The organism is Streptomyces sp. NBC_00425 (assembly GCF_036030735.1).
Classification (GTDB): Bacteria; Actinomycetota; Actinomycetes; order Streptomycetales; family Streptomycetaceae; genus Streptomyces.
In genome coordinates this window covers 9763530-9805310 of the sequence record NZ_CP107928.1, presented here as the reverse complement: position 1 = coordinate 9805310, position 41781 = coordinate 9763530, and the positions used below count along the sequence as shown (strand labels likewise).

39 protein-coding genes and 4 pseudogenes (1 of these 43 cut by a window edge) are annotated in these 41781 nt (G+C 69.8%); 19 read left to right on the top strand and 24 right to left on the bottom strand.

Annotation, left to right across the window (positions count from 1 at the left end):
* Nucleotides 1-325: 325 nt before the first annotated feature.
* Nucleotides 326-484, bottom strand: coding sequence for a hypothetical protein (locus OHS82_RS43310; protein WP_328432873.1), 159 nt, complete (start codon nucleotides 482-484; stop codon nucleotides 326-328).
* A gap of 946 nt (nucleotides 485-1430) precedes the next feature.
* Here OHS82_RS43310 and OHS82_RS43305 point away from each other — a divergent pair.
* From OHS82_RS43305 to OHS82_RS43290, 4 genes are all read left to right on the top strand, one after another.
* Nucleotides 1431-4100 carry a DEAD/DEAH box helicase gene (locus OHS82_RS43305; protein WP_328432874.1) on the top strand — a complete coding sequence of 890 codons (2670 nt, stop codon included), beginning with the start codon at nucleotides 1431-1433 and terminating at the stop codon, nucleotides 4098-4100.
* Nucleotides 4101-4483: 383 nt separating this feature from the next.
* On the top strand, nucleotides 4484-6583 hold the full coding sequence (tap, locus tag OHS82_RS43300) for a telomere-associated protein Tap (RefSeq protein ID WP_328432875.1): 2100 nt from the start codon (nucleotides 4484-4486) through the stop codon (nucleotides 6581-6583).
* 6 nt (nucleotides 6584-6589) lie between these two features.
* Nucleotides 6590-7147, top strand: coding sequence for a telomere-protecting terminal protein Tpg (gene tpg / locus OHS82_RS43295; RefSeq protein WP_328432876.1), 558 nt, complete (start codon nucleotides 6590-6592; stop codon nucleotides 7145-7147).
* A gap of 217 nt (nucleotides 7148-7364) precedes the next feature.
* The gene (locus OHS82_RS43290) at nucleotides 7365-8342 is read left to right on the top strand and encodes a hypothetical protein (protein ID WP_328432877.1); all 978 of its coding nucleotides are present in this window, start codon (nucleotides 7365-7367) and stop codon (nucleotides 8340-8342) included.
* 70 nt (nucleotides 8343-8412) lie between these two features.
* Here the strand turns inward: OHS82_RS43290 and OHS82_RS43285 are convergent, their stop codons facing one another.
* From OHS82_RS43285 to OHS82_RS43260, 6 genes and pseudogenes are all read right to left on the bottom strand, one after another.
* The gene (locus tag OHS82_RS43285) at nucleotides 8413-9123 is read right to left on the bottom strand and encodes a hypothetical protein (protein ID WP_328432878.1); all 711 of its coding nucleotides are present in this window, start codon (nucleotides 9121-9123) and stop codon (nucleotides 8413-8415) included.
* Nucleotides 9124-9155: 32 nt separating this feature from the next.
* Nucleotides 9156-9242 (bottom strand): annotated as a pseudogene (locus OHS82_RS43280) (IS5/IS1182 family transposase); the annotation flags it as partial.
* 278 nt (nucleotides 9243-9520) lie between these two features.
* Entirely contained in the window at nucleotides 9521-9715 is a 195-nt protein-coding gene (locus tag OHS82_RS43275; protein ID WP_057578371.1) for a hypothetical protein, read from the bottom strand.
* A 485-nt stretch (nucleotides 9716-10200) separates the two neighbouring features.
* On the bottom strand, nucleotides 10201-10731 hold the full coding sequence (locus OHS82_RS43270) for a GNAT family N-acetyltransferase (RefSeq protein WP_328432879.1): 531 nt from the start codon (nucleotides 10729-10731) through the stop codon (nucleotides 10201-10203).
* A gap of 236 nt (nucleotides 10732-10967) precedes the next feature.
* On the bottom strand, nucleotides 10968-11456 hold the full coding sequence (locus tag OHS82_RS43265) for a carboxymuconolactone decarboxylase family protein (protein ID WP_328432880.1): 489 nt from the start codon (nucleotides 11454-11456) through the stop codon (nucleotides 10968-10970).
* A gap of 102 nt (nucleotides 11457-11558) precedes the next feature.
* The gene (locus tag OHS82_RS43260) at nucleotides 11559-11792 is read right to left on the bottom strand and encodes a hypothetical protein (RefSeq protein ID WP_328432881.1); all 234 of its coding nucleotides are present in this window, start codon (nucleotides 11790-11792) and stop codon (nucleotides 11559-11561) included.
* A 172-nt stretch (nucleotides 11793-11964) separates the two neighbouring features.
* Here OHS82_RS43260 and OHS82_RS43255 point away from each other — a divergent pair, with 172 nt between their 5' ends.
* Nucleotides 11965-12441: a hypothetical protein gene (locus OHS82_RS43255; RefSeq protein WP_328432882.1), complete on the top strand. Its 477-nt coding sequence runs from the start codon at nucleotides 11965-11967 to the stop codon at nucleotides 12439-12441.
* Nucleotides 12442-12615: 174 nt separating this feature from the next.
* On the opposite strand, the gene OHS82_RS43250 is transcribed toward OHS82_RS43255, so the two are convergent.
* Nucleotides 12616-13164: an NIPSNAP family protein gene (locus tag OHS82_RS43250; protein ID WP_328432883.1), complete on the bottom strand. Its 549-nt coding sequence runs from the start codon at nucleotides 13162-13164 to the stop codon at nucleotides 12616-12618.
* Between the two features lie 106 nt (nucleotides 13165-13270).
* Between OHS82_RS43250 and OHS82_RS43245 the strand changes: the two are divergent.
* Nucleotides 13271-14220 (top strand): annotated as a pseudogene (locus OHS82_RS43245) (helix-turn-helix transcriptional regulator).
* On the opposite strand, the gene OHS82_RS43240 reads toward OHS82_RS43245, so the two are convergent.
* The 3 genes and pseudogenes from OHS82_RS43240 to OHS82_RS43710 form a co-directional block, all read right to left on the bottom strand.
* On the bottom strand, nucleotides 14208-14576 hold the full coding sequence (locus OHS82_RS43240; protein WP_328432884.1) for a hypothetical protein: 369 nt from the start codon (nucleotides 14574-14576) through the stop codon (nucleotides 14208-14210). The pseudogene OHS82_RS43245 and the gene OHS82_RS43240 overlap by 13 nt on opposite strands.
* Entirely contained in the window at nucleotides 14573-14710 is a 138-nt protein-coding gene (locus OHS82_RS43235) for a hypothetical protein (RefSeq protein ID WP_328432885.1), read from the bottom strand. The genes OHS82_RS43240 and OHS82_RS43235 overlap by 4 nt, the downstream gene beginning before the upstream one ends.
* 31 nt (nucleotides 14711-14741) lie before the next feature.
* Nucleotides 14742-14846 (bottom strand): annotated as a pseudogene (locus tag OHS82_RS43710) (IS5/IS1182 family transposase); the annotation flags it as partial.
* Between the two features lie 340 nt (nucleotides 14847-15186).
* Between OHS82_RS43710 and OHS82_RS43230 the strand changes: the two are divergent.
* The 4 genes and pseudogenes from OHS82_RS43230 to OHS82_RS43215 form a co-directional block, all read left to right on the top strand.
* Nucleotides 15187-16242: a hypothetical protein gene (locus OHS82_RS43230; protein ID WP_328432886.1), complete on the top strand. Its 1056-nt coding sequence runs from the start codon at nucleotides 15187-15189 to the stop codon at nucleotides 16240-16242.
* Nucleotides 16243-17149: 907 nt separating this feature from the next.
* On the top strand, nucleotides 17150-17305 hold the full coding sequence (locus OHS82_RS43225) for a hypothetical protein (RefSeq protein ID WP_157876358.1): 156 nt from the start codon (nucleotides 17150-17152) through the stop codon (nucleotides 17303-17305).
* Complete coding sequence (locus tag OHS82_RS43220) at nucleotides 17302-19212, top strand: ABC transporter substrate-binding protein (RefSeq protein ID WP_328432887.1); 1911 nt, start codon at nucleotides 17302-17304, stop codon at nucleotides 19210-19212. The genes OHS82_RS43225 and OHS82_RS43220 overlap by 4 nt, the downstream gene beginning before the upstream one ends.
* Before the next feature lie 85 nt (nucleotides 19213-19297).
* Nucleotides 19298-19463: pseudogene (locus OHS82_RS43215) on the top strand (transposase); the annotation flags it as partial.
* A gap of 18 nt (nucleotides 19464-19481) precedes the next feature.
* Here the strand turns inward: OHS82_RS43215 and OHS82_RS43210 are convergent.
* The 4 genes from OHS82_RS43210 to OHS82_RS43195 all read right to left on the bottom strand — a co-directional run bounded on the left by OHS82_RS43210 (nucleotide 19482) and on the right by OHS82_RS43195 (nucleotide 23100).
* Complete coding sequence (locus OHS82_RS43210) at nucleotides 19482-20018, bottom strand: DUF6193 family natural product biosynthesis protein (RefSeq protein ID WP_328432888.1); 537 nt, start codon at nucleotides 20016-20018, stop codon at nucleotides 19482-19484.
* A gap of 340 nt (nucleotides 20019-20358) precedes the next feature.
* Complete coding sequence (locus OHS82_RS43205) at nucleotides 20359-20901, bottom strand: GNAT family N-acetyltransferase (RefSeq protein ID WP_328432889.1); 543 nt, start codon at nucleotides 20899-20901, stop codon at nucleotides 20359-20361.
* Nucleotides 20902-21332: 431 nt separating this feature from the next.
* Nucleotides 21333-21671: a thioredoxin family protein gene (locus tag OHS82_RS43200; RefSeq protein WP_328432890.1), complete on the bottom strand. Its 339-nt coding sequence runs from the start codon at nucleotides 21669-21671 to the stop codon at nucleotides 21333-21335.
* Nucleotides 21672-21960: 289 nt separating this feature from the next.
* On the bottom strand, nucleotides 21961-23100 hold the full coding sequence (locus OHS82_RS43195; protein ID WP_057578393.1) for a helix-turn-helix domain-containing protein: 1140 nt from the start codon (nucleotides 23098-23100) through the stop codon (nucleotides 21961-21963).
* 131 nt (nucleotides 23101-23231) lie between these two features.
* Here OHS82_RS43195 and OHS82_RS43190 point away from each other — a divergent pair, with 131 nt between their 5' ends.
* The 3 genes from OHS82_RS43190 to OHS82_RS43180 all read left to right on the top strand — a co-directional run bounded on the left by OHS82_RS43190 (nucleotide 23232) and on the right by OHS82_RS43180 (nucleotide 26444).
* Entirely contained in the window at nucleotides 23232-24242 is a 1011-nt protein-coding gene (locus OHS82_RS43190; protein WP_328435997.1) for a ferredoxin reductase, read from the top strand.
* A 7-nt stretch (nucleotides 24243-24249) separates the two neighbouring features.
* Nucleotides 24250-25377, top strand: coding sequence for a fatty acid desaturase family protein (locus OHS82_RS43185; RefSeq protein ID WP_328432891.1), 1128 nt, complete (start codon nucleotides 24250-24252; stop codon nucleotides 25375-25377).
* A gap of 137 nt (nucleotides 25378-25514) precedes the next feature.
* Entirely contained in the window at nucleotides 25515-26444 is a 930-nt protein-coding gene (locus OHS82_RS43180) for an ADP-ribosylglycohydrolase family protein (RefSeq protein WP_328435998.1), read from the top strand.
* A gap of 511 nt (nucleotides 26445-26955) precedes the next feature.
* On the opposite strand, the gene OHS82_RS43175 is transcribed toward OHS82_RS43180, so the two are convergent.
* Together OHS82_RS43175 and OHS82_RS43170 are read right to left on the bottom strand one after the other, a co-directional pair.
* The gene (locus tag OHS82_RS43175; protein ID WP_057578400.1) at nucleotides 26956-27687 is read right to left on the bottom strand and encodes a DUF7873 family protein; all 732 of its coding nucleotides are present in this window, start codon (nucleotides 27685-27687) and stop codon (nucleotides 26956-26958) included.
* Between the two features lie 307 nt (nucleotides 27688-27994).
* The gene (locus tag OHS82_RS43170; protein ID WP_057578469.1) at nucleotides 27995-28393 is read right to left on the bottom strand and encodes a VOC family protein; all 399 of its coding nucleotides are present in this window, start codon (nucleotides 28391-28393) and stop codon (nucleotides 27995-27997) included.
* Nucleotides 28394-28486: 93 nt separating this feature from the next.
* On the opposite strand from OHS82_RS43170, the gene OHS82_RS43165 reads away from it, so the two are divergent.
* Complete coding sequence (locus OHS82_RS43165; RefSeq protein ID WP_057578402.1) at nucleotides 28487-29476, top strand: helix-turn-helix transcriptional regulator; 990 nt, start codon at nucleotides 28487-28489, stop codon at nucleotides 29474-29476.
* Between the two features lie 571 nt (nucleotides 29477-30047).
* Here the strand turns inward: OHS82_RS43165 and OHS82_RS43160 are convergent.
* A complete protein-coding gene (locus OHS82_RS43160; RefSeq protein WP_328432892.1) occupies nucleotides 30048-30710 on the bottom strand; it encodes a S8 family serine peptidase in 663 nt (220 codons plus the stop codon).
* A gap of 577 nt (nucleotides 30711-31287) precedes the next feature.
* Between OHS82_RS43160 and OHS82_RS43155 the strand changes: the two genes are divergently transcribed.
* From OHS82_RS43155 to OHS82_RS43145, 3 genes are read left to right on the top strand one after another with little or no spacing between them, the layout of a single operon-like run.
* Nucleotides 31288-32298, top strand: a complete 1011-nt coding sequence (locus OHS82_RS43155; RefSeq protein ID WP_328432893.1) for a DUF6192 family protein — start codon at nucleotides 31288-31290, stop codon at nucleotides 32296-32298.
* 3 nt (nucleotides 32299-32301) lie between these two features.
* Nucleotides 32302-32715, top strand: coding sequence for a hypothetical protein (locus OHS82_RS43150; RefSeq protein WP_328432894.1), 414 nt, complete (start codon nucleotides 32302-32304; stop codon nucleotides 32713-32715).
* Nucleotides 32716-32752: 37 nt separating this feature from the next.
* Nucleotides 32753-33616 carry an IS5 family transposase gene (locus OHS82_RS43145; protein WP_328432895.1) on the top strand — a complete coding sequence of 288 codons (864 nt, stop codon included), beginning with the start codon at nucleotides 32753-32755 and terminating at the stop codon, nucleotides 33614-33616.
* On the opposite strand, the gene OHS82_RS43140 is transcribed toward OHS82_RS43145, so the two are convergent.
* Nucleotides 33617-34819: an MFS transporter gene (locus tag OHS82_RS43140; RefSeq protein ID WP_328432896.1), complete on the bottom strand. Its 1203-nt coding sequence runs from the start codon at nucleotides 34817-34819 to the stop codon at nucleotides 33617-33619.
* 38 nt (nucleotides 34820-34857) lie between these two features.
* Between OHS82_RS43140 and OHS82_RS43135 the strand changes: the two genes are divergently transcribed.
* On the top strand, nucleotides 34858-35454 hold the full coding sequence (locus tag OHS82_RS43135; protein ID WP_055634467.1) for a CGNR zinc finger domain-containing protein: 597 nt from the start codon (nucleotides 34858-34860) through the stop codon (nucleotides 35452-35454).
* Between the two features lie 28 nt (nucleotides 35455-35482).
* Here OHS82_RS43135 and OHS82_RS43130 read toward each other — a convergent pair whose 3' ends face one another.
* Nucleotides 35483-36172, bottom strand: coding sequence for a S8 family serine peptidase (locus OHS82_RS43130; RefSeq protein WP_328432897.1), 690 nt, complete (start codon nucleotides 36170-36172; stop codon nucleotides 35483-35485).
* A 396-nt stretch (nucleotides 36173-36568) separates the two neighbouring features.
* Between OHS82_RS43130 and OHS82_RS43125 the strand changes: the two genes are divergently transcribed.
* On the top strand, nucleotides 36569-38038 hold the full coding sequence (locus OHS82_RS43125; protein WP_063894259.1) for an FAD-dependent monooxygenase: 1470 nt from the start codon (nucleotides 36569-36571) through the stop codon (nucleotides 38036-38038).
* A gap of 191 nt (nucleotides 38039-38229) precedes the next feature.
* Here OHS82_RS43125 and OHS82_RS43120 read toward each other — a convergent pair whose 3' ends face one another.
* The 4 genes from OHS82_RS43120 to OHS82_RS43105 form a co-directional block, all read right to left on the bottom strand.
* Nucleotides 38230-39312 (bottom strand): 2-oxoacid:ferredoxin oxidoreductase subunit beta, encoded by a 1083-nt coding sequence (locus OHS82_RS43120; protein ID WP_328432898.1) that lies wholly within the window; start codon nucleotides 39310-39312, stop codon nucleotides 38230-38232.
* Nucleotides 39305-41203: a 2-oxoacid:acceptor oxidoreductase subunit alpha gene (locus OHS82_RS43115; protein ID WP_328432899.1), complete on the bottom strand. Its 1899-nt coding sequence runs from the start codon at nucleotides 41201-41203 to the stop codon at nucleotides 39305-39307. The genes OHS82_RS43120 and OHS82_RS43115 overlap by 8 nt, the downstream gene beginning before the upstream one ends.
* A gap of 108 nt (nucleotides 41204-41311) precedes the next feature.
* Complete coding sequence (locus tag OHS82_RS43110; protein WP_057578409.1) at nucleotides 41312-41563, bottom strand: acyl-CoA carboxylase epsilon subunit; 252 nt, start codon at nucleotides 41561-41563, stop codon at nucleotides 41312-41314.
* A protein-coding gene (locus tag OHS82_RS43105; RefSeq protein ID WP_057578411.1) for an acyl-CoA carboxylase subunit beta crosses the window boundary here: on the bottom strand, nucleotides 41560-41781 show its 3' portion. It continues 1392 nt past the right edge of the window; 222 of the gene's 1614 nt are visible here — the last part of the coding sequence; its start codon lies beyond the right edge, outside the window; its stop codon occupies nucleotides 41560-41562. Before OHS82_RS43105 ends, OHS82_RS43110 begins: the two co-directional genes overlap by 4 nt.

The following is a 41781-nucleotide window of genomic DNA, read 5'->3' as shown; positions in this document are numbered from 1 at the left end:
GTACCACATCGCTGCGCGATGTGCAAGCGAACACCCGCGCTGCGCGCGGGTGTTGCGCTCCGCTCCGCGGGAGCGTTGGCGGGTGGCTGCGCCACCCGCTCACCCTGCTCGCTGCGCGAGCAGGGTGACGGTCCGTCCGCTGCGCTCCCGGACCGGTGGGACTCTGTCCCACTGCCAGGCTTCCGCTTCGCTTCAGCCTGGCCGGCGGGTCCGCTGCGCTCCCCGCCTGACGGTCCTTCCGGCTGCGCCTCCAGGATTGCTGGGCGAAGCTGGCGCGGGCCGGGCTGGCTGTGAGGGGTGGGCCTGTTCGGGGGTCTTGTGGCTCTTAGTGTCGTCTTCTGAAGTAACCGCGCTGGTGCAGCTTGTAGATGATCACTGGGGCCAGGGCGAGCCACACGGCCAGGAACGTCCATTTGACCCATGGAGGCCCGTCCGGCCTGGCGTCCTGGGCCAGTTCTGCGGCGGTCGCACTGAGTCGAGTCATGTCTGTCGAGTGCCCAGCCCACCGGTCGACACGCAGTCCCTGCACGGGAGTTGCGAGGGCGGGGACTGCCCTGCGCTTCGAGGTGTGGTGGGTGTCGTTCGTTCGTGTGGGATCCGCTGTACCGCGTGCATCAGATTGATGCAGCATGTACCGTTGGCGGAAACACGGAACACCCCAAGCCAGCCGTAATCTCCTCGGAATTCTGAGAGGAACGACCGCATATGAAGGCACCCAACGAATCTACAGGACCCGATCCCGTGCTGAGCGGCGGTTCTGTGCGCCGGGTGACGCAGTGCCAGACGGCGGGCGTGAACGTTCGGTTGAAGGTGTTCGCGCTCCTGGGGGCGCAGGGTGTACCCGCGAGTGAGGTCGGACGACCTGGTGGCCGCGTTGGAGGCCGGGGCGGTCGCTGGGGAGCAGTGCCAGGTGGTGGAGCTGGGCGGCATAGCGCCGGCCTCTCGGGGCGTGCTGTCCGCGGACGGGTGGGATGACGGCGGGAGGGCCGTGCTCGAGGCCCTGGTGGGCATCGCGGAGCGGGAGTGGTCCCGGCGCGGTGGCCGGTCGGCCGGGGTCGCTGAACTGGCCGTACATATCGCGGACGTGAGGCGGCGTGAGCGGGCCGACCTGGTGCGGCTGGAGAGGTTCGTCCGGGAGAACGTGCTGCCGCGCAGGCACCCGCACACCATGGCGCGGCGTCGGGTGCTGGAGGCGCTGGGCGAGGCTGGCGGTGTGTGCGGCTCGGAAGCGGAACGCGGACGGAGACGTCGTGCTCTGCACGCTCGATGCCGGGCGCCACGACCTGGACGACAAGCCGCCGTTCAAGGACGGAATGCCGGGCGGCCGGCACAAGGCGGATGCGTCGATCTGGAACGACTCGGGCGCGGCCACCATCCGCATGCGGCCCTCTGAAAGACCACAGGAATTGACCGCTCGGGGAGGCGTGGAAATGTCAGCGATTCAGCTCAAGGAACACCAGGTCGATCAGCGCTCCGCGTTCCGCAGGTGGGTCGGATTCCCTGAAAGGTCATCTGTGCCCCCGCAGGGTGCCCGGGGCACGATCGTGTCGGCGACCGGCTCGGGCAAGACGATCACGGCCGCCGCGTGCGCGCTGGAGTCGTTCGCAGACGGCCGGATCCTCGTCACCGTGCCCACCCTGGACCTGCTCGCGCAGACCGCCCAGGCGTGGCGTCTGGTGGGCCACCGGGCTCCGATGGTCGCGGTGTGCTCGCTGGAGAACGACGCGGTCCTCAAGTCGCTGGGGGTGCGCACCACCACCAACCCGATCCAGCTCGCCCTGTGGGCGGGCTCCGGTCCGGTCGTCGTGTTCGCCACGTACGCCTCTCTCGTGGACCGAGAGGACATCGACGCACCCGAGGGCCAGCGCAAGGTTCGCGGGCCGCTGGAGGCCGCCCTGGCGGGCGGAGACCGGCTGTACGGGCAGCGCATGGCGGGCTTCGACCTCGCGGTCGTGGACGAGGCGCACGGAACTGCCGGTGATCTTGGTCGTCCGTGGGCGGCGATCCACGACAACGCCCGCATCCCCGCCGACTTCCGGCTCTACCTGACCGCCACCCCCCGCATCCTCGCCGCGGCCAGCCCGCAGAAGGGCGCGGTCGGCCAGGAGGCGGAGATCGCGAGCATGGCCGACGACCCGGACGGGACGTACGGGTCGTGGCTCGCCGAGCTCGGGCTGTCGGAGGCGATCGAGCGGGAGATCCTCGCCGGGTTCGAGATCGACGTCCTGGAGATCCGCGACCCCTCCCCCGTCCTCGGGGAAGCGGAGGAGGCGCGGCGGGGCCGACGTCTGGCGCTCCTGCAGACCGCTCTTCTGGAGCACGCGGCGGCGTATAACCTGCGTACGGTCATGACGTTCCACCAGAAGGTGGAGGAGGCCGCCGCGTTCGCACAGAAGCTGCCCGAGACGGCTGCCGAGCTGTACGTCAACGACGCCACGGGTGACGACCTGGCCGCCGCAGGCCGGCTCCCCGCGTCGTCGATCGATGCGGGGTTCTACGAACTCGAGGCCGACCGCCACGTACCCCCGGACCGGGTGTGGTCGGCATGGCTGTGCGGCGACCACCTCGTCAGCGAGCGGCGCGAGGTCCTGCGCCAGTTCGCAGACGGCATCGACGCGGCCGGCCGCCGGGTCCACCGCGCCTTCCTCGCCAGCTGCCGCGTGCTCGGAGAAGGCGTGGACATCACCGGCGAGCGCGGCGTGGAGGCCGTCTGCTTCGCCGACACCCGCGGCTCCCAGGTCGAGATCGTGCAGAACATCGGCCGCTCGCTCAGGTTGAACCGCGACGGCTCCACGAAGGTCGCGCGGATCATCGTGCCCGTGTTCCTGGAGCCCGGCGAGGATCCGACGGACATGGTCGCCTCCGCCTCGTTCCGCCCTCTTGTAGCCGTCCTCCAAGGACTCCGCAGTCATGACGCCCGACTCGTCGAGCAGCTCGCCTCCCGCGCCCTCACCAGCGGCAAGCGCACGGTCCACTTCCGGCGCGATGAAGACGGCCGGATCATCGGGACCGGCGGCGAGAGTGACGGCAAGGACCAGGAGGACGACACACAGGCCGCCGCCGAAGCCACCCTGCTCCACTTCTCCACCCCGCGCGACGCCGCGACCATCGCCGCGTTCCTGCGCACCCGGGTCTACCGGCCCGAGTCCCTGGTCTGGCTCGAGGGCTACCAAGCCCTCATCCGCTGGCGGGCCGAGAACGAGATCACCGGCCTGTACGCCGTCCCCTACGACACCGAAACGACGGTGGGCGTCACGAAGGACTTCCCCCTGGGACGCTGGGTCCACCAACAGAGGAAGGCGCTGCGGGCCGGAGAACTGGAGGAACGGCGCAAGACCCTGCTGGACGCGCCGGAGGCCGGGATGGTCTGGGAGCCCGGCGAAGAAGCCTGGGAGAACAAGCTCGCCGCCCTCCGGTCCTACCGGCGGGCCACCGGGCACCTCGCGCCCCGCCAGGACGCCGTATGGGGCGAGAGCGAAGCCGCGGGCCTAGTGCCCATCGGACAGCACATGGCCAACCTCCGCCGCACAGGCGGCCTGGGCAAGAACCCAGAACGGGCGGCACAGCGCGCGCAGCAACTGACCGCCATCGACCCCGACTGGAACTGTCCCTGGCCACTCGACTGGCAACGCCACCACCGCATCCTCGCCGACCTCGCCGCCGACGAACCCCACGGCATCCTCCCGGCCATCGCACCCGGCGTGCTGATGGACGGCGACGACCTCGGACGATGGCTGCAGCGACAGTCCCGCGAGTGGTTTCAGCTCTCCGAGGAGCAGCAGCGGAGGCTCTCAAGCCTGGGTGTGAAGCCCGCCGAGCAGCTGGCACCGGCCGCCAAGGACGGCGCGAAGAGCGCTGGGGGAAAGACGTCGGCGGCCTTCCAACGGGGTATCCAGGCCCTCGCGCAGTACATCGCGCGCGAAGGCAGAACTGTCGTGGGAAGGACCCACGTTGAAGAGCTGCCGGACGGTTCGGTGGTCAGGCTAGGGGTGTTTCTGAGCAACCAGAAGACCAGGCGGGAGCGTCTGGATGCGGAGCAGCGAGGAGCCTTCGCCGAGCTGGGTTACGCCTGGGCCACGGAACAGCCCCCGCGCAGCTGACAGACATCGATACCGCCCTGTACTGGCTCAACCACCCCACCACCACACCCGGCACATACCAGCATTCAACGAACCTGATCAGCACGCAAGCGAACTGACCACACCTGACCAACACCCACTCCACCTGACAAAGCGACAGCTCAGCACACAGCCAAAACGTCCACTCCTCCATCACCGAGCCAAAACCAGCCGCTCTGAAGCCCCCAGCACCACCGACACCAAACTGAGCAGCGCAGGCCACCCCACCACCCACTGATCAAAAAAACCGCTCCCGGACATCCAGGCGCTGGCCGGCCTCGGACTCTCCTGGGCGCAGGAAGGTTAAGGAGTGGGGTAAGTTTGTGGTTAAGTGATATCGGGTCCTGAGGTGAAGGTGGCAGGGCATGGCTTCTGAGGAAGAGCTGTTCGCGTCCGTCGACGCTCTGTTGAACGAGGAGCCGCACCTGCCGCCTCCCGCGGAGCGGGCCCGGCTGCGTGAGGCTGCCGGTATCACGCAGGCCCGCCTGGCCACCGCGTTGAAGACGACGACCCAGTCGGTGAAGAACTGGGAGAACGGCCGCAGCGAGCCGAAGTCGCCGCGCCTGGACGCCTACCAGCGGCTGCTGAACGGATGGGCAGCGAAGTACCCCGTCCCCGGCGCGGCCCCGACAGCCTCGGCCTCCGCGACGGCGCCCGCGGCGTCTGGTGAACCGGCCACATCCGCGGTGGAGACGGTAGACGCCCCGCAGGCTCCCGCCGCGGCGCCGGCGCGGCCCGCTCCCCGGCCCGCCGCGGCATCGCGGCGCCCGGCCACCAAGAAGGCGGCGCAGCCCGCTGCCGATCCGCGCTTCCCGCACGGGCCGCTCGCCGTGCTGGACGGTGACGGCTCCGCATACGGCGTCGACGGGCTCGTGCTGGACTGCCCCGCGACCACGGTCGTGGAGCTGGTGGAGTGGACGCTGCGCGAGTCCGGCCTCGGCGCGCCCAGGCTCAACCGCTACGGCAAGGACTCCGACCCGCTGATCGTGCTCACCGCCGCGGCCGCCGTCAGGCTCGGCCTCCCCGAGCGCCTGGAAGGCCACGAGCAGCGCCGCTCCCTGCGCCTGCCGGAGGATCACCCGGTGGTCAAGCAGGTGGTGAAGGCGAAATGGCGTCTGACCCAGCGCGGGTTCGGGCCGTGGGCAAGGATCTACCGCAAGGCCCAGGGGCGCGAGCGGCAGTGCGTGCAGCTGGCGGTCCTGTCATGGGATGCGCTCGACGAGCGGTCCTGGCCAGGCGTTGCGGAGATGGAGCCGGCCGACGTCGCCCGCGTCCTCGGCATCTACGCAACCCGCGTCATCACCCCACGCGGCTCCACCGCCGTATCGGGCCTTGAGCTAATGACGGCGCTGCGGCCACCCACACGCCCCACGCAGGACCCCGCCACCGGCAACTGGGTGCCCGGCCACAATCCCGGCAGCCTCGGGATGGAGCCGATGGACCCGGCGCCGCCGGAGGCCACCCCCGAGCACCCCGTCGTCGTGGAATCCGGCTGGACGGGCGGATTCCTCAACGAGGAGGCCTACCAGTGGGTGCGCGACGTCAGCCTGCTCACCGATGAGGAGTGCACGCTGCCGTATGCGGTCGGCCTGGACCTCAACACCGCGTTCCTCGCCGCCGCGGCCCGCCTGGTCGTCGGCCTGTCCGCACCCGACCACTTCCAGACGCCGACGTTCAACCCGAAGATCCCCGGCTCCTGGCTGGTCGACCTGTCCCACGTCGAGGTGGATCCGCGCCTGCCCTCGCCGTTCACCCCGGACGGCGTGCAACCGGCGGGACCTGCCTGGTACCAGACGCACACCGTCGCCTACGCCCAGGAACTTGGCCACAACGTCGCCCCGATCGAGGCGTACCTGCGCCGGGAGACCGGCGCCTACCTGGACCCGTGGCACGACCGGCTCAAAGCGGCCTACGTCGACACCCTCGCCGACCTCGGCGTCACCCGGGAGCTGGACGACCGGGCCTTCCTCGCAGCGATGGAGCGGCACAAGCAGGCCGACCCGGCCCTGGCGGCCGTCCTGGCCGCCATCAAGGCCACGGTGAAGGGCGGGATCGGCAAGCTCCGTGAACGCCCGCAGGGCAAGAAGTACAAGGAGGGCGAGAGGTGGCCGGCCCTGCAGCGGCCGACCTGGCGTCCCGACATCCGCGCCGCCGTCATCTCCAAGGCGCGGGTCAACATGCACCGCAAACTCACCAACATGGTCAAGATGACGGGCCTGTACCCGCTCGCCGTGCTGTCCGACTGCGTCGTCTACCCGAGCCCGGGCGACAGCCCCCTGGACTTCCTGCCGTACGCCGCGTCCGGCAAGCCCCAGCCCGGCGGCTTCCGCCTCGGACCGACACCGGGCCTGGCGAAGCTGGAAGGCGTCCAGTCGATGCTCTGGGCGGTCGACCTGATGGAGAAGGACTACAACCCGGCCCGCCACATCAAGGGCGGCGACGCCGTCCTCGACGAAGGAGAGTAGGGCGCTGTGGGAGAGATCGACGACGCCATCGAACGCGCCGACCGGGAAGCCTTCACCCGCCAGCCGCCCAAGACACTCCAGGCACGCATCAACTTCCTGATGAAGCAGCTCAAGACGACCAAAGCCGTTGCCCAGGAGCTCGGAGTCACCCAGCGGTCAGTGGAGCGCTACCGCACAGGCGAACGCAAGCACCCGCCCAAAGCGATCGCGGACCGGATCGACGCCGCCGTACGAGCCCGCTGGCAGCCCCAGGTGCGCAAACGCCGGCAGCAACAAGCTGCCACCGCGACCGGGATCACCGTAGAAACCAGGGCCCGGTTCGGCTACACCGCCCCCATCGGCACCACCGACGACGGACGCTTCCGCCGCCTCACCGTCCACCTCCCCCCCACCTACGCACAACGCCTCTTCCACGCCCGCAATACAGGCGCCAGCGACCAGGAGATGCGCCAGATCATCGCCGAAGGCTTCAAAGACGTGTACTTCCAGGACGGCGGAAGCCGCGCCATGGGGCTCTCCGACGTCACTCTCAACGACATCGACTACCTCGACCTCGACTACTGACCGCGCCGGCCGGGGCTACGGCCCGAACGCCCCGCTGAGCCGAAGCACGGTAGTTGTCGCATAGGCAGGCTGGTTGACACCAGCTGGTGTGACTGAACGCTCTCGGCACCCGAACCCGGGCGGTTCGGCCCCTTCGTTGGAGGTGGTCGCCTTGGAGGACGGTGCGCCCACCGATCCTGGTTGTCGGTCGGCCTGAACTGGGCGTTAGCCTCGGCAGATGATTACTCTGCGGCCTCTGAAGGTGATCACGCGCCATCGCAACGGGCGGATCCATGCCTTCGTGATGGACTCCGGCGTGTTCGGGGCACTTGAGCCCGCCGCGGTGTTCCAGCCGCGGCCCGGCGACGAGGTTGTGGAGTCGGCGGTCTGGCCCGATCTGGAGCGAGTCGTGTACACGACGCTGAACGGCGTCGTCTGCCTCACGCGCGCTGGTGGCCTGGTGTGGACATCGAACTTCGAGCCCTACTCCGACCAGCGCCATGGTCACCGGCCTGGCTGTGCGCTGTCCCTGGACGGCCGGACCGTATGGGTCTACCGGCCAGACGCGATGGCGGGACGCGGGAGCGGAGACCAGTGGGTCGTACACGACGCCGATAGCGGGGCGGTCCTTGTCCGCCGGGAACTGGAGACAGTCGGGCACGGCGCCGGCCACTACGTGCACCCGGTGGACGGCAGCATCTACCTCGACATCGGTGAGGGTCAGGACGGCTCAGTCATTCTCAGGGCCACGGCTCGGGCCGACGGCGAGGCGGAGTTCGTGACGTACCCGTGGTCGGACCGCTGTCTGATCGACCTGGCGCCGGGCGGGCAGCAGTTCATGACCGTCGACCACGGGCAGGCAGATGTCGCCTTCCACCGCCACTCCAGCGGGGACGTGCTCTTCACTTTGCCCGTCGAAGCCTTCGGATACGACCCGGAGGAGACCTTCGTGGAATGGAGCGGCGGCTACCTGACCCCAGACCTGGCCGTCGTCACATTGGGCGGTGAGGGCCAGGACGAGGAGGAGTGGTTCCGCTACCACCTGATCGACGTGCGCACGGGCACGCTCAGCGGCGAGATCGCCGTCGAGGTGACCAACCCGTACGAACTGGTGCCCCTAGGAGACGGCTCCTGGCTCACCAACGGCTCTGACGGCACCCCCGTCCGCTGGTCGCACTCTCCGCTGACCTCCGCACCGCCACATCCGGAAGGCTGATGGGCGTTCACTAGCCTGGATTTGGGTCTCCACCGTCTTGTCGCAGCGCAGCCAGTAGAGTCCCGCGAGGCTACTGCTGATGGGCGGCTGGTCGCGCGTGAGTGAGTCCGCTCCACCGCTCCAGTTCGTCCGCATGGCTGCCGACCGCTGTTGCCCGGGCGACCTTTTCGGCTTCCTTCGGTGTCGGCTCACCATGGCGGAAGAGCAACGTCAGCGGCCAGGTCGGAGTGCCCGACTGCTCACCGTCGAAGGAGTGCCAGTTCCAGGCCGCATCGAACCGCCAGGCGCGCCCGTTCCGGTCAGCAACCTCATCACCCAGTTCGAGGAAGGCGTACGGACGGAAGAACAGCTCGATGCGTACGGGTTCGCCGCCGGCCGGATCGATCGTGTAGCCCTGGTCCTCGAGGGAAGGGTCATGGGTCTCACCCTGCTGCAGGACCTCGAGGTAGGACGCGGGCCGGGGCAGCATGCCGGTGACCAGGGGCGGATCGAAGCGGTGGACCGTCTGGACGTGCACCACGGTCGCGGGGATACCCACCAGGCAGGTATCGCCCGGCTTCAGTGCGGTCTCCACCGGTTCCGTTCGGAAGATCTCCCACTCACGGGCCGCAGGCGTTGGAAGCGCCCTTCGGCCGTTCCACCTGATGTTCTCAGCCTGCGGGGCCACTTCCAGCCACGGCCACTGCACGGACACGTAGTAACGGGTGACCCCGGTGACGGCGGTCTCAGTGAACGGGCACTCCAGCAACAGCACGTCACCAGGCCTGTAGTCGTGACTCATGGACGCATTGTGCATGCCATCACTGAGGGTTTTCAGCGGTGCCGCTCCAGGGTGAGGACGGCCTTGGTGATTGACGTCATGCGATTTGGGCTGCATCGGGCTCTGCGGAAGATTCGCCAGCGAGGAGGCCGGTCAGACCGAGGTCCTGCCCGGCGTCACCGTCCATGGCATGGACATCGGCACGTGGCTCACTCGGCAACGGAAACCCTTGGGGTATGGCGCAGCAACATGCGCAGTAGGCGGGACTCGCTGCCGGATACACAGCGCGGGCTGCTCGCGGACCTCGGTCTGTTCGAGTGAGGGATGGTCGGTGGCTGGTCGACGCGCTGCGTGGCCTTCAGGTGCTGCTGGGCGGGGTACGTCTGCCTGGTCGCGTGCTCTGCCTCGTCCCGCTCGCTCAGGAGACCGGCTCGGGTACTTCGCCAGGCCTGAGCGGCACGATCTCGACACGGGTGCAGCCCACGGCTTTGAGTTCGGTGCGGCGATGCTTCGCGGACCGTTTGTCGTACCTGCCGGCCGACGCCTGCGGGGTGCCGTCCGGGTCGGTCCACAGGAGACCGTAGTTCTGCATCACGCTCGTCATGGAGATCATCACTTCCCCTCTCTCGACGACCGTAAGCACCCCCGCGATGGACGATCACACGGCCACCGGCCCCTCGGCAGGTTTGTGTTCTTCAGCGTCATGACGCCGTTCATCGCGCTGCTGGCCGTGCTGGTCCCTGCCATGAGGTGAGGCGGGGTGTATCGGGTGGCTGCCTGGATGCCGTGGCGGGACAGGTCGCAGATCATCAGCGAGGACGGGGTGCGCCCCTGCGCCCGGTGCCTCCTTCACACCACCGCGTCGTATACCCGCAGCACACTCACCGTGTCCGGGTCCCCGCGAGCGGGCTCAGCTCGGGCGGCTGGCGGTCGGCGTGTGGCCGATGAGTCGGCGGGTGTAGCGCAGCCAGGAACCCCGCCCGACAGGCCGACGATCGGGGTATGCGGCGTGCACGGCCGCGTCCCCGGCCTTCGTCGTAGAGACGATGTGGCCGGGAACCTGTCCGGGTGGTCTCACGGGCAGCGGCTTGCTCGCCTTTATCGGGTGAGGGGGGACTTGTCGCTCGCAGTCAGGTGACGGGCCAGCACGCGGGTGGTGCTGCCGTCGTCCTCTGCGATGTCTCGGACATGTTCGAAACCGATTCCGTCCAGCAGGGTCAGTGACGCCTTGTTCGGTGCGGCTACGGGGGCGTGGACCGTGGTCAGAGCGAGGGTGTCGAAGCCGTACGCGACGATCGCCTCTGCCACCTCGGTCCCCAGGCCGAGCCCCCATACGGCCGGGGCCAGAGCGTAGATGATCTCGTGGCCTGCGACGACGTCGGTCGACTTGATCTCGGCATGCCCGACCAGGAGTCCGTCCCGGCGGACAGCCCAGACGTCGAACAGGTCCTGGGCATAGACCTTCGTGAAGATCCGCCCGAACAGGGCTCGGTCCGCCTGTTCGGAAGCAGGGCCGTCGCCCATCCACTGCGACACTCTGGTGTCCTGGAGCAGAGCGACGAAGTCCTCTTCGTCCTCAGGGCCGTAGGGCTCGAGCAGCAGCCGCTCAGTGCGCAGCGTCGGGGTCACAGACGGCGACGCTGCTCACACGGCGTCCGGGCGGCAATCCGCTTTCACCTGCGCGGAAATCGCCCTCCCCGTCGGCATGCCGTGCATGGCCCGGCGCCAGAGACCGGGCCGTCGTGCGGAGTCGTTTACACGGTCGGCCATCCGAGCCGAGCCGGGCCACTGGTTGCTCTGTCTGTGGTCGTCGACGACTGTGCGGTCCCGTGTCGCCGGATCGGCCGACCCCCATCTCGGACAGGTCAGTCCCACTGCTCGTCCGCGAGCGAGCTGACCGGCTGCGGCTTGCCGATGACAGCCAGGGCGATGAAGAAGTTGATCTGACCGATCGCGATGGTGAGGGTGGCCAGTGCCTTCTCGTCGTAGTGGTTCGCCACTTCGGCGTACAGCTCGTCGCAGACGCGTTCTGTGCCGTGCGGGGAGGGCTGGAGAGTGGCTTCCGTCAGGGCGAGGGCGGCGCGCTCGGCGTCGGTGAAGTAGGGGGCGTCCTGCCAGGAGGAGACGGCGGTGATGCGCTCCTCGGACTCCCCGGCCTTGCGCAGGAAGCCGGTGTTCAAAATGGTCAGGTAGGTGTTGCCGGCGATCTGCCCGGCGCGCAGGTGGACGAGGCTCATCGTGGTGCGGGGCACCGAGCGGTTGCCGGTGGCCCGGAAGAGGGCGGCGGTGATGTCGTTCAGCTCGGGCACGAACTGGGCCGGGTTGGGCATCCGGGAGATGGAGGTGTTCGTCATGGCTGCTCTCCTTCGCATCGGCCTTGTCGGCGTCTTCACAGCACTGACGGCACGGCGCACGCGGATGTGACGGGGACCGACTCGCGAACGAGTCGGTGCCGGTCAGGCGGCAGGCGGCCGGCTGCTTGCGGAGCTGCCCGGGGGTGACGTCGGTGAGGTTGCGGGCGTCGGCGAGGCGGGACGGTGACCGCGGAGCGGGGCCGGTTGCGCGAGGGCTCGCCGGTGGTCGGGCAGGCGGATGGCCATCCAGTGGGCGGGCTGGCCGGTCAACGGCTCCGGCAGGCCCGCGGTGGCCCGCGCGAACCAGGCGTCGACGGCCGGGGTGCGGTCGTCCACGGCGAGGCAGCGGACGGTAGGGAACTGCTGCGGGAGGCGGGCCGGGAGCCCGGCGGGTCAGCTGGTCGCTCAGGGTCGCGGGGGCGGGGGCGTCGGGGGTGTCCTGCATCCGCCAGGAGGATGTGCAGGGGCCGCGGCGGGCGGGTCGTTTCTCCTCGGCAGAATGAGCCCCATGGCCGTAGACGAGGACGCAGCGTTCACATTGCCGCGAGGCGCCACGGGCTTCGTCCGGCCGAAGGACGGGCCGCTGCCGGAGACCGACCGGCGGACGTTCCGGGCGGCGCTGTATGCGGCCGCCCGGGCGGCCGGAGGTCAGGTGGGCGAGATGGAGGAACAGACGTACCCTCGTACGTTCCACACCGCGTCGGTCATCGGGGGCACCGGCGAGTGCGTCGTCCTGTGTCACGCCCACCACCCCTGGATCGCATTCGTCCAGGAACGCCGGGACTGGTACACCGAGGAGTTCCTCGCACCGCCATCGTGGGCCCACATCTTTACCGACCTGGGGTTCGTCGTGCTTGATCGCGCGCAGCTCACGCTGTCGCTCTCGGACGTCGACACCTCGGTCCTGACCCAGGGCGAGTGGCGCGGAGTTCGCTTCTACGGCATCACCACCTTGGGCGGAGTGCTCTTCAACGCATGGGACTGACGTCCGAGCGGGACTGCGTGCCCGGCGCTGGACGATGAACGTCACGGTGAGTGCCTGTTGTCGATCCTTTCTCTGCAGCTGACAGGACCCTCGGCACGTCCCGTCGTTGCACGCCAGCAGCACTCTCCACGTGTTTGGTCAAGCCTCGGCCAGGCCGACTCGGAAAAGCGCGGGCTAAGGCTTCACGGGCTCCAGCCGCAGCAGCCGGGCCGGCCAGGGCGCCGGGGCGGCCGGGCCGAACCAGACCCGGACGTCCTCGCCGGTGCGGACGGGCAGGCGGGGGAAGTCGTTCTCGGCGTGCTCGGTGCGGTGCAGTGCGTGGCCCGGGCCCAGGTGCCGGGCGGCGTACGCGTCGAAGTGGGCAGCGTCGGCGGGATGGCAGACGGTCGCGAGCACCTCGCTCGTCCCCGGCTCCGGTGTGAATCCCGGGCCGCGCAGCAGCAGGACGTCGTCGCTGTCGAGCATGGCGGCGTTGGCGGTGTCGCGGTGCTCCCGCCAGACCGGGCCGGTGTAGAACGCCTCCAGCGCACGCCGGCGGTGCGCCATGTCGGGGAAGGAGCGCAGCCAGACGAAGCGGTCCGGGTCGTCCAGGTCGCGGAACCGGCCGCCGACGGTGATGCCGACCGCCTGCTGACCGGTCACGAACTCGCGCTCGAACAGCTCGATCAGCGTCTCCCGGGCACCGGAGTGCAGGGTGTACTGCCGGAGTTCGACGATGCTCATGCGGTGGCCTGCCCGGTGCGTGTGAGGTTCATGGTCCAGTTGTCGTCCATGCGCCGCAGGTTAGGGCCGGTCTGCTGACATCTTCTGTCAGCAGATACTGGACGGCATGCGTGCGAGCCGGCTGGTCACCCTGCTTCTGCTGCTCCAGAACCGGGGCCGGATGACGGCCCGGCAGCTGGCCGACGAACTGGAGGTCTCCGTCCGGACGGTGTACCGGGACGTGGAGGCGCTCGGCGCCGTCGGTGTCCCGCTGTACGGCGCGTCCGGCCATTCCGGCGGCTACCGGCTGGTCGGCGGCTACCGGACCCGGCTCACCGGACTGACCGTGGACGAGGCGCAGGCCGCGTTCCTCGTCGCGCTGCCCGGCGCCGCCGCCGAGCTCGGCCTCGGCGAGGCGCTGGCCGCCGCCCGGCTCAAGCTGCGGGCCGCGCTTCCGGCGGAGCTGCGCGAGCACGCCGAGCGGATCCAGGAACGCTTCCTGCTCGACGCTCCCGGCTGGTACGGCGGCGTCGACCGGGTGCCTCACCTGGCGGCGGTCGCCGCCGCGGTGTGGGAGCGGCGGGCGGTGGCGCTGCGCTACCGGTGGTGGCGCTGCGCTACCGGCGGTGGCGGGCGCCGGAGGAGATCGAGCGACGGGTGGAGCCGTACGGGCTCGTCCTCAAGGCAGGCCGCTGGTACGTGGTCGCCGGCGGGCCGTCCGGGATCCGCACCTACCGTGTCGACCAGATCCTCGAAGTCCGGCCGCTGGACGAGGAGTTCGTCACTCCGGACGGGTTCGACCTGGCCGGGTACTGGAACGTCTATGCGGCCGACTTCCGAGCGCGGCTGCACACCGCGGACGCCCTGGTGCGGCTCACTCCGGAGGGCGCCCGCTGCCTCGGCGTGACACCCACGGGTGACGGGTGGACGGAGGCCCGCGTGCCCATCGAGTCGATCGGCCACGCCCATAGAGACTTCCTGCGGCTGGGCGCCGACGTCGAGGTCCTGGCACCGGCCGAACTCCGCAACCGCATCGCCGAGACGGCACGCACCCTGGCCACCCGCTACGAAGGGTGACCCCCGGGCCGAAGGCTCTCCCGGCCCGGGCGCCGGCCACCCGCACACGCGTGCAGGACCCGGTATGCCTCTTCGCCTGAGGAGTGCAGTGTTCCTGACCGCGCCAAAGGCTCTGAGCAGGTCCCATCGCGCGCCAGGTCGGCGGCACTGCTCACGTCGTTGAACACGCGATCGTGAAGCGTGGCTTCGTAGGTTTCACGGCCGGCGGCCACGATGGCTGCGCGGGTGTGGAGGAAGCTGTCGCTGGACAGGTCGTGTCCGTACTCCTTGCGATCCAGCCGGTAGAGCGCCCATGACAGCTGTTCGGCGAACGCGTTGACGGTCGCCGGCGGTTCAGCGGAGAGCTGGCTCGTCAATGTCGCAGCCAGTTGTTCGGCTCCGGGTCGGACGTGGGCGGTGCGCAGTCGTCGATGAGCTGCCAGAAGGCGTTCTCGTTCACGGGCAGAGCATGCCGGGTGCCTGTGACAGCGGTGGAGCGGCGCCTGTCCACCGTTGCTCCGGGGCGCGCTCTGCCTTACTGGACGGTGATGGCAGATGAGAGCCGCTGTGGTGCCGGCGATGGCGAGGAAGTGGTCGGTGTTGCGTTCGTAGCGCCGGTGCAGGCGGCGGCATCCGGCCAGCCAGGACGGCGCCGAGCTCGTCGGGGAGCACGCGGTGGGGCCGGGCCCGGACACGGTCCCGGCTCCGCTGGGCGAAACGTCGGCGGACGGTGGGCCGGGCAGGGCCGAAGACTGGTGGCAGTTGCCGCCGGGTGCAGTCCGACGCCCTTGAGGCGCGCAGGGTTTCCAGGGGCGTACTTCCGCTCAAGACGCGCCCCCTTTATGTGTCATTTTAGCCTTTTTATTTAGATAGTTAAACTTAACCCAAGCGTCACATTTTCATCAAATGGTACGTCTGCGAACCAGCCCCGCCTTCCAGGTAGTTACATTTCGCATTACGTGCTGTGGCCTGGAAGAGGGGGATGTCATGGCGCTCACCGCGATGCACGGGAATTCGCTCCGGGCGGCGACCGCGGTCGCCGTCGGAGGGCGAACGAAACACCTGGTCCGTTTGCGGACGCGGCACGGCAGCCGTCCCTGGCTGGCGATGCTGCTGTCCTTCACGCTCCTCACGGCGTGCGACAGCAACACCAAGGTGTCGTATCAACTGCCCGACCTGCCGCTCAAGTTCAGTGTCGACCTGCACGGCAAGGTCAGTGTCAGCTACTCCAAGGACTTCGTCACTCCCCTGGGCACCTTCAGCGTGACCGAGGCGCTGGAGTCGTCCCCCGACGACTCTCACACACGGGTCTACATCACCCGCCCCGTGGAGGGGGTGGACCAGACCGACGGATATGAGATCAAGGGGCGCGACGAACTCAAGCTGTGCGTCACGAACGCCGAAGCGATGATCACACAGGGGACCGTCCGCATCACGGCTCGCGACTCCTCCAGCGCCGTTGTCACAGAGCCCGAGGCGGTATGCAGTTCGGCCGCAGATACGCCGCGCGCCACGGCCGTGGTCTTCCAGCCCTTCGGGAACGGCTACGGCACATTCACGTTCACGCAGTCCGGCGACGCCGTGGACATCAGCTCGCCCGGCGGGGCCGACCGGTACGCACACCTGTACGGCGCGTGGGTGCCGGGCAGCGGGTGCTACGCCTCGACCGTTTCCTTCGACACCGTCGTCGACGCTCCTCCCACCGCTTCCGACGGCTACGGCTTCGCCGTCGGATTCGGTGACGTCGGCAACGACGACCAGCCGGTGGGCTCCACGCTCCAGGACGAGTGGCAAAACGACGGCAGCTTCTACGCCCGCACGGTCCGACTCCCCAGCGGCGCCTGGATCGGATCCCAGCAGCAGCAAGCGGTCCCGGACATCACCCGGAGGCATCACGTCGTCGCAACCCGGAACGGCGACACGTACGACGTGACCATCGACAGCGCACCCGTCGGAACGTTCCCGGCGCCGGCGAGGTGCCGCGGCCTGCTGCTGCGGGTGTGGGGCGGCGCCGAGCTTCACGTCACCCATCTCGAAGTATGAGCCGCCTCCCGCGTCGTCTCCTTGTCCCTGCCGGCCACCTGACGACCTGTGCGGAGAGACAGCGCACCTCCTGCAGCACCGCGAAGATTCCCGAACACGGCCGCGGCCCATAACGCGACAGGGAATCGAATCGCGAATGAGCCTGCCTGGTCTCCCATCGCAGGGCCTCCGTACGGAAAGCGGGCCTGTGGCGCCACTTCGCCGGTTGTGGACATTCCTCTGCGAGCGGCTGTATTCCGAATAGCGCGGAGCCATGCGAACCGGAGGCGACGGTCCGGGATGGAGAATGACGAGGGGGCTCCAGCCGGTAACGGGAGCCCCCTCTGTGCCCTGTCGATGCGCTGCTGTGCCCAGGAAGGCGGTTCGGCATCTTGGGGGCGCGGCCGGAGCCGCTCATGGCACCAGGTCACCATCACCGCGGCTCTCTCGCAAGATCCTTGAGGCGTTCCGAAGAACCTGGACGGCGAATGCGCAGTTCAGGTGGCTCGTTCGGAAACCGGGCACGCCTCCCCGCTGGAGCAGCACACGGGCTTCGGGGTCGAGCGGGGAGTACAGCGGCGGCTCGGGGCCGGCCGGCAGGTGCTTGGAACGAGTCGCTTGAACGAGCGGAAAAAAGGAAGAAACGATCCACTAATCGAGCGTGCGAGTTCGGTTTATTTCCGATGCCGCCAACTGGGTTGTTTCGGTTCCGCGGAGACAAACAATGAGATCCGGACACGTTGCTCCGCATCCCGGCCGGTAACCGGAAGTGGGGCTCTCATGCCGGCACTTGTGCCGCGCCCAGGAAGGCAGGTATCCCGTCATGTCTGTGCACCTTCGTCGAAGGACACCCCCGCAGCCCGCACCCGCGTCTCAGGTTCTGTGCGGAACGTCTCTCACGCCCGGGCACCGGATCACCGTGTTCACCGTGATCTTGCTGGTGGTCGTCGTCTGCGTCTCGAGCGGGCAGTCCGTGACGACCGCTCTCGGCATGGTCATGGCCGCCGGCGCCGCCGCGGCCCAGATCGGCTCCTGGCTCAGCGAGCAGCGTCTGGGCGCCTCGTCCCCGGGCGGCGCCCAGTGACCGAGCAGACCCAGGACGGAGCGGGCGTGGGAGATGCGGGCGGCCAGGGGCCCGACCCGCTGCGGATCGCGGATCAGCGCGAGTTCCGTCAGGCGCTCAAGGAGTTACGCGAGCACAGGGGCATCACGCTGAAGCAGCTGGAGACGGAGACGGACCGGCCGGGTTCGAAGCGGCTGACGTCTCCGACGGTCAGCACCACGCTGAAAGCGGATGCTCTCCCCGACTGGGATTTCGTGGCCGCCTACGTCACCGCCTGCGGTGTGACGGGCGAGGGGCTCAAGCGGTGGGAGCGGGCCTGGGAAGCCGTCAGGAAGGGAACGGCGCCGGTGGAACCCGACGGCGCCGCGGGCACTCCCCTACCGCCACCGCCGCCGCCTGGTCGGTGGTGGCAGCGGGCCGGCCGGTGGCTGAGGACCCGCCGGGGGCTGGTCGCCGGCGGCTCAGCGGTGACAGCGCTGTCGCTGGCCGCGGCCGTCGGCGGGTGGCAGATCCACGTGCGGCACGTCCAGGCACAGCGCGACCACGACGAGCAGGTGCAGGCGGCCGAGGCATTCGCGCGAAGCCACTGCGGCAGCAGGAACACGGCCCTGATGGTGCATGCCGGGGAATGCACCGGTGTGACGGACGGCCAGGACGGCGCCGGGGTCTTCGGCAGCGGCCTGAAGCCGGTCCTGACCGCTCTCGGTGCGGAGAACCGGCAGACGGTGAAGGACGGCGACTACGTCACGATCGGGTTCCTGGCGCCGCTGACGTCACAGGGCAAGCAGAAGGACCTGACGCTCGACCAGTTCGTCGGGGAGATCGAAGGCGCCTACACCGCCGTCGAACGGGCGAACGAGAGCGACAGCCATCCGAAGATCCGTCTCGTCCTGGCCAACATGGGCAGCGGCGAGGAACGGTGGGCACACGCCGTCGAGGGCCTCAAAGCCGAGAAGGGCCTCGTGGCAGTGGTCGGGATGGGCCTGAGCCAGCAGCAGTCCGTCGACGCCGCCCGGGCTTTGAGCAAGGCCGGCATTGCGATGGTCGCCGACCTCATCACCGCCGACGGATTCGACAGCACCGGCGCCATCGACCCCCACGGGCCGATCAACGGCCTCGTCCGCGTCGCCATGCCGAACAAGGACCAGCTCACCGCCCTCGGCAAAAAGCTCGACACCGGCCCGCACACCGTCGCCCTGATCGGAAGCGACGTGACCCCCGCCGGCGGCAACGACCTCTACACGAAATCCCTCGAGAACGGCTTCCGCACCATCCCCTCCCTCAGCAAGTACCTGGACGACGACTCCCCCGACTTCCCCTTCAGCCCGCAGGGCGGAGCCGACGCCGCGATGCCCAGCATCGGCCAGAACCTCTGCCGCGGCGCCGACAGCATCGACGTCGTCTACTACGCCGCCCGGGCCAAATACCTGCCCACCTTCCTCGAAGCCCTCCGGCACCGCAGCTGCTACAAGAAACCGATCACCGTCGTCACCGGATCCGACGCAGCAGCACTCGACCCCGCCATGAAAGCCCTCCACGACCCCGAGGCTCCCATCACCGTCATGTACGCGTCCTTCCCCTCCCCCGCCGGTCTCTCCGCCCCCGCCCACCGCGACCACGGCCTCTACACCGGATTCGTCCAGGCCTTCACCTCCGACCACCACGGCCGGCACTTCCCCGCCGGCCACCTCGAACGCAGCTACTGGCCCGTCCTCGCCCACGACGCCGTCCTGACCGCCGCCACCGCCATCCACACCGCCGCCGCCAACGCCGCCGGCCACACCCCCAACCGCTACGACGTCACCAACCAGCTCTACACCCTCGGCGACGAAGCCGTCCCCGCCGCGACCGGCCGCCTCGGCATCAACCGCCAGGGCAACCGCACCGACCTCCCCGTCACCATCCACACCCTGCCCGCCCCCGACTGAACCGTCAGCCCGAGAAGCCGGTGGGGGAGACCGATTCGGTCTCCCCCCACCGGTCGACCAGGACGCGCCGTCACGGCCTCGTGCCATCCGTTCCGGCGCCTTCGACGACGAATGCGCGCTCATCGAGCCCCCTGCTTCCCGTCCCGGCCTGCGAGACCCCCACCGGGGGACGGCCCGAAAAGCACCCCCGCCGCGAGATCGTCGACGCGATCCACTACGTCGTCGACACCGGCTGCACGTGGCGAGCCCTGTCCAGGACTCCCCGCCCTTTATGCGGAATCTGATGTGTCGAGATCGTCGGCAGTGCCGGCGACCGCCGGCCCGCAGCCGGCGGGAAGGTGGACGAGGACCAGAGCGACCGCGTCATGAGGGTTCTCAGTCTCTCCGATGTCCGCCGGGCCGTGCGGCGAGCGAGTCTTCCACCAGGTGACGCGGTATTTCCCGTCCACGGAGGTAATCACCGGAACATCGTGGGTGTAGGGGAATCCGGTGCAGCGGCTGAAGTTCAGCGACCTGTGGCTGTGAAAGGGGAAGAGTGCTCGCAACCGCGGCTCAGCGTATGCAGCCTCGATAAGGTCGTGGTCGACGTGAGTCGCCGTGGTCTGCCGGTAGATCGTCCACATGGTCTCGACGGCGGTGCCGCGCTCGTGGGCTTCGGCCAAAGGCCCGTAGTGGACGAACGGGCATGCGGATCGCAGATCTTTCAGGTCAGCGCCGGCCTGCCAGACTCCGATGGCCGTGGCAGCCTCGTCCAAGCGTGTTGTGTCGCCCTTGGCCATCGTGACGCCGCGTTCCCGGAAACTCATGACGAAGCAGCGTTCCTGGACACCCAGGTGAACGTCCGTCGTCCGCGCGCGACCCTCCGCACGGGCTCCTGTTCGCCTCCACCCCGGGGCTCGTTCGGGGAGTACGTCAATCCGATGTCCGGCCTGTTGGACGGCCCCTTGCAGAGCGATCTGGAGCGTTCCGTCCTGGCCGAGTTCGGGGTAGAGACTCTCCAGGTTCGGGGCAGGCTGAGACGTCACGCTTCACCCTTCGATCGGTGCCGCCGGTTTCTACAGGTCTTGAGCACTGCTCGGCCGACGTGGCAACCACGGCAGACGGTGAGCCTTTTCCCGCCTGCTTTTGAAACAGGTTGGGGGGCGCTCATGGCGTTCCGGGACGATGCTCGGTGCGGAGCAGACCGTAGACGAGCACATCGACATACGCGCCGTGTTGAAAGGACCTGCCGCGCATGACCCCTTCCCGGCAAAACCCCAGGCGTTCGAGGGCTTTCTGCTCTCCGAGGTTGCCGCCGTTGGTGAGGGCTTCGATTCTGTTCGCAGTCGTGCGGCCGAACAGGTAATCCACGAGCAGCTTCTGCGCCGCCGTGCCCACCCCCTGTCCACGATGCTCGGGCAGCACCCCCACGCCGATCTCGTAGGTGACACCCGACGGGAAGCCGCGGGGCCTCCAGCCGGCGATGCCGACAACCGTGTCGTCGGCCAGCACGATCGCAACCGCCGCAGACTCGGCGGAGATGCGCCCGTCGATCTCCCACCGCTTGCGGCGTGCCCTCGGATCACCGAATCCGGGCCACTCGAACTCGCCGAGCGCATCGGGGTCCGTGCAGAGGCGGTCGAGGAAGCCGAGGTCGGCCTCGGTGAACGCCCTCAAGTGGACTGTGGCCGGCTGGTTCGCTGCGGTCATGAAGGCCGGTATCGCGCCCGGAGCATCACCCGTCAGCCAATGAGGGCGCCCCAACGCGGCTGCTACAGGCAGGAGTTGGGCCGACCCCGGGCGGGGAACGTGGCAGCGCTCCTGAAGGAAGGGATCACGACCACGATGTGGCGGCGTCGCGGAGCTGGAGGTCCCCCAGCGCCGCCTGGAGTGCAGCAGCACCGCCCGCGTACACGGCGAGCCGGGGACTGCGGGCCCCAGATCGCTACGCGGTGGTGTGGCGCTCGGTCCGGCAGTGATGATCTGCAGCGCTTCGGCGATGCGGTCGTGGCGGGTGCGGTGGGAGACCGTGCAGACGCGCAGGGCAGGCAGGACGGCTTCCCTGGCGTTCGGGCCGCGGGGCTCGTGCTGCTGCCGGCGGATGCCGGGCCGGCGTCGTGGCCGTGTGCCGCAGCGGCCGCTCAGAGGTGGCCCTCCAGGAGCTTCCGCAGCTCGGCGACGGTCGTGGGCCCTGTGCCGTGCGCCACCGCCGCCCCCTCCTTCAGCAGGACGTAGGAGGGGGCTCCGGTGATCCCGTACCGCTCGGTTGCGGCCGGACAGCGCGTGATGTCGGTGCGGACGGCCGTCAGGCGGCCCGTGCAGTCGTCGGCGACGGCACTGACGACGAGGTCCATCTCCCGGCAGGGCTCGATGGCCTTGGGCCATGTCCCGGTGAAGTAGGCGAGGACCGGGACTGCGCTCGTCCGGAGGATGAAATCGAACTCCGCGTCCTCACGGGGTCGGTGGACCCGCTTCGCCATGCAAGCTCCTGGCCTCGTGTTCCGTCATTGCGTGCTCATCATCCCTCGCGCGGTGTGCCCGCCGGTCCGGTCGGCCGTCCGCCCCTGGTGATCGGGCCTGGCCGCGTCGTCGGTCAGCCGGCTGCAGCGCGCCGCACGGCCGTGGGTGGGTTCGTGCAGGGCGGCGTCCGCCTCCGCGCCGGCACGAAGGCCGTTCTCACCGCCCGGTTCCTGGACCGCTCGCGGACGCGGTCGCGGATGCGGTGGTGGGCGCGGTCGCGGATGCGGTGGTGGGCGGTCGGGGTGTGCGTCAGCCGGTCCGCAGGCCGACCGCCAGTGTCAGTTCAAGGACCCGGTGGGGCGATGCGAGGTCGGGAAACAGCTCCCGCAGCTGGGACATGCGGTACCGGACGGTCTGGGGATGGACGAACAGCGCCGCCGCCGCCTCGTCCCGTCTGCCCTGGTGCAGCAGCCACGCCCGCAGCGTCTCCTCCAGCCGCCGTGCGGTCGCGACGGGCAGGGCCTGCAACGGTGCGAGGGCTCGGGCGCGCAGGTCTGCGAAGGCGTCCGCGTCGGCGCTCAGCACCAGCTCGGGCAGGTGGTCCTCGGTGTCGCGGATGTCGCAGGAGAGGGAGCGCGCGCGTGCGGCCCGTGCGTACGAGGCCGACGCGCGAATCCACGGGCGGGCCGGGCCGACCACGGCCGCGCGGTCGGTCAGCTGCCGCAGGAGATGTGACCGGTCGGCGTCGGGGACGAGGAGCACGCCGGTGGCGTCCGGGGAGTCGTCGAGGACGAGGGTGCTCGGGTCGAGCGTGCGGTAGGCGGGCCGGGCCTGGGCGGCGGGCAGCAGGACCGCGGTCAGCGAGACCGGAGGCTGCCATCCGGCGCGTTGGGCGGAGGCCAGCAGCATGTCCGGGCTCGCGCCGGCGAGGAGGTCGCGGGCCAGGTGTTCCAGGTGGCGCTCGTGGGCCCTGCCCCGGGCGGCCAGTTCGTCGGCGTGGCCCGCGGCGCTCGCGGCGGAGAGCTCGTCGATGTAGGCGAAGGTCAGCTCGGCGAACTTGGCGACCTCGGCGGCGGGCAGCCCTGCGGGTACGGCGCCCGCCGCCAGGCCTCGCCAGGCCACGCGTGCGCCGACGCGGTAGGCGCTGAGCAGGGCGTCCATCGAGCGGCCGTCGCGTACCTCGCCGCGGCCCAGCTCGTAGGCCGCGTCACCGGCGTCGCCGCCTGTGGCGTTCCCGCTCGCGAGGTCCAGGTAGTGCCCGAGGGCGGTGCGCACGGCCCGGCGGATGGTGGCGCCCATGTGTCCCGACAGGGCGTTGGCGTAGGGCGGGACCTCGTCGATGATCGCCTGGACGACCTCGTCGGCGGTGGTCCTCAGTGCGGCCCGCAGTGCGGTGACCGTCGTCTCGTCCAGGGCCAGCTCGCTGGCTCTGCGGATCACATGACTCATGCTTTGTTCCCTGCGAACAACTCTGTCGAGCAGATTTACGTCCTGCGGTCAGGACTTTACGCCCTGCGGCGCAGCAAGCTGGAGTCATGACGAGTGCAGCGCTCCGCAGCAGGGCGTGGAAACTGCTGGAGATGGTCACGACGCCGCTGCTGCCGTCGGACTACCTCGACCTGGTCAGCCCGCTGCGTGCGGGCGCTGACCTGCGTGGGCGCATCGAGGCGGTGCACCCCGAGACGGGTGACGCCGCGACTGTCGTGATCAGGCCGGGACGGGGCTGGCGCGGCCACACGGCCGGTCAGTACGTGCGGATCGGGGTCGACGTCGACGGGGTGCGCCTGTGGCGTGCCTACTCCATCACCTCGCCGACAAGCCGTGAGGACGGCCGCGTCACGATCACCGTGAAGGCGATCCCGGACGGCAAGGTCAGCAACCATCTGGTCCGCAGGGCGAGACCGGGCACGCTGATCCAGCTCGACCAGGCGACCGGTGACTTCGTGCTGCCGCAGGCCAAGCCGGCCAAGGTGCTCTATCTGACGGCCGGCAGCGGCATCACGCCGGTGATGGGCATGCTGCGCGACACCGGGTTCGACGACGTCGTCATGGTCCACTGCGCGCCACGGCCGCACGACGTGATCTTCCGCGACGAGCTGCACGGCCTGGCCGCGGAGGGGAAGCTGCGTCTCACCGAGGTGCACACCGACACGGACGGCGTGCTCGACATCGCCCGTCTCGACGAACTCGTGCCCGACTGGGCCGAGCGCGAGACCTGGGCCTGCGGGCCCGCGGGCCTGCTCGACGCCGCCGAACAGCACTGGAGCGAGCACGGCGTCGAGAAGCGCCTGCACACCGAGCGCTTCCGCCCGAGCATCGTCGTCGCCGGCGACGGCGGCGAGGTCACGTTCAGCGCCTCCGGCAAGACGGTCGACGCGGACGGCGCCACGCCGTTGCTGGACGTCGGCGAGGAGGCCGGCGTGCTCATGCCCTCCGGGTGCCGCATGGGCATCTGCTTCGGCTGCATCACGCCGCTCAAGGCGGGCGCCGTCCGCGACCTGCGCACCGGCGAGATCACCGAGGCCGAGCCCGGCGTCCTCATCCAGACCTGTGTGTCCGCCGCTGCGGGCCCCTGCGACATCGAACGGTAGGAGCACCTTGACCGCCATCGACCCCACCGCCCACCTGAGCGCGGAGCAGATCGAGGAGCTCGGCCGCGAGCTGGACGCGATCCGCGACGAGGTGATCGCCGGCCGCGGCGAGAAGGACGCCGCCTACATCCGCAAGGTCATCTCGGCGCAGCGCAAGCTCGAGCTGGTCAGCCGGGGCGTGCTGCTGTTCTCGCTCTTCCCGCCGGCGTGGCTGATCGGCACCGCCGGGCTGTCCGTGGCGAAGATCATGGACAACATGGAGATCGGCCACAACATCCTGCACGGCCAGTGGGACTGGATGCGGGACCCGAAGATCCACTCCACCACCTGGGAGTGGGATCACGTCTCGCCGTCCGAGCAGTGGAAGCACTCGCACAACGAGCTGCACCACACGTACACCAACGTGATCGGCAAGGACAACGACCTCGGCTACGGCATCATGCGCGTCGACGAGGACCAGAAGTGGCACCCCTTCCACCTCGGCCAGCCGCTGTGGAACTTCCTCAACGCCTGCTTCTTCGAGTACGGCATCGCCGCGTACGACCTGGAGCTCGGCAAGAACCTGCACAAGCGCCGCCGGGGGAACCCGGAGTTCCGGGCGCGGGCCCGGGCCGTGGGCCGCAAGATCCGGGGGCAGGTCCTCAAGGACTACGTGATCCACCCGCTGCTGTCGGGGCCGTCGTTCCTGCCCACGCTCGCCGCCACGTTCACCGCGAACCTGGTCCGCAACGTCTGGACCCACTCGGTGATCATGTGCGGGCACTTCCCCGAGGGCGTGCAGGTCTTCGAGCGCCGGTCGATCAGGGGCGAGACGCGCGGCCAGTGGTACCTGCGCCAGATGATGGGCTCGGCGAACATCAGCGGCAGCAAGGCCATGCACTTCATGACCGGCAACCTCTCGCACCAGATCGAGCACCACCTGTTCCCGGACCTGCCGAGCAACCGGTACGCCGAGGTCGCGGTGAAGGTGCGCGCGCTGTTCGAGAAGTACGAGCTGGAGTACGTCACCGGGCCGCTGCCCAAGCAGGTGTTCTCCGCGTGGCACAAGGTCTTCCGGCTCTCGCTGCCGAACAAGAAGAAGCCCGCAGTCAAGACGCCGGACCGTGAGCGGGAGCAGGAGCTCGTCGCCGCCTGATTGCCGGTATGCGGTCGGTCGTTCAGATCGTCCGGCCGGACGCGACGGCGCGGGACCATAGGGCCGCGGCCGTCTGCGCGGCGCCTATAGGGCCGCGGCCGTCTGCGCGGCGCAGATAACCTGCGCGGATGCAGCGGATGCAGCGGATGCAGCGGGCCGCCGGCGTGATCGTCGGCTCAGCGGTGGGTGACGCCCTGGGCGGCCCCTTCGAGTTCGGCCCCCGGGGAGCCTTCTCCGCGCGGTTCCCCTCCCCCGGCTCGGGTGGCGAGATGTGCGGAGGCGGCGGCTGGGATCCCGGCGAGGCGACCGACGACACGCAGATGGCCGTCCTGGTCGCGGAGTCCCTGCTCGAGCGGGGCGGTCTGGATCTGCCGGACGTCTTCGCCCGCTTCCAGCGGTGGGCGGCATCAGAGCCCAAGGACATCGGCCTGCAGACCGAAGACGTCCTGACCAACGGCATGCCCTGGGATCTCGCCGCCGCGATCCATTCCCAGGTCAACCGGAGAGCAGCCGGAAACGGCTCCCTGATGCGGGCGTCGACCTCCGCGGTCCACTTCGCAGCCGCCGGCCGGGAAGCCACCATGGACGCGGCCCGGCGCATCGCCGCCCTCACCCACGGCGACCGCGCGGCCTGGGAAGGCACCGCGATCTTCCACGAGCTCATTCGCGTCGCGTTCGAGGGCAGCGACCCCCTCGCGGCGCTTCCGGACATCCTGGCTCACGTCCACCCCGACCACCGTGATCGCTACGCCACCGTCCTCGCGGCCGACTGGCACCCCGACCAGGCGACCGAGTTCAACGGCGCCGTCTGGCCCTGCCTGGGCTCCGCCGTCTGGGCCCTGCGGACCACCTCCGGCTTCGAGGACGCGATGCGCGCGGCGATCGACCTCGGCGGTGACACGGACACCGTCGCCGCGGTGACCGGAGGCCTCGCGGGGGCGTACTACGGGCTGGACGCCGTCCCCGACCGCTGGACCCGGCCGCTGCACGTTCCCCTCCCCGGATTCGACGGACGGGTGCTGCACCTGGAAGATCTGCTCCATCTTGCGCACCGGCTCGGAGGCTGACCCGGGTGCTGCCGCGCACTCTCCACCGGCCCCGGCCCTCAGCCGCCGTCGCCCGACCGGTGGCTCCGCGAAGAGGACGACTCCCTCGCGTCGCACAGCACAAGCCGCGGGCCGGAACGTGACGGAGCCCGGAAGCATGTCCAGCTCCCGGGCTCCAGCTTGCCACCCATTTGCGCACACCGACGGCGTTTAAGAACCGCGGGTCATGTTGAGATCGACGTGTTCTGCCTTTGAACTACAGCGCCACGAGAGAGGCGCCGAGGGGACTTGAACCCCCATCCGTCGATGTTCGCCCACGCTCGGTCGATCCGGTGTTCGGCGGCGAATACTGAGACTGGAGCGAGAATCTGAGTTTCACGGGGCCGCCTCTGCCAGGCTTGGGCCACCCCCGCACGTGGTGCGGGGAGAGGGATTCGAACCCCCAACTGACACCCCTTCATCAGCTTCAACATCAGTTTCAGCTTGCGCTCATCGCGCACCCTCCGCTCGCGACGGAGGGCGTGTGTGGAGGCTACCGGAACAGGTAGCCGAATACCGCGTCGCCGACCCGCTGGTCGGTGACCTCGGTGTTGTTCGCCTCCTCGCGGGCGAACTTGACGGACTGCTGGAGCTTCTCAACACGGTCGAGGAGCTCGTTGACCCGCCGGGCCGGCAGCGCGCCGGAGAACTTCACCGTGGTCCAGTAACCGACCGGGACGTCCTCGTAGTACACCTCGACCTGCGCCGGGTGCTTCTCCGTGGCCTCGGCCTTCACGTGGTTGCGCGGAACCTTCTTCGTGCGGATGGTCCGCACCGGGTCCGTCTTCCACGAGTCCGTCGAGGGGTCCAGGTTCCAGGACTCGGAGGCGTCGAGCACTGGCAGCTTGCGCACGAAGGTGTGCAGGTCGGTGAGTTGCTTCTCCAGGAACAACAGGTAGGGGACGGGCACCTGGGGCAACAGCACCGTACCGTCGACCACCACGTCCGCGGCCGCGGACCGGTTCGCCCAGTCCTTCGTCGCGGTCACGTCGAAGAGCCGCGTCAGCGTCCCGGCGGTCGCCCGCAGAGCGTCCTCGGCCTTGATCTGCACCCGCGTGGACTCGGGCGGCAGCTGCTCGCCCTCCTCGTCCTTGGGCTGGTAGGTCCGGGAGATGCCGGCCAGCAGGGCGGGCTTCTGCACGTCCTGGTGAGCCTGGGTGAGCTCCTGAAGGGCCTTGGACTTGACGCCCTTTTCGACTGCGATGATCTGGTTCAGCTTCGGCACACGGCGAACCTAACAACCCCGCGCCGCACGCACATCCGATTAAACGCCTGCCCCGTCATTTCCGCCTGAGAGGGCGGGGCGGCGAGTGTGAGCCCGGACCGGGGCGCGAAGGTCACCGACCCTGCTTCCGCAGCGACGTGTGCGATCGGACGTCCGGCGTCGACCCGCAGGCAGAGGCGCAGCCGTCCTTCGGGGGCCGGCGGTGCGCTGCGGTGTCCTCTGCTGGTGGCGCTGCTGGACTCGGCGGCCGCGGCTCCGCGGGAGCCCTGGGGTCTCGGGGCTCCCGCGTGAGCGGCTGTGCGTGGTGTCAGCGTGCGAACTTTTCGATGGCCGCCGGGGTGACGGGGGTGAAGAAGTTGACGAGGTTGCCGTCGGGGTCGCGCAACAGCAGCGAGCGGTTGCCCCAGGGCATCGTGGTGGGCTCGTTGACGAAGTCGGTGACGAAGCCGGTCAGGTTCTGGTGAACGCGGTCCACGTCGTCGACGAGGAACTCGGTGATCACGCTGTGGTTGTCCGCCGGGCGGGCAGAGCCCGGGGCGAACAGCGGGACCGTGCGGGTGCCGGCGATCGCGAGGGTCGCGCCCGCGGTCCTGAGTTCGGCGAAGTCCTCGGTGACCCGTGTCGCCTGCATCCCTGTGGCTCGCTCGTAGAACTCGACGAGGCGTGCGACGTCGCTGGTGATGATGCGGATCGAGACGAAGTCCATGGGAATCTCCTTGGCCGTGCTGGGGGCGTACATGTCGCAGGCTAGGAGAAATAGGGGACAGAATCGGTCCTGTATTCGCGTTAGGCTGCGAACATGCCACGACCCACCGGCCGCGTACTGACGCTCCTGGAGCTGCTGCAGTCGGGCGGCACCCGGACTGTGGCCGAGCTCGCCGACCGTCTCGGCGTCGAAGGGCGCACGGTGCGGCGGTATGTGGGCCAGCTGATCGACCTGGACGTGCCCGTGGAGTCGGTGCGCGGCCGCTACGGCGGGTACCGGCTGGCTCCCGGGTACCGGTTGCCTCCGCTCATGCTCAGCGACGACGAGGCGCTGGCCGTGCTGCTCGGTCTGGTCGCCGGCCGCCGGGCGGGGCTGACGACGGCGGAGCGCACGGCGAACGAGACGGCGTCGGCGAAGATCCGGCGGGTGCTGCCCCAGCACATCGCGCGCCGGCTCGACGCCCTCCTGGAAGCTCTCGCCTTCACGGATCAGCCCGGCGAGCTGGATCACCCGGGCACCGGGCTCCTGCTCACCGTCGCCGATGCGGTGCGCCACCGTCGGCCGGTCTCGATCCGCTACACCGACCGCGACGGACGGCGCAGCGAACGCACCCTGCACGCGTACGGGATCGTCGCCCATGCGGGCCGGTGGTACGTCACGGGCAAGGACGCCCAGGTCGGCGAGGACCGGACCTTCCGGCTCGATCGCATCGCGGACGCGAGGACCCTGCCCGGCTCATTCGAAGCGCCCGTGGGTGCCGATCCGGCGCAGCGCGTGTTGTCAGGGTTCGCCACGGCCGAGTACCAGCACGAGGTGACCTTGCGGATCCACGGGACAGTCGAGCAGATCCGCGCGCACCTGCCCGCCGGCGTCGCGAGCCTGGAGGAGCACGAGCCCGCGGCCGGCCAGGACGCGGCGGCCGAGCGCTGGCTGCGCGTCGAGCTGCGGGCGCAGCGGCTCGACTGGTTGCCTCGGACACTCGCCTCACTCGACCGGCCGTTTGTCATCGAGCGGCCCGCTGAACTGCGCGACCTCGTCATCGCGCTCGCCGATCGCCTCACGTCCTGCGCCCGCCGAGCCTGACGGCGAGGAACCCATGTCTTGAGACGGCACGGCCGGGGAGGTGATCGACGCGATCGCGTTCACGTGGCGTACCGGGATGCCGTGGACGGGATCCGGACCGGGGGGGGGAAGGTCGTGCTGCGGGGCCGTGGGCGTGGCCGGCCCGCGGGTCGGCCACGCCGGCGGCCGTTCAGGTCAGGGGCACAGGCCGCGGTCTCATGATGGTGTTCCCCCTGCTGGTCTCACGACGGGACGGCCGGTCGGCGCCGCCCACGCACAGTGAGACCGCACAGGGCCGCCGACCGTTGTGGGCTTCCTTGTCGCGGCCCTGTCGCTGCTGTCACCACAGCCGTTACACCAACTGCGTGTCGTCCGGCCGTACTTGTGTCCCTCGCCGGGCTGGTCCGTCCGTTCGGCCGACGGGTTCGTCCTCTGCGACGGGCAGGACGGCGAGTATCCGGATGAGGACGCCGTCCCCGTCCACAGGACGAGGAGCCGGCCTGGGGCTGCAGTCCTCGCCCGGTCGCTCGCCGGCCCCGATCGGCCGGCCCGACGTGGTCCCGGGCACACGGCCGGGCACGGGACCGCGTCGTCAGGAGACCTTGTCGGCGGTGTTCGTGCGCGAGCAGCGGAGGGCGGTCTGCCAGTAGCAGGCGACCTGGACGAGTCCGTAGCGGTACTCGGTGCCGGTGCCGGCGATGGGCAGCGAGTCCCGGCCGAGTGTCCGCCGGATGTCACCGACGGCACCCCGGCAGTGTCCGGATGTCAGGCACAGCGCTGTCGCGGCGGAGACGAAGGGCGTGGCCATGCTCGTGCCGTCTTCGAAGCCGTAGTCTTCGCCCGGGGGCGTGGGGTGGGTGGGGAGGGTGGAGAGAATGCCGGCGCCGGGGGCCGCGATGTCGACCCAGGATGCTCCGTGGTTGGAGAAGCCGGCCTTCTGGTTGAACACGGTGGTGGCGGCCACGCTGATTGCTTCCGGGTAGGCAGCCGGGTAGTTCGGGGCGGTGGTGCCGTCGTTGCCCGCGGCGGCCACCAGGGTGACGCCTGCCCGGTCGGCCAGGCGGATCGCCTGGTGGAGCAGGAGGCTGTCCGGGGTCCTCAGACTCAGGTTGGCGACCCGGATGTTGTGGGCCTTGGCGTTCTGGACGAGCCAGTTCAGTCCGGCGATGAGGTCGGAGTTGAGCAGTGAGCCGTCGTCCTTGATGACTTTGACGTTCCACAGCCGGGTGCCGGGTGCGGCGCCTTCCGCTCCCACGCTGTTGTTGAGTAGGTGTTTTTGATCCCTGGCCGTGAGGTGGCTACGCCTGGATGATCTGAGTCGTGGGGGTTGGCGGGACGGCTCGGCGGTATTGCCGGGAGTGCGGTGATCCGCTTCCGCAGACGATGGCGGCGGAGGCGGTGTTCTGCTCGGGGCGGTGCAGGTCACGACGGTGGCGGAGGCTTCAGCAGACTCGCCAGCGGGTCATGGCGATGCAGCGGGGAGAGCAGGCGGAGTGCCCGGTCTGCGGGCGGTCGTGGACGGTAGGAGTGGAGCGGTCAAAGGCGGCGGTGTACTGCTCGGACCGTTGCCGGGTACGGGCCTGCCGCCAGCGGCGGGCGTCACGGAACGGCGTAACGGAAACGCCATAGCCGAACGCCTCGCCAACACCTCCAACACCCCAGGATTTGCAAGGTAGTTGGGAGCGACTGCCGAGCGCTTCGAGCGCCCCTGGTTCACGCCCTGCCCCGGCGTGTCGCGCGCGCGTCACGGTGGACAGTGACCGGGGCCGGCGCCCCTTTGATCGGTCCCGTCGTGGCGGCTGGGCCGGACCCGGGCGAGGACGGTGGTCATCATGACCGACGTGACCGACCGAATCGGGAACGTCACCCGGCAGCGTTACGAACAGCTCGTCACCCGGGCGAAGGAACTGATCGCGCAGATCGCCCGCTCGCAATTTGCCCTCGGTGACATGGCGTTGGAGATTGAGCCGATGAGGGCGGTGGGCGGGTCGATGCCGAACGGCACGGACGACCTGTTCACCGTGACGGAGTCGTTGCAGATGTTCGCGGACGACATCGGGGTGGAGCGCCGGACGGTGGAGGACTGGCGCTACACCGCCAACCGGTGGCCGGCCAAGCGCCGCAGGGAGGGCGTGTCGTTCACTGTTCATCGCATCCTCGCGTCGGTCGTGGACGAGGACGAGCGGTGGGCGGCGATCGAGGACGCGCCGTTCAACCCGCGCACGGGGGCGAGGCAGTGGACGCCGGACGGCGCGAAGCGGGCCGTCGGCCAGCGGGTCGACCGGCCGGTCACGGTGGATGAGAAGGTCCAGGCCGTGGCCGACCTGACCCGTGATGACGAGGTCGCCGCCCAGGTCGCCACCGACCTGCTGAAGCGGCCGGCGGTCACCGAGCACGTCACTCCGGCCGAACGGGTGCGGGTCGTCACGGAGCTGACCCGGGACGACACCGTCGCGCAGGAGGTCACCAGCAGTCTGCTGCGCCGCCCGGATGTCGCCCGGAAGACGATGCGGGACGACACCACCCGGATGCTCGTCAACCGCGCCCAGTTCGACAACTCCAACGAGACACGTGACAGGATCCGGGAGCGCACCCCGGCCGTCCGCGCGATCGAGCACACCATCGAGTACCTCGACCTGGTCGGCTCCTGCCACAACTTCGTAGCCACCCTGGGCCGCCTGGTCCCGCAGCTGCGGGGGCAGGAGTTCACCGAGGACGAACGTGAGACCGTCCGCCGGCAGATCGGCCGGGTCCGCGCCGCGGCGGACTGGCTCGAAGGAGCCCTCGACAACGGCGAGTTCACCCTTGATGAGCAGCTGGTCCAGCTGCTCAAGGGCGAGTAGGCCATGCCGCGACGCCGGGAGGCCCGGCCGCTGTCCGAGCACTACGGCGACCTGGTCCGCGTCGCCCTGATGGAAGCACGCCCCGCCGGCCTGCACACCTACCAGCTCATGGCCGCCACCCGCCTGACCCGCTCGCAGATCGGCCGCGGCATCCGGCACGTCCGCGACGTCGTCGCCGCGGAGAACCTGACGCCGATCACATGGACACGCCGCGACGGGTTCATGTTCTCCGACGACCCCGCGGACTGGATCGAGTACGACAAGCGGCAATTCCGGCAGATCCTCGGCCGCCTCACCCGGGTGATCACGGGCACGCTCGATCCGCACCTGGCCCGCTACCCCGACGACGAATGGGCCCAGCTCGCCACCGCCCAACTCACCGGCGTCCGCGCCACTCTTGCCCAGCTCTCCAAATAGCCTCTGCCCACCGCCGATCACCCCTGCTGAGCCCTCCATGCCCGCTGTCCCCCGTCGCCGCCGCTACCCGTCCGACACCTCCGTCGCCGAATGGGCACTGCTGGAACCCCTGCTGCCCGTCCCGGCCTGCCAGACCAAGACCGGCGGGCATCCGGAGAAGTGGCCCCGGCGGGAGATCGTCGACGGCATCCGCTACATCGTCGACAACGGCGCGAAGTGGCGGGCCCTGCCTGCGGATTTCCCTCCGTGGGAGACGGTTTACGGGTTTTTCTGGCGGTGGAACCGGGCCGGGGTCGTCACTTACATCCGTGACCAGCTCCGCCGCCGAATTCGTACCGGCAAGGGCCGCTGCCCGCACCCGGTCACGCTGATCGTCGACTCCCAGTCGGTCAAGGGCGCCTCCACCGTTGGCAGGAACAGCCGTGGCTACGACGCCGCGAAGAAGATCAACGGCCGCAAGCGACATATCACCGTGGACACCCTCGGCCTGCCCGTGATGATCACGGTGACGCCCGCCGATATCCAGGACCGCGACGCCGCCCGCGACGTGTTCTGGCGCTTGCGCCTCACTCAGCCGCAGATCACCCAGGTCTGGGCCGACCGCGGCTACGCCGGTGAACTTGTGGGCTGGGCCCGCGAACGCCTCTGGCTCAGCCTCCGCATCGTCTCCCGGCCCAAAGGGGCCAAGGGCTTCGTCGTCCTGCCCCGCCGCTGGAAAGTCGAGCGCACGATCGGCTGGTGCATGAACGCCCGCCGCAACGCGCGCGACTACGAACGCCTTCCCCAGCACTCCGAAGCCCACCTGAACTGGGCACTCATCACCATGATGACCCGGCGCCTCACCCGAAAGAGCCCCCGCACCAGCCAGTGGACCAAGAAGCCTCCGGCAGCCCGCGCCTGATCAATCCGATCTCGCACGGTCCTCGGACGGGGTGGCAGATGCCGACGGGACAGCGAAGAATCCCAGTGCGGCGAGGACTGCCACGCTCGCTGCGAGCGCCAAGGTGCCTGGAAGGGACCGGGTCGCGACCGGTCCGGCAACCGCCGCCCCCAGGGCGAATCCGGTGATCTTCAAGCTGGCGCCGGTGGTGAATATCTGCCCGCGCAGTCGTTCAGGGGCCTCCCGGTGGCGGACTGCGAACAAGGCAGCCAATTGAGGTCCCTCACCGATCCCGGCGATGAGTACGGCCACGATGAGCACGGCTGGTTGACCCCATATGGCCAAGGACAACGCGGCAGCCTGGACAAGGGCACTGACCCAGATAACCGTGTCGGGGGCGACCACACGTGGAAACCGCGCGAGTACGGCGTTGGCCATCATCGCGGAGATCGCCGTGCAGGAGAGCAGCACCGCGCCGCGGCCGGCTCCGCCCAGGACGCGCTCGCCCAGGAGCGGAATACAGGCCGCCAGCATGCCCTGAGCAAAGCACGAGAGGACCGAGGTGAGGGTCGCTCGGGCCAATGACGGTCTCCCGACGACGACTCGCAGACCAGCAGCGAGATCACTGACCACTGAGCTTGCCTGAGCACCCTGCGTCCGGCCGGAACGGGCGGGCAGCATCCAGGCAGCGGGCAGCGCCAAGCCGATGAGCACCGCGGAGACCACCACGGCCGTCGAGGCCCCCAGCGTCTCCGCAACGCCCCCTGCGAGAGCCGGACCGGCCAGACTCGCCACGCTGAACGTCATGGCATCGAGCGCGTTTGCCCGGGGCAGGCGGTCGCCCAGCACCACACGGGGCAGCTGGGCCGTCCATCCGCCCGACAGGGCCGGCCCCAGCAGCCCCGCCACCACAGCGATCACGATGGTGACACCGAACGGCAAGCGGCCCAGTCCCGCGAGAATCATCCCCAGCCCCGCCGCATACAGGACGAGGGCCCCGGTCAGCAGGCGTCCCGGCCGTCCGGCTCTGTCAAGGAGCGCTCCGAGCACCGGCCCACCCACCGCAGCAGAGATCGTGATGCCCGCGAGCAGCGACGACGCGTCGACGGCCGATCCGGCCAGGGCGAATGCTGCCAGCATCAGCGACGGTCCCGACATCTCGTCCCCCGCACGAGCTGCCACTGCTCCAGCGAGATAGAAGCGGAGTGAGTAACGCTTTGTCATCGACAAGACGTTACGGAGGTAACTCAAAACTCAGCAAGATGCGTTACATTCCGCAGGTGTCCTTCAACAGCGACGACTGGTCCACTCGGCACTCCGTGCTGACCACGGCTCGGCGCACCGCCGCCCTGATCAACGCCCTCGCTGACGAGCACCCTGACCCAATCGCCGTCGCCGGCGTGCTTCGTGCATACGGTGAGGCTGACCCCATCGAACTCACGACTCGGGATGTTGCCGGGATGCGCGCAGCCGCTGACCTACTGCGGCAAGTCTTCGCGGCCGAGCACGCGGACGGCGCCGCGGCCACCCTCAACCGCCTTCTCTTGGACCACACCGGACCGCTCCGCCTGACCTCGCACGGCGGCAACACCCCCTGGCATCCTCACCTGGACCACGACGACAACGCCGCCTGGGACGAGTGGCTCCTCGCCTCCTCCTGCATGGCCCTGACCGTCCTCGTCTGGGACCGCCAACGCCCGCCGGGAAGGATCTGCGCCTCAACTAGCTGCCAGAACGTCTTCATCGCCCAAGGCAGCGGCCCGGAGCGCCGTTACTGCTCCCGCCGATGCGCCACCCGCGAACGAGTCGCAACCCACCGGCACTCCCACTCCATCGAACAATCGAACGAAACCAAGTAGGGGACTCGGATCAGAGCCCCACGAGGCATCACTCGACGAGCTGCTCGCCAACGCGGCATCGGGTTGAAAAACACCTACTGAGTGCCTGGACGATGCCTGCGACGTGTGTCCCGTGACCGTAGAAGTCGTCCGCAGTGGCCGCGCCGGAGAAGTTCACGCTCCCGGCGACCCGGAGATCGGGGTGGTTGACGTCGATGCCGGTGTCCAGCACGGCGACCCCGACCCGGGCCGGGGAGGGCAGGGTGAAGCCGCGCTCGCCGCCGGCCACGGCACCGATCCGAAACAGGCCCCACTGCCCGGCCAGCAAGGGGTCGCCCGCATGCAGGACGCCGCCCTGCCCGGGCCTGCCCGTCCGCTGCTGCGGCGGCTTCGGCGCCGGACCGGCAACGGGCTCGGGCACGGATCCCTGCTCGTCACGTTCGACTGCGGCGACCTGGGGATCGGCGCGGATGGACGCGATCTGCTCCGCGGTCGCCTCCAGGGCGTAGCCCTTGAGGACCAGCCCGTCCGCGGCCGCGTTGTAGACGTGCCGGAGTCTGCTCCGGCCGTCGCGCGCCAGGCCTTTCGTCTGCTCCTCTGCGACCTTGCCCGGATCGGTGACGGTGTCCTTCAGCTGCACGATCCACCGCTGCGCCGGTGCGGGCTCGGCTGCCTGCGCAGGGCCGGTCACGGCCGCGGTGGCCGCGATCGCCGACAGCACGGCGCACGCGGCCAGCATCCTGTGGACGGATGTTCTTCCTGACAGTCCCACTCGATCCTCCGATAGACCCGGCAACCAAACCCGACAAGATAAGACATTAGGTATTTCGGAGCGTGTCCTCCTTGCCCTGGTAGACCAGACGTGCGTCAGCCGGCCGGAAATCCCACGACCGGGCGCAGGGCTCAGGAGCGCGCGTGGGCCACCAGCGGGCCTGGCCCGGCAGGCACAGGTCGGCGAACCGGCGCCGCCAGGCGCGCGTACTGCTCGGCGTGCCGCGCCTCTCGCGGCACGGCGGCGTCCCGGCCTGAGGCCGGTGGCCCTGCACGTGCACGGTCCTGGGCGTCGGCGGGCGCCCGGGAGGGGTGCGTCGGGGGCTTTGTCCGGGCTTAAGGGCGGTGGCGGAGGCTGCTGTTCATGTCTGATCCTGTGATCATCGTCGGTGGGGGTGCGGCCGGTCTGATGCTCGCCTGCGAGCTGGGGCTGGCCGAGGTTCCCACCGTTGTCCTGGAGCGCCGCGACGAGCTGCCCGAGCGTTCGGGCGGCATGCTCCTCAACGCGCACATCGCGGACTTTCTGCGGATGCGGGGGCTGGCGGGCCGCTTCTTCGGCCCGGACACCCCCACGTGGGGCCGGTCGCACTTCGGTCTCGTCTACCGGGACATCGACGGTGAACTCGCCAAGACGGACTACGACTTGATCGTGCCGCAGTGGCGCAGTGAGCAGCTGCTGCGCGAGCGCGCGGTCGAGCTGGGGGTCGAGGTGCGTCTCGGCGCGGAGGTCGTCGGCCTCGAGCAGGACGCGGCCGGGGTGACGCTCACGGTGGCCGGGCGGGACGGCGCGGGCCGGATGCGCGCCCGGTATGTCGTGGGGTGCGACGGGCCCGGCAGCGCCGTGGCGCAGGCCGCCGGGTTCGACTTCGATGTGCTGGCCCCCTCCTATTACGGCGTCATCGCCGACGTCGTCGTGGACGACGAGTCCCAGGCGCTGTTCAGGGCCGGTTCGTATCCGGACGGCCAGTTCGGGGTGCTGCCGGTGAATCCGGCCGACCCCTGCGAAGTGCGGCTGATGACGGTCGAGTTCGACCGTGAGCCGCCGGGCGGCGCCGTGCCGGTGACGGTCCACGAGATCCGCTCCACCATCGAGCGGATCACCGGGCGGGCTCCGGACCTGCGGGCCGTGCGGTGGATGACACGGTACGGGAGTCCCACCCGGCTGGCGCGGCGCTACCGGGTCGGCCGGGTCTTCCTCGCGGGGGACGCAGCCCATCCGCATCCGCCGTCGTCCGGGCACGGGATGAACACCGCCGTGCACGACGCGGTGAACCTCGGCTGGAAGCTGGCCGCCGCCGTGCGCGGCTGGGCCCCGGCCGGGCTGCTGGACACGTACGACGACGAGCGCCGGCCGGTCGGTGAGCGGGCCTGTCGCCGGGCGCTCGCCCAGATTCCGCTGCAGACGCCGCTGGAGCAGGCCGCCCCGTTGCGTGAGATCTTCGCCGAGCTGATGCGGTCCGACGAGGTCAACGCGTTTCTCGTGCAGTACGTGACCAAGGTCCGCTACCCCTTCGCGGGGGACGGCGGGCCGGCTCACCCGCTGCTCGGGGCGGTGTTGCCCGAGGTGTCCCTGAGGACGCCGGACGGGGTCGTCCCGGCCGGGCCCCTGCTGTCGTCTGGGCGTGGTCTGGTCCTGGGGCCCGGGCGGTCGGGCGAGGGCACTCTGCCGGATCTGTCGGCGTGGGCGGACCGGCTGGACGTGGTGGCGGCCGAGCCGTCCGCGGAGCTCGGCGCGCAGGCCGTGCTCGTGCGCCCGGACGGGCACATCGCCTGGCTCGGGCCGGCCGACGCCCATGACCGGTTGCTGCTCGCCGTCAAGACCTGGTTCGGCTGAAACCGGCGGCGGCGCCTTCGGCGCGGTGGGCGGGGGCGCTCCCCAGCGGGGCGCCGCGCCCGTGCGGTGGGCTCCTGCGCGAGTGCCGCGCGTGCCGCGTCGGCGGTGCGGCAGGTGGTGTGCGGGCCGCTGGGCAGCGTCGAGGGGGCACGGCGTTGTGCCTCCCGGCGGTGGTGAGGGGGTCTGCCGGTTCAGCCGGCGACGGTCCAGGTGTCGCCGCCGGCCAGCAGCGCGGCGAGGTCGCCCTTGCCGTGTTGTTCGACGGCGTCGTCGAGCTGGCGGGACATCTGGGTGTCGTAGACGGCTCGTTCGGTGCTGCGGAAGACGCCGATGGGCGTGTGGTGGAGGGTGTCGGGGTCGGCGAGGCGGGAGAGGGCGAAGGCGGTGGTCGGGGACGCGGCGTGCGCGTCGTGGACGAGGATGTCGGCCTTGTTGTCCTCGGTGACCGCGACGACTTTCATCTCGCCCGTGGCCGGGTCGCGGACGACGCCCTGGCAGGCGTCGGCGCCGAAGGTGATCGGCCGGCCGTGTTCCAGGCGGATCACGGCCTCCTGCGCCTGCTGCCTGTCCCTGAGGACTTCGAAGGCGCCGTCGTTGAAGATGTTGCAGTTCTGGTAGATCTCGACCAGCGCGGTGCCGGGGTGGGCGGCCGCCTGGCGCAGCACGTCGGTGAGGTGCTTGCGGTCGGAGTCGACGGTGCGGGCGACGAAGGAGGCCTCCGCTCCGATGGCGAGGGACACCGGGTTGAAGGGTGCGTCGAGGGAGCCCATGGGGGTGGATTTGGTGATCTTGCCGATTTCGGAGGTCGGGCTGTACTGGCCTTTGGTGAGGCCGTAGATCCGGTTGTTGAAGAGCAGGATCTTGAGGTTGACGTTGCGGCGCAGGGCGTGGATGAGGTGGTTGCCGCCGATGGAGAGGGCGTCGCCGTCGCCGGTGACGACCCAGACGGACAGGTCGCGGCGCGAGGAGGCCAGGCCGGTGGCGATGGCGGGGGCGCGGCCGTGGATGGAGTGCATGCCGTAGGTGTTCATGTAGTACGGGAAGCGCGAGGAGCAGCCGATCCCGGAGACGAAGACGATGTTCTCCTTGGCCAGGCCGAGTTCGGGCATGAAGCCCTGCACGGCGGCGAGGATCGCGTAGTCGCCGCAGCCCGGGCACCAGCGCACCTCCTGGTCCGACTTGAAGTCCTTCATGGACTGCCGGGCCTCGGCCTTGGGCACGAGGGCGAGCGCGTCGGTCGTGCCGCCGGGGTGGTGTGTCGACGTCTCAGTCATCGATGGCCTCCTTGAGCGCCGCGGCGAGCTGCTCGGCTTTGAACGGCATGCCGTTGACCTGGTTGTGGGAGTGGGCGTCGACGAGATAGCGGGCGCGGATGAGGGTGGCGAGCTGGCCGAGGTTCATCTCGGGGACGATCACCTTGTCGTAGCGTCCGAGGACCTCGCCCAGGTTCTGCGGGAAGGGGTTGAGGTGGCGCAGGTGGGCCTGCGCGATGGGCGTCCCGGCGGCGCGCAGCGTGCGGACGGCCGCGGTGATCGGGCCGTAGGTGGAGCCCCAGCCCAGTACCAGGGTCCGGGCGGCGTGCGGGTCGTCGACCTCGAGGTCCGGGACGTCGATGCCGTCGATCTTGGCCTGGCGGGTGCGGACCATGAAGTCGTGGTTGGCCGGGTCGTAGGAGATGTTGCCCGTGCCGTCCTGCTTCTCGATCCCGCCGATGCGGTGCTCCAGTCCCGGCGTGCCGGGGATCGCCCAGGGGCGCGCCAGGGTGTGCGGATCGCGCTTGTAGGGCCAGAACACCTCGGTGCCGTCGGCCAGGGTGTGGTTGGGGTGCTGGGCGAACTGGGTGCGCAGGTCGGGGAGTCGGCCGGTGTCGGGGACGCGCCAGGGCTCGGAGCCGTTGGCGAGGTAGCCGTCGGAGAGGAGGAAGACGGGGGTGCGGTAGGTGAGGGCGATGCGGGCGGCGTCCAGTGCGGCCTCGAAGCAGTCGGCGGGGGTGCGCGGGGCCACGATCGGCACCGGGGCCTCGCCGTTGCGGCCGTACATCGCCTGGAGCAGGTCCGCCTGTTCCGTCCTGGTGGGCAGGCCGGTGGAGGGGCCGCCGCGCTGGATGTCCACGATCAGCAGGGGCAGTTCGAGTGACACGGCGAGGCCGATCGTCTCCGACTTGAGGGCCACGCCCGGACCGGACGTCGTGGTGACGGCCAGGCTGCCGCCGAAGGCCGCGCCCAGCGCCGCGCCGATCCCGGCGATCTCGTCCTCGGCCTGGAAGGTGCGCACGCCGAAGTTCTTGTGCTTCGACAGCTCGTGCAGGATGTCCGAGGCCGGCGTGATCGGATACGAGCCCAGGAACAACGGCAGATCCGCCTGCCGGGAGGCGGCGATCAGGCCGTAGGACAGGGCCAGGTTGCCGGAGATGTTGCGGTGGACGCCGGCCGGGAAGGCCTGCGCGGCCGGCGCGACCTCGTAGGACACCGCGAAGTCCTCGGTCGTCTCCCCGAAGTTCCAGCCCGCCCGGAACGCGGCGATGTTGGCGGCCGCGATGTCGGGCTTCTTCGCGAACTTCGACCTCAGGAACTTCTCGGTGCCCTCGGTGGGCCGGTGGTACATCCACGACAGCAGACCGAGCGCGAACATGTTCTTGCTGCGCTCGGCCTCCTTGCGTGAGAGGTCGAACTCCTTGAGCGCCTGGACCGTGAGGGTGGTCAGGGGCACCGGATGGGTGCGGTAGCCGTCCAGTGAGCCGTCCTCGAGGGGGGACGTCGCGTAGCCGGCCTTCGTCATCGCCCGTGGGGTGAACTCGTCGGTGTCGACGATGACTTCGGCGCCGCGGGGGACGTCGGCGATGTTCGCCTTCAGTGCGGCCGGGTTCATCGCGACCAGGACGTCGGGGGCGTCGCCGGGGGTGAGGATGTCGTGGTCGGCGAAGTGCAGCTGGAAGGAGGAGACGCCCGGCAGGGTTCCGGCGGGGGCGCGGATCTCGGCGGGGAAGTTCGGCAGTGTCGACAGGTCGTTGCCGAACGAGGCCGTCTGTGAGGTGAAGCGGTCGCCGGTGAGCTGCATGCCGTCGCCGGAGTCACCCGCGAACCTGATGACGACCCGGTGCAGACGTCGCACGTCCTTGTGCCGGGTCGCGGTCTGCGCGGCGGGTGCTTCGTTGACCGTGGACATGGTTGTTCCCCTACGTGTCGTTTGCGCAGATGGGGGCGGCGAGGGTGCGGGGGGCGCCGGTCCGGGCGACGGGTTTGCGGCGCGGGTCCGGGGCCGGGGGGCGTGGGGTCACGAGGCCCATGCCCCGGGGGCCCTGAAGTCCTCGCCGGGTCGCTGCCGGCGGGTGCGCGCCGTCGGGTCGGCCGGGCCTGCGGGGGTGTGCGGCCGGCGGCCGCCGCTCGCGGTGCGCGCTCGGGCCGCGAGGGCGGTGGCGAGCGCCGCGACCTCCTCCAGGGTGGGGTTGCCGCGCAGGATCCGCAGGGAGGCCTGGGCGAGCGCCTGCTCGGTGGCGGGTTCGGGGTTGTTCCTCCCGGCGCTCACAGGGGCAGGTTCCCGTGCTTGCGTCCCGGCAGCGGCACGTGTTTGGAGCGCAGCATGGACAGGGCGGTGATGAGCCGGGAGCGGGTGTCGGCGGGGTCGATCACGTCGTCCACGAGGCCGCGCTCGGCCGCGTAGTAGGGGTGCATGAGTTCGGTCTCGTAGTCCTTGATCTTCTGTGCGCGGACGGCGTCGGGGTCGTCGGCGGCGGCGATCTCCCG

Excerpts from the sequence above, each read along its gene's own strand:
- OHS82_RS43310 (WP_328432873.1), bottom strand. The coding sequence starts at position 484 with ATGACTCGACTCAGTGCGACCGCCGCAGAACTGGCCCAGGACGCCAGG.
- OHS82_RS43305 (WP_328432874.1), top strand. The coding sequence starts at position 1,431 with ATGTCAGCGATTCAGCTCAAGGAACACCAGGTCGATCAGCGCTCCGCG.
- tap (WP_328432875.1), top strand. The coding sequence starts at position 4,484 with ATGGCTTCTGAGGAAGAGCTGTTCGCGTCCGTCGACGCTCTGTTGAAC.
- OHS82_RS43290 (WP_328432877.1), top strand. The coding sequence starts at position 7,365 with ATGATTACTCTGCGGCCTCTGAAGGTGATCACGCGCCATCGCAACGGG.
- OHS82_RS43285 (WP_328432878.1), bottom strand. The coding sequence starts at position 9,123 with ATGAGTCACGACTACAGGCCTGGTGACGTGCTGTTGCTGGAGTGCCCG.
- OHS82_RS43275 (WP_057578371.1), bottom strand. The coding sequence starts at position 9,715 with ATGATCTCCATGACGAGCGTGATGCAGAACTACGGTCTCCTGTGGACC.
- OHS82_RS43265 (WP_328432880.1), bottom strand. The coding sequence starts at position 11,456 with ATGACGAACACCTCCATCTCCCGGATGCCCAACCCGGCCCAGTTCGTG.
- OHS82_RS43255 (WP_328432882.1), top strand. The coding sequence starts at position 11,965 with ATGGCCGTAGACGAGGACGCAGCGTTCACATTGCCGCGAGGCGCCACG.
- OHS82_RS43250 (WP_328432883.1), bottom strand. The coding sequence starts at position 13,164 with ATGAGCATCGTCGAACTCCGGCAGTACACCCTGCACTCCGGTGCCCGG.
- OHS82_RS43230 (WP_328432886.1), top strand. The coding sequence starts at position 15,187 with ATGGCGCTCACCGCGATGCACGGGAATTCGCTCCGGGCGGCGACCGCG.
- OHS82_RS43210 (WP_328432888.1), bottom strand. The coding sequence starts at position 20,018 with ATGAGTTTCCGGGAACGCGGCGTCACGATGGCCAAGGGCGACACAACA.
- OHS82_RS43205 (WP_328432889.1), bottom strand. The coding sequence starts at position 20,901 with ATGACCGCAGCGAACCAGCCGGCCACAGTCCACTTGAGGGCGTTCACC.
- OHS82_RS43200 (WP_328432890.1), bottom strand. The coding sequence starts at position 21,671 with ATGGCGAAGCGGGTCCACCGACCCCGTGAGGACGCGGAGTTCGATTTC.
- OHS82_RS43195 (WP_057578393.1), bottom strand. The coding sequence starts at position 23,100 with ATGAGTCATGTGATCCGCAGAGCCAGCGAGCTGGCCCTGGACGAGACG.
- OHS82_RS43190 (WP_328435997.1), top strand. The coding sequence starts at position 23,232 with ATGGTCACGACGCCGCTGCTGCCGTCGGACTACCTCGACCTGGTCAGC.
- OHS82_RS43180 (WP_328435998.1), top strand. The coding sequence starts at position 25,515 with ATGCAGCGGATGCAGCGGGCCGCCGGCGTGATCGTCGGCTCAGCGGTG.
- OHS82_RS43170 (WP_057578469.1), bottom strand. The coding sequence starts at position 28,393 with ATGGACTTCGTCTCGATCCGCATCATCACCAGCGACGTCGCACGCCTC.
- OHS82_RS43165 (WP_057578402.1), top strand. The coding sequence starts at position 28,487 with ATGCCACGACCCACCGGCCGCGTACTGACGCTCCTGGAGCTGCTGCAG.
- OHS82_RS43155 (WP_328432893.1), top strand. The coding sequence starts at position 31,288 with ATGACCGACGTGACCGACCGAATCGGGAACGTCACCCGGCAGCGTTAC.
- OHS82_RS43150 (WP_328432894.1), top strand. The coding sequence starts at position 32,302 with ATGCCGCGACGCCGGGAGGCCCGGCCGCTGTCCGAGCACTACGGCGAC.
- OHS82_RS43145 (WP_328432895.1), top strand. The coding sequence starts at position 32,753 with ATGCCCGCTGTCCCCCGTCGCCGCCGCTACCCGTCCGACACCTCCGTC.
- OHS82_RS43140 (WP_328432896.1), bottom strand. The coding sequence starts at position 34,819 with ATGACAAAGCGTTACTCACTCCGCTTCTATCTCGCTGGAGCAGTGGCA.
- OHS82_RS43135 (WP_055634467.1), top strand. The coding sequence starts at position 34,858 with ATGCGTTACATTCCGCAGGTGTCCTTCAACAGCGACGACTGGTCCACT.
- OHS82_RS43130 (WP_328432897.1), bottom strand. The coding sequence starts at position 36,172 with ATGCTGGCCGCGTGCGCCGTGCTGTCGGCGATCGCGGCCACCGCGGCC.
- OHS82_RS43125 (WP_063894259.1), top strand. The coding sequence starts at position 36,569 with ATGTCTGATCCTGTGATCATCGTCGGTGGGGGTGCGGCCGGTCTGATG.
- OHS82_RS43120 (WP_328432898.1), bottom strand. The coding sequence starts at position 39,312 with ATGACTGAGACGTCGACACACCACCCCGGCGGCACGACCGACGCGCTC.
- OHS82_RS43115 (WP_328432899.1), bottom strand. The coding sequence starts at position 41,203 with ATGTCCACGGTCAACGAAGCACCCGCCGCGCAGACCGCGACCCGGCAC.